The sequence below is a fragment of the Staphylococcus equorum genome, assembly GCF_001747895.1.
Classification (GTDB): Bacteria; Bacillota; Bacilli; order Staphylococcales; family Staphylococcaceae; genus Staphylococcus; species Staphylococcus equorum_A.
Window position 1 is genome coordinate 173,015 of sequence record NZ_LNNB01000019.1, and the last position, 57,171, is coordinate 230,185.

The following is a 57,171-nucleotide window of genomic DNA, read 5'->3' on the forward strand; positions in this document are numbered from 1 at the left end:
AAGGTCTAGATTATAAATTAATCCTCGGACGATTCAACAGGTGTTATGCGTTCCGGATGACTGTAAATGTTGAAATTACCATCTCTAATAAATCCTATGGCAGTAATGTTTAAATCTTGAGCAAGTGTTACTGCCAATGTCGTCGGTGCAGATTTCGATAAGATGACACCAACACCGATTTTTGCAGCTTTGATTAATATTTCTGATGAAATACGACCGCTAAATATCAACACTTTATTACGTACAGGTATATGTCTTTGTATACAATAACCATACAATTTGTCTAATGCATTATGACGACCAATATCTTGACGATGCTCAAAGAAGGTATCTCCATCACTAATTGCAGCATTATGAAGACCACCAGTTTGTTTAAAAATTTTACTGGCGCTTTGCAAACGGGTCATCATATTGAGTACTTGAGTTGGATTTAACACAATTTTAGACATCGAAGTCTTTGCGACTGCCGCGTCATTTTGAAAATAAAACTCTCGACTTTTACCACAACAGGACGCAATCATGCGCTTTGTTGAATATTCGAAACGTTCACCGAGAGATTTGGTCAATTCAACATGAGCAAACCCTTTACTATCGTCTATTTGGATAGATTTTAGGTCACCATTTTTTAAAATAGCCCCTTCAGATGCTAGGAAACCTAAGACAAGCTCTTCTAAGTGGTTCGGGCTACAAATTATAGTCGCAAATTCTTCACCATTTACCATAATTGTTAATGGGAACTCAGTAACGTAATGATCTTTTGTTTCTACTAACTTACCGTTCTCAAACCGTACAATGGGTTGATTGGTCAATATATCTTCATGCATGAGTACACCCCGTTTCATATTCACTTCTCCATTCTAGCGCATTTTTCAATGTAAAAAAAAGATTCAGTTTATGAATAAAGCAAAGGATTTTTAATTTACCATTGTAATATTTATAACAATTTTTAAAATGGTCCAGATTGATTAAAAGGATATATACAAGTAAACTTATAGTAAACAATTAAAGAGGTGAATTTCGATATGGCAAGTATACGAGATATTGCACGCGAAGCAAAGGTAAGTCCTGGCACTGTTTCACGCGTATTAAATAATGATCCAACATTGTCAGTTTCAAAAGATACGAGAGAAAGGATTCATCGTGTTGCAAATGAACTACAATATCAAAAATCGGCTAGAAAAAACAAAAGCATTCAAATCATTACCTATGCATCTCGAGCTAAAGAAATGTCAGACCCTTATTATAGAGAGATACGCTTAGCAATAGAGGCTGAAGTTAAACGTTTGAATTTGTCTTTGAAGCGTACAATTAGAATCGATGGTAACGATAAAAATCTAGATTTATATAAAGTTGACAAGGCAGGGGCAATTATCGTAGTAGGTAATTTTTCTACGGAAGCATTGAACACACTACGTGATTATAATGAAAATATAGTTGTCATTAACAATCCTAATACACCAAAATCAATAGATGCTGTCTATTCAGATTTACACTATTCTATGACCAACTTATTGAACGAAATCAAGGCATTAGGCATGAAGCAAATTGCGTATATCGGTGGTAGTCATATGATTAGAGATTTAGCCGGTACGCCGTTTTCAAATCATACAGATGTTAGATATGAAGCGTATAGAGAATGGTGCTCTGAACATCAAATTAACGAAATAACTATGATTGACGGTTGGAAAAAAGAAAATGGTGAAGAAGCTGTAAAAACATTGTTAAATGCGCATCAGTTACCTGAAGTTTTTATAGCAGGAAACGACATGATTGCTATAGGTATATTACAACAAATTCAATATGAAAAAATAGCAATTCCAAAAGATGTTAAATTGATAAGTTTTAATGATTTAGAAGTCATACAATATGCTGTGCCTTCTATAAGTAGTGTGCACATACCAGTAGATGAATTTGGTAGAACTGCAGTGAGAATGGCAGAAGAGCGCATTAATAAAACGAGACATGTTGCCATCCATGTCGTGGTAGAAGCACAGCTTAAAGAGCGGAATACTTTTAAAACAAAAAGACAATCTTAATTGACAAAACATTTAGTAAACAAGTAAACTTTAATTATGTTTACTAAAGAGAATATCATTATAGATAAAGTGATTTATATAGAAGGAGTGGGTTATTATGTTACAAGCCATGCATGATAAGTTTGAAACTTTGTTTGGCGTTAAGGCTGAAGTCAGTGCTTTTGCTCCGGGACGCATTAATTTAATAGGAGAACATACGGATTACAACGGTGGGTATGTTTTTCCAGCTGCGATTGAGTTGGGTACATATGGACTAGCTACAAAGCGAGATGATAAACTTATTCAACTTTATTCAAATAATTTTGAAGATGTTGGTATGATTACATTTACATTAGATGAATTAGAATTCGAAGCGGCACATGATTGGGCAAATTATCCTAAAGGTGTAGTTAAATATTTAACAGAACAATTCTCTGACATAGACCATGGTTTCAACATTTTAGTAGAAGGAAATATTCCAAATGGAGCAAGTTTATCATCGTCAGCGTCTATTGAATTATTAACTGGTTGGCTCATTAAGCAGTTGTTTACTTTAGATTTAGAACGATTAGCACTTATAAAAATAGGACAGCGTGTTGAAAATAAATTCATTGGTGTCAATTCAGGTATTATGGATCAATTTATTATTGGTATGGGTAAAGCTGAACAAGCAATATTACTAGATACCGCAACTTTAGAATTTGATTATGTGCCTGCCAAATTTGGAGATTATTTCATATCAATTATGAATACAAACAAGCGACGTTCCCTTACAGAAAGTAAATATAATGAACGTAGAACACAATGTGAATCGGCATTAGCTTCGTTGCAACAAGCACTTGATATTGCATCACTAGGGGAGTTGTCATTAGAACAATTTGAACAGCATCAAGATCTTATTGAGGATGAAGTGAAGCGTCGTCGTGCAAGACACGCAGTTTCGGAGAACGAACGCACGAAAAAAGCACATAGAGCTTTAGCAGAAAATAACTTTAATCAATTTGGAAAGTTATTAAATGAATCTCACGCATCATTAAAAGAAGATTATGAAGTTACAGGGATAGAATTAGATACTTTAGCAGAAACAGCTCAGCAAGTTGATGGTGTATTGGGAGCTAGAATGACAGGTGCTGGTTTCGCAGGTTGCGCAATTGCTTTAGTGCATAAAGATAGTGTAAAACAATTGGAAAATGAAGTTTCTAAGCAATATATAGAGCACATAGGTTACGCTCCATCGTTTTATCATGTGGGTATAAGTGATGGCGTTAAATCGTTATAAGTTATTAATCAATGAGTAGAGAAAGGATTTTGTATATGTCTGTTTTAGTTTTAGGTGGCGCTGGTTATATAGGAAGTCATGCGGTAGATCAATTAATTGCAAGAGGATACAACGTTATTGTAGTAGATAATCTAGGTACAGGACATAGAGCAGCTGTGCATAGCGAAGCTACATTTTATGAAGGAGATATTCGAGACAAAGCCTTTTTAGATGATGTCTTTAATAAAGAAAGCATCGAAGGTGTGTTCCATTTTTGCGCCTATTCTTTAGTTGGTGAATCTGTAGAAAAACCGTTAGCCTATTTCAATAATAATGTGCATGGATTACAAGTGTTATTAGAAGTTATGTATGGCCATCAAGTAGAACATATTATTTTTTCTTCGACAGCTGCAGTTTATGGTGAGCCAGATTCAGTACCTATTACTGAGGAAGATTCTAAAACGCCTACAAGTCCATATGGTGAAAGTAAGTTAATGATGGAGAAAATGATGCACTGGAGTCATGAAGCATATGGCGTTAATTATGCAGCGCTACGTTATTTTAATGTTGCAGGTGCTAAAGAAAATGGTGCTATTGGTGAAGACCACCGTCCAGAGACACACCTTATACCAATTGTATTAGAAGTCGCACTTGGACAAAGAGAACACTTAACAATATTCGGTGATAATTATGATACAGAAGATGGGTCATGTATTCGCGATTATCTTCATGTCGTTGATTTAATAGATGCGCATATTTTAGCGTATCAACATTTACAAAACGGCGGAGCATCTGGTGCATTTAATTTAGGAAGTAGTCAAGGTTATTCGGTATTTGAAATTCTAGAAGCTGCAAGAACAGTAACAAATAAACCTATTAAAGCAGTGGTAGGTGAAAGAAGAGCAGGCGATCCAAGTAAATTAATCGCATCAAGTGATAAGGCGCAACAAGTGCTTGGCTGGAAACCGCAACACGATAACATTAACGATATTATTAATTCAGCGTGGCAATGGCATCATCAACATCCAAATGGATATCAAGAAAATGTGGAGGGTTAATGCATGTTATTAAATCAACAATTAGTACAACAATTTGTATCACAAGCAATTTCGTATGGTGATTATGAAGAAGAAGATAGCATTTATATTCAAAACCAACTATTGCGTAATTTAAATGCAAAAGGTATTGATGATTCAGCAGTCTCTGAATTAAATAAAGATGCAACAGCAAATGAAATTACACAATATTGGATTCGCCAAGCTGTTAGTGAAAATTGTATTGAAGATGCATTATATAGTAAAGAAATTGTTGAAGCTCAAATTCTAGACTTAATTACACCACGCCCATCGGTAATTAACAGCAAGTTTAACGAGGCATATAAACAGTCACCAGAAGCGGCTACAGATTATTTTTATGACATAGCTAAACGTAATCACTATGTTAAAGAAGATGCAATTGCGAATAATATTAATTATGATGTTGCTACTGAATACGGAGATATTGAAGTCACGATCAATCTATCAAAACCTGAAAAAGATGCACAGCAAATTGCAAAAGCTAAAGAAGCACCAGCTACCGCTTATCCGAAATGTGCATTATGCATAGAAAATGAAGGTTTTAAAGGATCAGTGCTACAAGCTGCAAGAACAAATCACCGTGTGATTCGCTTGAATTTAAATGGTGCGCAGTGGGGCTTCCAATTTTCGCCATATGCCTATTTTGCTGAACATAGTATTGTTTTATCTGAACAACATGTCCCTATGGAAATCAATAAAAATACTTTCATTAACTTGTTAGATTTTATAGATCAATTTCCTCATTATTTCATTGGGTCAAACGCAGATATACCACTTGTGGGTGGATCAATTTTATCGCATAATCATTATCAAACTGGAAGACATGTATTTCCAATGGATAACGCTGCTGAAATAAATCAATTTACTATTGCTAATTATCCATCAGTTCAAGCTAGCACTTTAAATTGGCCAATGAGTGTGATTCGTTTGAAAGGTGACAATAGAGCGCAATTGATTGAAGCGGCTACTTATGTCATGACGCAATGGAATCAATATTCGGATGATAGTGTAGATATTAAAGCATTTAGTAGTGATGGTGAACGTCATCATACGATTACGCCAATCGCAAGATATAGACAACAACAATATGAATTAGACATTGTCCTACGAGACAATCAAACTTCAGAACAATTCCCTGACGGCATCTTCCATCCACATAAAGACGTGCAACATATCAAGAAAGAAAATATAGGTCTAATTGAAGTAATGGGGACTGCTATATTACCAGGACGACTAAAACAAGAATTACAACAAGTTAAAGATTATTTATTAGATAAAACTCAAATAGATTTAGGAATACATCAACAATGGGCTGAAGAAATGAAACAATCATATGATATTAATGTAAATAATGTCGATGAAGTTGTAGATAAAGAAGTAGGATTTAAATTTAAACGTGTATTAGAAGATGCTGGCGTATTTAAAAATACAGAACAAGGTCATCACGCATTTAAACGCTTTATTGAACAACTATAAAACAGCACATCATAATTATAAAAAACATACGCTTACAAAAGGCCAAAGTACTATCATTTAGGTCTTTTGTTTTTTTATGAATAAGAATATAATTATAAGTGATAGGAGTTGTTTTAGGTGAAAATAAAATATTTAATCGTAATGTTTATGACGCTATGTCTAGTATTAGCAGGGTGTTCAAATGGAAATAGTGAGCGCAAAAATGATAGCAATTCTGAGAAGAATGATAAAAAACAAGAATTACATATCTCAGCAGCAGCGAGTCTGACTGATACAACTAAAGAATTGAAGCGAGCATTTGAAGCAAATCATAAAGATGCAAATGTTACATTTAACTATGGTGGGTCTGGTTCATTAAGACAACAGATTGAAAAAGGTGCACCTGTAGATGTGTTTATGTCAGCAAACAAGAAAGACGTTGATGCATTACAAGATAAAGCACAAAATACATATGAATATGCTAAAAATAAACTCGTACTTATTGGCGCGAAGGATAGTAATTATAAATCAGTAGAAACGCTACAAGAAGGCGATAAATTAGCCATTGGCGAGGTGAACTCGGTGCCAGCCGGTAAATATGCTCAGCAATATTTAAAAGATAATAATTTATATGAACAAGTAAAACCTAATTTAGTATTTGCTAAAGACGTGCGACAAGTACTAAACTATGTTGAAAAAGGTAATGCACAATTAGGGTATGTGTATAAAACTGATTTATATCAAAGTCAGCAAAATGGCGAGAGTCATGTTAAAGAAATCAATACAGTTGATTTGAAGCAACCCATTGTTTATAAAGCAGCGACAACATCTGATAAGCAATTAGCTAAAGCATGGATCGACTTTCTTAAGACAGACGAAGCTAAAGAAATATTAGAAAAATATCAATTTGAAGCATAGGAGGTTTTAGCAATGGTAGATGTTACACCATTTTGGATATCACTCAAAGTAGCTGTTATTAGTACAATCATCGTTACTTTTATTGGTATCGTTATTTCAAGATGGCTGTATAAACGACATGGTTTTATTGCTAGAATCTTAGAAAGTATAATTATTTTACCTATTGTGTTACCACCAACAGTTATGGGATTTATTTTATTAATTGTGTTTTCACCTAGAAGTTTTATTGGCGCATTTTTTACGGATGTATTGCATTTACCAGTAGTTTTTACACTGACTGGAGCAGTTATTGCATCTGTGATCGTGAGTTTTCCATTGATGTATCAGCATACTGTCCAAGGCTTTCGAAGTATAGATAATAAAATGCTCAATACTGCACGAACGATGGGTGCAAGTGAAAACAAGATATTTTTTAAATTAATTTTACCGTTGTCAAAGCGTCCGATATTATCAGGCATTATGATGAGCTTTGCCCGAGCGATAGGAGAATTTGGTGCGACACTGATGGTTGCTGGTTACATACCTAATAAAACCAATACGTTACCTTTAGAAATATACTTTTTGGTAGAACAAGGTAAAGAAAATCAAGCATGGTTGTGGGTGATTGTCCTTGTTGCATTTGCTATTACAGTAATTGGCACAATCAATGTGTTGAATAAAGACCGTTATCGGGAGGTAGATTAGTTGTTGGCATTACATTTAGAGCATGCGCTCAAAAACACACAATTACATATGAGTCTCCAAGATACTAAACCTAAAATTTATGCAGTTAAAGGCCCATCAGGCATTGGTAAAACAACAATTTTAAATATTATAGCAGGATTGAAAAGGGCAGATAAGGCACATATAGAAGTAAATGAACGTATTTTAACTGATACGCATAACAATATAGATGTGAAAATTCAACAGCGTAATATTGGCTACTTATTCCAAGATTATCAATTGTTTCCTAATATGGATGTGTATCAGAATATAACTTTTATGGCACAACCTTCCGAACATATAGAGACCTTAATGCATCAATTAAACATTGCGCATTTAAAATCACAGTTTCCAATGAGACTATCTGGAGGAGAATCCCAACGTGTGGCATTAGCAAGAACGTTAAGCACTAGACCAGACCTCATATTATTGGATGAACCATTTTCAAGCTTAGATGATACAACTAAAGATGAAAGTATTCAATTAGTAAAGCGCATATTTGAAGAGTGGCAAATACCAATTATTTTTGTAACACATTCTAATTACGAAGCAGAGGCACTGGCTCATGAAGTGATTAATATTGATTGAGATTACACACAAAAATAAATATAAATGACAAATTGAATAAGTGGCTGTTATTTTCTATATCGGAATCTAACGGTCATTTTTTAAATAAGGGGGTAAGATAATGAATATCGAGTTTTTAGGAACAGCAGGGGGCATTCCTACGCTTTATAATTCAGTATCTCAACATAAAGAATCGAGTTTGCGAACCGGCCCTGGAATATATATTCATGATATCCAATTACTAATAGATACTTCTGAGGATATATTCACTCAATTACGACGCGCTCAAATTTCTGAAATAAAACATGCTTTATACTCACATTGGCATCCTGATCATACGATGGGATTGAGGATTTGGGAGACATTAAATTATGATTTTAAAAATAAAAAACCAAATTCTAGAAAGACAAAGATATATATAACTCAGCAAGAAGTAGCAGATTTCAAAACTTATTTAGGTCATTGGAATCATTTGAATTATTTAACTCAAATTGACGTGATAGAGTTAGAAGTGGTATAGAATGATGCTCTATTAACAATAGATGATATTCAAATAGAATGGATTCAACTTCCTGAAAGTATTGCTTTTGGTTTTTATATCAATGCCATAGAACAGAGCATATTGATTATACCTGATGAAATGAAAGGTTTCGTACCTTCACAAAAATTCAAAAATATAGATGTTGCTATATTACCTTTTGGAAGTAATGAAGTTAATCCAATTACTGGTGAACGTTTACTAGAAAACGGGGTACTAAAGGAATCAAATGAATTAAGTTTTGATGAAAGTGTTGAAATTGCTAGAGAAATAAATGCGACACACACTTATTTTACACATATAGAATCCACGGAAGGCCTCACTATGGATGATACTAAAGTGCTAGAACAACGATTATTACATAGTGGCTTATCATGCACCATTGCTTACGATGGATTAAAAATCCAAACATAAAAAATTTAACTTGAAACATTTAGGCTTATCATGCATTCTATAGACACAAAACGCCTCCTGTCATGAAATAGGGAGGCGTTTTTGTGTTGCTATAGATTATGATTTATTTTCCGGAATTGGAAAATAATCAAATATTTCTCCTGAATTGAGCGCATCAGTTAGAGTAGATAACCAAGCATAATAGAGTTTAGAATGTTCTATTTGCTCAAAAATTTCTTGTGCTTCTTCAATGATTTCAGGTGTAGCAGTTTCTGAATGAATAATGGGATTCAATAAAGATTCAGCTTTATATATTGCTTCTGAATTCAATTTGATTTCACGTTTCCATTTTTGTGAAAAGAAGTTTCCAAAAAACGTAAAAAAGTCTTTTTCAGCAGTAAAGTGTTGTTTTCTACTTCCTCGAACAAACTCTTGTTTTACGCCATCAAATTCTTGCAGTCTTTTAACACCTGCACTCATACTGGGCTTACTCATTTGTAATTCATAACGCATTTCATCTAGTGTCATACTACTTTGTTCAAAAACCATAGTGCCATATAAATTACCTACACTACGATTGACACCATAAAGATCCATCGTTTCTCCAATTGAATTGATGACGATATCTTTTGCTTGTTCCAATAGTTGTTCATAGTCTTTTGAACGTGCCATTGATTCACCTCCATGTAATAGTTAACTTATTGTAACACGAACATATATTTAAAGGATATGCTTTATAAGTAACGGGCGCCATGATTTAGAGCGTATTAAGCGTATTAATAAAATCTTTAACCATTTCTAGTTATATCGAACATTGTTAGTGCTCAGAATCAAAAAACTACATAGGGAATTCACTACTTTTTGTAATATTGATGGCAAACCGTTGTTACTATCGCATGCAAGATTTATAATGGATACAATGATGTATAGAGAGGGTTATTGTAGTGACAAAAGACCGCTATTCAAGACAAACGTTATTTAAACATATAGGTCCTGAAGGACAAGATAAAATCATGAATTCACACGTGCTCATTGTAGGCATGGGGGCACTTGGCACACACCTTGCTGAAAGTTTAGTTAGAGCAGGGGTTGATACACTAACTATTGTAGACAGAGATTATATTGAATATAGTAATCTTCAAAGACAAACGTTGTTTAATGAAGCCGATGCGCTAGAAGGATTGCCCAAAGTTGTTGCTGCTAAAGAAAAATTATTAGATATTCGACAAGATTTGAAGATTCATAGTTATATTGCACATGTAAATCGTCAGTTTTTAGAGGACAATGCTGGTTCAGCTCAACTGATATTAGATGCAACAGATAACTTTGAAACGAGACAGTTGATTAATGATTTTGCTTTTCAAAAAGGCATACCGTGGATTTATGGCGGTGTAGTCCAAAGTACTTATGTAGAAACTGCTTTTATTCCAGGACACACACCATGTTTTAATTGCTTAGTGCCACAGTTACCAGCTATAAATATGACATGTGATACGGTAGGTGTAATTCAACCTGCAGTGACGATGACAACAAGTTTACAGATGAGGGATGCGCTGAAAATTTTAACAGAACAACACGTGCCGACTAAAGTAACGTATGGTGACTTATGGGAAGGGACGCACTTTACATTTGGGTTTAGTAAACTACAACGGAGCGATTGCAAAACTTGTGGCTGCAACCCTACATATCCACATTTAAATGAAACGAAACGACAGTTTGCTAGTTTGTGTGGTAGGGACACAGTGCAATACGAAAACCCTAATATTTCCCAGGAAATGCTAGAATCATTTTTAACTCAGCAAAATATTGCATACCGACGTAATCCTTATATGATTCACTTTGAATATAATGGTTATCGCATTGTTAGCTTTAAAGGCGGGAGATTACTGATTCATGGTATGACAAAGCCTCAACAAGCGATTACTTTAATAAACCGATTATTCGGCTAAAGGGGTGTAAAAATGCATACAAATGTTAAGTTAGATCAAGATATAAGATGTGCAGTATTGACAGTTTCTGATACAAGAGATTATAAGACTGACAAGGGCGGTAAATTAGTAATAGAACTGTTATCGGAATTGAATGTTTCAATCGATAAGGCGCATTATAAAATAGTGAAAGATGAACAAGAAGCGATTCAAATGCAAGTTGAGCAATGGTTAAGTGAAGACATCGATGTGATTGTTACTACAGGAGGCACTGGTATTGCACAAAGAGATGTAACTATAGAAGCAGTATCCTCATTTTTCACTAAAGAAATTGAAGGATTTGGAGAGTTGTTTAGATATCTCAGTTATGCTGAGGATGTAGGTACGAGAGCATTATTGTCTCGAGCAATCGCGGGGACAGCAGGTGACAAGTTAATCTTTAGTATCCCAGGATCTACTGGAGCTGTTAAATTAGCATTGGAGAAGTTAATAAAACCAGAATTAAATCATTTGGTTAAAGAAATAACTAAATAAAAGAGGGTGACAAGAATCAAAATATGAAATTTGAAGTCTGTCCCCCTCACAAGGTTTACTAGAAAAAGGAATACAAGAGCTTGAAACAAGTACATTTAAATGTCAGACAGCTACTACAAATATAATAGTTGATGCTGAGACATGTAGTTATGCCCTAGAGACTTTATTCGAGTTGAACACAAATATTAAATTATGCTTTACGTTGAAAATCACCAGATTTACCACCAGATTTAGAGAGTAAATAAGTTTCGCCAATGACCATACCTTTGTCTAAAGCTTTTGTCATGTCATATACAGTAAGTGCTACAGCAGTTGCAGCAGTTAATGCTTCCATTTCGACACCTGTTTTTCCAGTAGTAGACACGGTTGCTTGGATATTCAAAGTGAAAGATTGCGCATGCTTCTGCCACTGAAATTCAACATCAATACCTGTTAATGGTAAAGGATGACACATTGGAATAATATCAGCAGTGTTTTTAGCAGCCATAATCCCTGCAATTTGTGCAGTGTTAAGCACATTTCCTTTTTTATTTGTATGATCAACAATTTGTTGATAGATTTCTGGGTTTACGGTAATGCTTGAATGTGCAATTGCAGTACGTTTCGTAATGTTTTTTTCAGAAACATCTACCATTTTAGCATTGCCTTGTTCATTAATATGTGTAAATTCAGACAAACATATCCCTCCTAATCGTTTTCTAGTATATCACGAAATTAATTAATATAAGGAGTAGATTTAGATGCCATTTGAGAAAAGAAATCCAATTCCAGTCGGTGAAGCCATTGAACGTGTTGTGAGTCAAAATATTTATATGGATGAGACTACAGTGCCCCTAGATGCCAGCTTAAACCATATATTGGCTGAAGATATTGTTGCTACATACGAAATTCCACGTTTCAACAAATCACCTTATGATGGTTTTGCCATTAGAAGTAAAGATACAACGAATGCAAGTGGAGCACATCGTCTCACTTTCAATGTGATTGACCATATTGGTGCCGGTACTGTTTCAGATAAAAAAGTTGGTGCGTTTGAAGCAGTTCGAATTATGACAGGTGCAGCGATGCCTGAAGGTGCAGACGCAGTTGTCATGTTAGAACAAACAGTAGAACAAGGACAAAGTTTCACATTACGTAAAGCATTTAAACCTAATGAGAACGTCTCTTTAAAAGGTGAAGAAACTCAAATAGGTGATGTTATTTTACAAAAAGGACAACAAATTAATCCTGGTGCCATTGCAGTATTAGCTACATATGGCTATGCACAAGTTCCTGTTTTTAAAAAACCAAGCGTAGCCGTAATTGCTACCGGCAGTGAGCTATTAGATGTAAGTGATGATTTAGAACCTGGAAAAATAAGGAATTCTAATGGACCAATGATTACTGCATTGGCTAATAAATTAGACTTACAAGTAAAACGTTATCAAATACAACAAGATGATTTAGAAAGTAGTATCCAAGTGGTTACGGAAGCAATGCAACAACATGATATTGTCATTACTACGGGTGGTGTATCAGTTGGGGATTTTGATTATTTACCACAAATATACGAAGCATTAAATGCTGAAGTCCTTTTTAATAAAATTGCTATGCGTCCGGGAAGTGTGACGACAGTAGCAGTAGCAGAAGGTAAGTATCTATTTGGTTTATCTGGAAACCCATCAGCATGCTTTACAGGCTTTGAATTATACGTTAAGCCAGCAGTTCAACATATGATGTATGCAAATGCACTCTATCCTCAAGTCGTGCAAGCTACATTGATGGAAGATTTTACAAAAGCAAACCCATTTACGAGATTTATTCGCGCGACGGCCACTTTTAACGGCAAAGAAATGACAGCAGTTCCTTCAGGATTTAACAAATCAGGTGCAGTTGTTGCAATTGCACATAGTAATGCAATGATTATGTTACCAGGTGGAACAAGAGGATATAAAAAAGGTTATACGGTAAATGTAATATTAACTGAATCACAAGCTTATGAAACGGAATGCTTTATATGATTTTACAAATTGTTGGATTGAAAAATTCTGGGAAAACGACATTAATGGCACATACAATTCAGGTGCTAAAAGAACATCATCTCACAGTAGCAACGGTGAAACATCATGGACATCATAACTCTGAGGACCATCATGATATCACATTACAAAATAATCATGTTGACCATATGAAACACTTTTATGCAGGTGCAGATCAAAGTATTGTTCAAGGTAATGCTTACCAACAAAGTGTCACCAGAACACAAAACAAAACGCTTGATGAAATCATAGATGAATCTGTTACAATAGACAGTAACGTAATATTAGTAGAAGGTTTTAAAGAAGCAAGTTACGATAAAGTGTTAGTCTACCGTGATGAAAATGACCGTAACGCACTAAATCATTTAACACATATTAAGTATGCCATTAATATATCAAAACCAGAGGCTTTACGTCAGTATGACCAATGGTTATTATCTTTTTTAATATCAAAGGAATGAATTAAATGAAGCAATTTGAAGTGACAAGCGAGCCGATACAGACAGAGCAATATAGATCTTATGTACTGAACGAACATCAAGGTGCAGTTGTTGTTTTTACAGGTCATGTAAGGGAATGGACAAAAGGAATTAAAACAGAGCATTTAGAGTATGAAGCCTATACACCTATGGCAGAAAAAAAGTTAGCTCAAATTGGCGATGAAATTTCACAACAATGGCCAGGGACACAAACAGCAATCGTGCATAGAATAGGCCCGTTAGCTATTTCAGATATTGCAGTACTCATCAGTGTTTCTTCACCACATCGAAAAGATGCTTATAGAGCAAATGAATATGCAATTGAGCGTATCAAAGAAATCGTACCTATTTGGAAAAAGGAAATATGGGAAGATGGTGCACAATGGCAAGGACATCAACATGGAAGTTATGAGGATGCGATTGAAGGAGGACAATCATGAGAGTGCTTTATTTTGCAGAAATAAAAGAAATATTAGCAAAACAATCAGAAGACATCGATTTAAGTTATGATATTACTGTAGATGAATTTATTACAGATTTATTTAAACGTTATCCTAGTATTAGCGATAAAAAATTTCAAATAGCGGTAAATGAAGAATTTGTGAAAAATGATGACATTGTCCAACCTAATGACACTGTCGCATTGATTCCACCAGTTAGCGGAGGGTAAAGAAGAGATGAAAGCAATTATACTTGCCGGAGGACAGTCAGAGAGATTCGGTGAACCTAAGGCTTTTGCACAAATTGAATCGCAAGCATTTTATGAGCGAATTATAGATGTGTTAGAAGCAACGAACATGTTTAATCAAATTATTATAAGCACCAATGAGAATCTTGCGACACAATTTGATCACCCTAATATAATTATAGATGAACACCAGAATAAAGATAAAGGGCCTTTGGCAGGTATTAGATCGGTCATGAGCCAATACCTAGAGGAAGAACTATTCTTTGTTATTTCCGTTGACACACCTATGATTACTCAAAAAGCGATAAGTAAATTATATCAATTTATGGTGGAACACCTTATTGAAGACCAATTAGATATTGCAGGTTTTCAAGAAGCGGGTAGACCGATACCTACACTTGCTTTTTACAGTCCACATACTTTAACTTACATTGATAAGGCACTGGATTCAGATGATTATAGTTTAAAGAATGTTTATACTAAAGTTGCGAGCGACTGGTTAGATGTTAACACAATTGAATCACCTGAATATTGGTATAAAAATATTAATTTCCAGCATGATTTGGACGCTTTACAACATGAAATTATAAATAGATAAAGGGGGGCTAACGATATGGTAGAACAAATCACTGATAAACTCGGGCGTCCGATACGTGACTTAAGATTGTCAGTTACAGATCGATGCAACTTCCGTTGTGATTATTGCATGCCTAAAGAAATATTTGGCGATGATTTTGTTTTCTTACCTAAAGACGAGCTTCTTACATTTGATGAAATGGTACGTATTTCGAAAGTATACACACAATTAGGCGTGAAAAAAATACGTATTACAGGCGGTGAACCATTACTCAGACGTGATTTATATAAATTAATTTATGAATTAAATCAGATTGATGGTGTAGAAGATATTGGTCTAACGACAAATGGCTTATTATTAAAAAAACACGGTCAAAAATTATACGATGCAGGTTTAAGACGTATTAATGTGAGTTTAGATGCAATCGAAGACAAAGTGTTTCAAGCGATTAATAATAGAAATATAAAAGCTTCTACAATATTGCAACAGATTGATTATGCAATTTCCATAGGATTCCACGTGAAAGTAAATGTGGTTATACAAAAAGGTGTAAATGACAATCAAATTTTACCTATGATTCAATATTTCAAAGAGAAAGATATTGAGATTAGATTTATAGAATTTATGGATGTTGGAAACGATAATGGATGGGATTTTAGTAAAGTGGTAACAAAAGATGAAATGTTAAATATGATAGAAAATGAATTTGATATTGAATCTGTTGAGCCAAAATATTTTGGTGAAGTTGCTAAATATTATCGACATAAAGATAATGGCGCACAGTTTGGCCTTATCACTAGTGTATCTCAATCTTTCTGCTCTACATGTACACGTGGGAGATTGTCATCAGACGGTAAGTTTTATAGTTGTTTATTTAGTACAGTAGATGGTTTTAATGTGAAATCATTTATGCGTGCTGGAGCAACGGATGAGGAGCTATTTGAACAGTTTAAAGTACTATGGAATGTTAGAGATGATAGATATTCAGATGAACGTACAGAACAAACCGTAGCAAATAGAAAACGCAAAAAAATTAATATGAACTATATTGGCGGTTAGAATCATTAAGTAATTGTAAAACTTACAATTAGGTTTAATATAGTTTTGACACTGATATAACATTTAATACCACAAAACGCTGAAGCAGCATAATTAAATATGCTTTCAGCGTTTTTTGTATTAAATCACAAAGTAAACAAAAATCACTCTGTTTATTTAACAAAAAGCAGTTAATATTAACCATTTTCGAATTTTAAAATAAAGCATTTTTTAATATAATCTATTAATAAAAAGTGTTTATATTTACTTTAGGGATTTAAGTAAAACAAAAAAATGCTTGGTATGTATAAGAAACGATATAAATGAAAGACAATAGTAAAAAATATTTATCTATTACTTTTAAAATAATAGATTTAATGAAGAAAATGTTATATAATATTTTCGAAGCTTATTCATTATAAAGCCATAAAAACAACAAGAAAAGACGATGAGGAGGCCATTATTATGGAAACTAAAGTATCTTATTTTATAACTTCTGAAAAAGCATTGAGTCAATTAAAGCATTGGTTGAAAACAGTTCATCATTTATCAATTGAAGAATTTGTTGTGTTGTATAAGGTTTATGAATCTAAAAAAATCAGCGGAAAGGAATTGAGAGATACACTTCATTTCGAAATGTTATGGGATACGAGCAAGATTGATGTGATTATACGAAAAATTTATAAAAAAGAACTTATGTCTAAAGTTCGTTCTGAAACAGACGAGAGACAAGTTTATTATTATTTCAATGATATTCAAACTAAAATTTTTGATGACATTATTCAAGAAATAGAAAATATTAAAGTAGCACAATAATAAAACATACATAAAAAAGAGAACGGGACTACGAAATCAACTTTTGATTCCTTCCCGTTCTCTTTTTATTGTAATGAGTTAAGTTGTTTTAACTTTTCTGCCATGTAAAAAGAAATAAATCATAGCTGCTATGAGTACGATGACGGCCATAATAGCATATAATTGTGCATAAGATACGGAGGATGTCATGAATCCTAAAACATATGGTCCAAATCCAACGCCTAAATCTAGTCCGATAAAATAGGTTGAAGTTGCTATACCGTATTTAGCAGGTGGTGATACTTTAATGGCAATAGCTTGCATACAGGATGAAATATTTCCATAACCTGCGCCTAAGAACAAGCCGGCAAGAATGAGTAACCAACCATTATTTGTAATACTTAAAGTAACGAATGTAAGGATTAAGAATACAAAGGCAGGATATGCAATGACATTCTCATTTTTTTGATCCATAAGACGACCTGCAATTGGTCGAGTAATCAGTGATGCAATGGCATAGAATATAAAGAAGTAACTAGATATCGTTACTAAATTTATCTCTTGAGCAAAGAATTGCAAGAATGTAAGTATTGAAGAATAAGTTAAACCTGAAATCAACATAATTATTGCAACCGGAATAGCTTCTTTTGCAATGTAATTATTGATATTGAATTTTTTACTCGTTGTTTTTTGAGTAGTTGTATCAGTCGTATCGAGTTTAAATTGTAAGTTTACAAAGAAAGAAATTAATAAGCTTACTACACCACAAATGAGACAAATTAAGAATAATATCTTAATTGGAAAAGCATTAATTAAAAGTAATCCAAGGAAAGGACCAATAGCTGCACCCATGACAAGACTTAAAGAAAATAAACTAATGCCTTCACTTTTTCTATCATTAGGTGTGACATAAGCGGCGATGGTACCTGTTGCCGTTGTAGTAATTCCTGTAGCGATACCGTTGATTAATCTAGTAAACATGAGTAATGCTAAAGAACCTTCTATAAAATATAATAATTGGGTAATGAGTAAAAATACTAATCCAATTAATAATATACGTTTAGGACCAACTTTATTTACATATTTACCAGTTACAAAACGTCCGATTAAAGAACCTATGATAAAGAGCCCTGTTACTAAGCCAGCGGTGCTATCTGAAACATTATATTCAGATTTAGTATAGCTGGCGATAATTACTATAAGTAAGTACATACATAAGTATATTAAAAAATTGGTTATAAAGTTTATATTAAAACTTTTTGTCCATATGGGTGATTTTGTTGTTATTGCTTGGTTCATATTACGCTTCCTCCATTTTTGTTATAGCTTCATGTATTGATTGAATGGTCTTAATTGCCTGTTTAAGATCGTCTTCAGATAATCCTGTTTCATTAATAAGCTGATCTTGCACCTTATTAACTCGAGCACTCATATTGTCATATAATAGCTGCCCTTCTTTTGAGAGCGTTAATAACTTCTCCCTTTTATCAATACCAGGTTCAATTGAAAGCAATGATTTTTCAGAAAGTACTTTTAAAATCTTACGTGTTGTCGGTTTCTCAATGGCACGGCGCTTTGATATTTGTACCAAAGTAGTAGGCGCATTGTAAGCTATATCTTTAAATACCAACCATTGAGCGGGATATAGGTCAAACGCTTCAAATATAGGTTGAAACAATTTGGTGTATGGTCTATAAATTGCAATAAGGTTATTAAATATAAGATTGTTTTCCATAATGACCTCCTAATATAGTTAGCTTTGCTAACTTAATTTATAGCATACTTATTCTATTCTTTTTTAATAAAAAAATCAATAGTAGGCGATGTAAAAACATTAAAAATTAAAGAAAAAGTTTATGGAGATAAGAAATTTATTCCGTAGCGTTAGTTAAGACAAGTAAAGTGGTATACAATTTGTTAAGATATAGTCAAAGCTAAAATAAGGGAGATACCTAATGCAGTATTTAAAATTAGACCATATGATTCATTATATTCATCAATTAGATAACTTTAAATATCCGGGACATTTGTTTAAATTACATCAAGGTGGCAACCATGAAAGATTGGGAACTTATAACAGATTAGCCTATTTAAATAATGCATATATAGAGTTGTTAGATGTGTATAAACCTGACGTATTATTAAAAATGATAAAAACAGATGAAGGACGAGTATCGTTTCCTTCAAAAATAGTGCAAGATAATTATAGTCAAGGTATAAAGACGCTGGCATTTCGTACGCAAGATATTCATCAATTGAAAAAAGATTTGGAAACGAGAAATATAGAAGTCATTGGCCCTATAGATATGCATAGGGAAAATGTGAAAGGTGATAAAACATCTTGGAAATTGCTTTATATTGCAGATCCAGATTATAGAGTAAAACCACCATTTTTTATCCAGTGGAATGAAGCTGAAGAAGTGAGAAATGCAAAATTAGAACCGTTGCAACAAAAAGAATTTACGATTAAAACAATTAATTTACACAGCACAGAACGAGAGCATACTGTAAAAAAATGGGAATATTGGTTTGATATGGAAAAAATAAGTGAAACTAAAACGTATACTGCATTAAAATTAAAAAATGATGATGTCGTTTACCACATTTATGATGGTGAACATTCAGGGTATAAATCAGTCACATTACGAGACGATAAAACTTCATCATCTTATACTTTAATTATTCGAGGAACAAGTTACCAATTTGAGGCAGATTAATAAATATAAATATACGCGCTATGTGCAATAATGAAAATGTGTATCAATGAAATAATAAGTGTTAAAATAGTTAAATACGTGGCGACTTTATGTGTGCGCAATAATAATAAGTATACGCATATAACAAAAGACAACGCCGCTAAAATAACTCTTAAGCTTAAGTATGATATTGACAGTGGTTCGATAAAAGCTTGAACTACAAAGATTAAATTAATAATCAGTAATAATCCAATAATAAAAATACGCATGAAAACACCTCGCTTTTTCTTTTAATATAGTATAGCAAATGAACTGTTTATATGTGAAATTATGAGCGAAGCAATGTATAATATCAAAGTATTGAATTGGTAAAGGAGACATCAGTTGTATGGAAAAGATGAATATCACAAATCAAGCACATGATGCATTTGTTAAATCGCACCCACAAGGTGATTTATTACAATTAACAAAATGGGCAGAAACAAAAACACTAACTGGATGGTATTCAAAACGTATCGCAGTTGGAGAAGAGGGCGAAGTAAAAGGCGTTGCTCAACTGTTATTCAAAAAGGTACCTAAGTTACCATATACGTTATGCTATATCTCTAGAGGTTTTGTTACAGATTACAGTAATAAACTCGCATTAGAAACGCTTTTAGAGTACGCAATGCAAATTGCAAAAGAAGAAAAAGCCTATGCTATTAAAATTGATCCAGATGTTGAAGTAGATAAAGGTGCTGACGCATTAACAAACCTAAGATCACTAGGATTTAAGCACAAAGGATTTAAAGAAGGTTTATCTAAAGATTATATACAACCAAGAATGACAATGATTACACCAATTGAAAAGTCAGATGAAGAACTTATACAAAGTTTTGAAAGACGTAATCGTTCAAAAGTCAGATTAGCTTTAAAACGTGGTACGACTGTTGAGCGTTCTAATAGAGAAGGTTTAAAAACATTTGCTAACTTAATGCAAATTACAGGTGAACGTGATGGCTTTTTAACGCGTGATATTAGTTATTTCCAAAATATCTACGATGCTATGAATCCAGATGGCGACGCAGAATTATTCTTAGTTAAATTAGAGCCCAAGCCAGTACTCAAAGATTTAAGAGAAGACTTATTACAACTTGAGCAAGAAAAAGTTAAATTAGCTGAAAAAAAACAAGATAAAAAAACACTAAATAAAATCAACGATGTAAATAATAAAATCGTTAAAACCCAAGAATTAATTGAAGATATGGAAAAATTAGAACTATCTCATCCTGAAGGTATGTATCTGTCAGGCGCGTTGTTAATGTTCGCAGGTAACAAATCATACTACCTATATGGTGCTTCTTCAAATGAATATCGTGATTTTCTACCTAACCACCATATGCAGTTTGCTATGATGCAATATGCTAGGGAACATGGTGCGACAACTTATGATTTTGGTGGTACTGATAATGATCCTGATAAAGACTCTGATCACTATGGCTTGTGGACATTTAAAAAAGTTTGGGGCACATATTTAAGTGAAAAAATAGGTGAGTTTGACTATGTATTAAACAAACCACTTTATCAAATAATTGAAAATGTAAAACCAAAGCTTACTAAAGCGAAAATTAAAATATCTCGTAAATTAAAACGTAAGTAAAAGCTAGTAAATTAATTAAATGTAAAAATACACAATATAAAGTTTTGATTTAAAATCTATAAAACTTTATGCTGTGTATTTTTTTAATGTTAAATAGATTTAAAAATTCAAAATATTTTATAAAATTATTAGCATGTATGATATTGTAAATTAGAGACTTATGGTAAATTGGATATAGCGAAATGAAAGTACGAGAGGAGATTAAGTGCATGATAAAAAAATTACTACAGTTTTCATTAGGAAATAAATTTGCAATATTCTTAATGGTCTTGTTAGTTATATTAGCTGGCATATACTCGAGTTCTAAAATGAAACTCGAACTATTACCCGATGTTGAACCACCAATGATTACAATACAAACAGCATTACCGGGTGCGACTCCAGAAACAGTAAAGGAAGACATTAGTGATAAAATAGATAGTCAAGTTAGGTCTATGTCTGATGTTAAGAGCGTGAGCGCTCAATCTATACAAAATGCTTCAATGGTAACTGTAGAATATGAAGAAACTGCAGATATGGACAAAGCAGAAAATGATTTACAGAAAGAAATCGATAAGATTAAATTTGATGAAGAGGTTGAGGAACCAGAACTAACAAGAAGTTCAATGGATGCATTTCCTATCGTAGCTTATTCATTTAGTAATAAGGAAGATAACCTCAAAGATACGACAAGTAAAATTAACAACGAACTGATTCCACGTTTAGAAACAATTGAAGGTATACAAACTGCACAACTTAACGGTCAAACGTCACGAGAAGTGTCTGTGAAATTTGATCAAGAAAAATTACAGGAAAGTGGTTTGAGTGCAGAAAGTGTTCAACAATTTCTAAAGAGTGCTACAAGTGAAACACCTCTCGGGTTATTCCAATTTGATAAGACAGAAAAGTCTGTTGTCATTGATGGTCAATTTACATCCGTAGATGCATTGAAAGATTTAGAAATCCCACTAACTGCAGGTGCTGGATCTAGCGCTCAAGGGCAAAGTGCAAGTGATTCAGGTCAACAAGGTGCAGCACAAAGTCAAGGTGGTGCGGGAGCTTCTTCACAAGGTTCTGCAATGCAAGGTGCCGGAGCAAGTAGTGGCTCAGGTGGTGAAAGCGTACCATCAGTGAAGCTAGATGATATTGCTGACGTCTCTGTAGGGGATGTACGTGAATCTATTTCAAAAACAAATGGTAAAGACGCAGTGAATGTACAGGTTACTAAATCACAAGATGCCAATACTGTAAAAGTAGCTGAAGATACCAAAAATGAAATCGATAAATTTGTTAAAGAAAATCCTGATGTCAATTCAACTAAAGTCATGGATACAGCGAAACCTATCCAAGATTCTCTTTACACTATGATTGAAAAAGCAGCTTTAGGTACAATGGTTGCGATTATCGTCATTTTACTATTCTTAAGAAATATTAGAACGACCGCAATTTCAATTGTATCCATACCAATGTCTATCTTAATAGCGATGGTGGCATTGAAATTATCAGATGTTTCATTAAACATTCTTACTTTAGGCGCATTAACTGTTGCCATAGGGCGTGTGATTGATGATTCAATCGTAGTAGTAGAAAATATATACAGACGCTTGTCAGATAAAGATGAGAAATTAAGCGGAGATAAATTAGTTATAAGTGCTACAAGTGAAGTATTTAAACCAATATTATCATCTACTATAGTGACAATTATTGTATTCTTGCCACTTGTCTTTGTAACAGGTTCAGTAGGTCAAATGTTTAGACCATTTGCCCTAGCAATTGCTTTTAGTTTATTAGCATCGCTTCTTGTTTCTGTAACAATTGTTCCAGCATTAAGTGCAACATTCTTTAAAAAGGGAATTAAACAACGTAAAGAAAAGAAATTAGGTTTGATAGGTAGTAATTACAAAAAAGTATTAAACTGGTCATTAAATCATAAATGGATTGTAATTATAATTAGTACACTCATTTTGATAGCCAGTATTGGACTGGGCGCTGCTAAACTTGGAACAAGCTTTATTTCCACAGGGGAAGATAAGTATATGGCACTTACATATACGCCTGAACCTGGTGAAACTGAAGAAGGCGTTCTAAATAACGCAGAAGAAGTACAGAAATATTTAAATAAAAAAGATAAAGTGAATACAGTTCAATATTCAGTGGGTGGTGCAACGCCGACAGATCCTACTGGAAGTTCAAACAGTATGGCAATAATGGTGGAATATGATTCCAACACACCAAATTTTGATGAAGAACCTGATAAAGTGCTTAGTCATATTGAAGAATATAAACACCCTGGTACTTGGGGTAACCAAGATATGGGCACCGGCACAGACAACAAAGCATTAGAAATTGCAGTGACTGGTCCATCATTAGATTCAATTGAAGGAACTGTAAAAAAAGTTGAAGACGAAATGAAAGATGTTAAAGGACTAGCTAATGTTAAGTCAGACTTATCACAAACTTATGAGCAATATAATATCAAAGTCGATCAAAATAAAGCTTCAAGCTATGGCTTGTCAGCTTCGCAATTAGCAATGACATTAAATCAAAATACACCTGAACAAACGGTTACGACTGTTAAAGAAAAAGGTAAATCCATAGATGTAAAAGTTAAAGAAGATAAAGATAAAAACTGGACAGAAGAAAAATTAGAAAGCACAGAAGTACAAACACCAACAGGTCAATCTATTGAGTTAAGTGAGATTGCCGATTTAGAAAAATCATCTACACCTAATAAAATAGAAACAGAAGCCGGTGATTACACTGCAACAGTTTCTACAAAAGTAACAAACGATGATGTCGGTGGCATGGCTCAAAAAGTAATATCTAAAGTAAACGATATAGATAAGCCTAATAACGTAGAAACAAAAGTAGGCGGGGCTAATGAAGATATAAGCAAAGCTATATCACAATTAGTATTAGCAATGATAGCAGCAATAATAATTGTTTATTTAGTGCTTGTATTGACGTTCAAAGGCGCACTCGCACCATTTACAATTCTATTCTCTCTTCCATATACTGTTATAGGTGTAGTAATCGCCCTTGTCTTAACGGGTGAAACGATATCCGTACCAAGTATGATTGGTATGCTCATGCTGATTGGTATCGTAGTAACAAATGCGATTGTGTTAGTAGATAGAGTTATTAATAAAGAAAAACAAGGTCTGGAAATGAAAGAAGCGTTATTAGAAGCTGGTGGTACGCGTATTAGACCGATTCTTATGACAGCTATAGCTACAATTGGCGCATTATTACCAATGTTGTTTGGTGAAGATAGCTCAATTATTATTTCAAAAGGTATGGCAGCGACAGTTATAGGTGGATTAATTTCATCTACGCTATTAACGTTAATTGTAGTACCTGTTATATACGAAATACTATTTAGCTTGAAAGATAAAATTATTAATAAACGTAATAAGAAAAACAAATCATAGATAAATCATATTAGGATGTATGAATGAATTCCTATAGAAAAACTGCTTACACAGTCTTATAACATGTGTAAGCAGTTTTATTTGTTTTTATATAAAAGGGACGGTATAAATCATTTTTTCTTAGTACTTATCTTGTTAGTTAACTGAAAATAATGCACTATGCAAAAAGAGTATTGAAATAGATAACTACTTCAATACTCAATATTTTAAAAATTAATATAATACTAATGCTAAAATAGCGTATACCACAAATAGTATAACGGTAATAATATTTAAGATCTGAACGCCTTTAGAATCTTTTTTACCGTTTTTGAAAGCTGTGATTTCTACATTGCCAACGATAAGTAATAGTACGATGAATACCCACCAGTTTATTGCAGGGAAAGATAATGTTGTAATTGCTACAACAAATAATAAGAGCAAGGCCATAATAATACGTAAAATGCGTGTAATGATTGTCGGCATTTTAAATATACTGATGTAGCTTACTATAAGATATAATATTGGTAAAAAGATAAGGTACAGTTGCATTGAATTACATCCTTTCTATGTATGCACTTAATCTTAGCATGTAAAAAATTGATTTACTAGGATGTTATTTACGTTCTTTTTGACTAATTTCTGAACGTACAGATGCAATTTCTTTTTCTATGTCTTCAAGTTGTCGTAATAATGGGTCAACTTGTTGATTGACGGATTCTCTTTTTTCAAGGTCACCTTGTAGTCTCACGTAATCATATTTTAGTTCAGCTAATTTTTCTTTTAAATCCATTTTTACACACTCCTTTTGTATGCGGCATTGGCCACACTGTTTTAGTTTAAATTATAACATGAAATTGAAAGCTTCTAAAATAACCGAGTTATATGTTAAAGTATGAAAATGGAATGAAAACGAAACGATGTAATGAAAGAAGGTTTATTGTGACTCAACAATTTATCATAATTATTTTACTTATTGCATTAGGTTATGCACTTAAAAGAATTAATTACTTTAAGGCAAACGACAGCCAAGTTTTTGCAACATTAGTTCTAAATGTCACATTACCTTCACTCGTGATAGTTAATTTAAACGAAGCAGATTTAGATTTATCACTATCTATCTTACCTATAATGATGATTTTGTATGGTGCTATAACAAAAATAATCATGGTATGGTTCTTTATGAAATATGATAATCAAATACGAGGGACAACGGGTATGATGATGGCTTCACTAAATATAGGCTTATTTGCATATCCATTGGTAGAAGCAATATGGCCCAATACTGGTATGATTTATTTTGGTATGGTAGATATTGGTGGCGCGATTATTATGTTTGGAGTTACTTACTTTGTAGGAAGCTATTTTAGTAGTTCAGGTGATAGCTTTGATTTTAAATATCTAGCGAAAAATCTTCTTAAATCAGTGCCGTTAATGACATACATCATCATGTTTATTTTAAATATGCTCAATATTCATTTTCCGGATCCAGTAATTGATTTCTTCTCTGTATTATCAGGCGCAAATATGCCATTATCAATGATTTTGATAGGGTTAATGTTGAATTTTAGTATAGATAAACGATTTTTACCAATCGCAATGAAGTACATTTTATTACATTATGGTTTAGGTATTATCGCTGGGTTACTCGTATATTTCTTTTTACCAGTCGATGATCAAATGGTAAAAACAACACTACAAGTTGCATGGTTATTACCAGTAGGTGTAGCAATAATACCTTATGCGATTCAATTTAAATATAAGACATTACCACTGGTCGGTATGGTCACCAATTTAACGATTGTTATCAGTATAATTATATTATACATTTACCAAGCTTTATTTGTATAAATAAAAGCACTCCTGTTATTTTACAGGAGTGCTTTTTGCTGTCTCTAATGACTGATAACTAGATTAAATGTTAGCTTAACCTTTACCACCCATAAATGCAGGATAATTAGTCATGCCACCATCGACATATATTGTTGTGCCATGAATATAATCCGCTAAGTCAGAAGCTAAAAATCTTGCGACGTTAGCAACTTGACTAGCTTCTCCAATGATCTTAGATGGGATCATTTCTAATGTTTCTTCACGTGTTGTTGGATCAGAGAATTTTTCTTTCGTGTGTTCAGTAACGATAGCTCCCGGTGAAATATTATTTATACGAATACCATATTGTGCATATTCCATCGACATTGTTTCCATCATTAATTTTAATCCGCCTTTACTTGCTGCGTAGTTTACATAGTTTGGCCATGGAATTTTATCATGAACACTAGATGTGTTGATAATTACACCTTTTTTATCTTCTTTTAAAAATTGGTTTATAGCTGTTTTTGAACCTATAAATGCACCAGTCAAATTGACGTCAATTACTTTTTGCCATTCTTCTAAAGGCATTTCGTGTGTAGGGATCGGTTTTTCAAATCCAGCGTTATTAATTAAGATATCGAGTGTACCAAATTGATCTACAGCAGATTGAATTAAACGTTCTACATCATCTTCTTTTGATATATCAGCTTGTACCTTGATTGCCTTGCCGCCTGCATCTTCAATTAATTGGATAGCTTGAGACACTACTTCTAAATGGCGTTCCGAGCGATAATTTATAACGACATTAGCTTTTTCATCACCAAACTGTTCTGCCATAGCTTTTCCAATACCGCTACCAGCACCTGTAATCACTACAACTTTACCTTCTAAGTCCTTAAACATAATGTATGACGCCTCCTTGATAGTAATAGTATAAAACAAAAAGTTTAAGACAAATATTAAATGATTAGAGATGAAAGTCACTAATCATTCAATATGCAATGAAAAATTGTAGTTGCCTTAAACTTAATGTTGTTTATCTATTTGTAAAATGATGTTTGATTGTTAATGTTAACCTTTAATATTTCCGAGTACAAAGGCAGCAATGACAATGAGAACAATACCAGCCCATATGCCAGTCATTTGACGTTTGTCTTTACGCTCACCTAATAGGAAAATACCGCCAAGTGTAGATACGATGACTAATAATTGGGATAATGAAAAACTCGTTGCTACACCGACTTTGGGTTGTGAATAGAACATAAATAAATTACCTATCCCCCAAATTACACCTGGAATTAAATTCCATGCAGTACTTTTTATTGATGTTTCGTGTTTAGCTGATAGTATTAAGCCACCAATCGCCATACCTATAGATTGGAAGAAAAGGGCATTCATTCCATCTACACCGAAGATTTGAGCTATAACTACATACACGACGTAACCAACAGTAGAAATTAGTAATATAGGCATTGCTTTACCAAAGTTTTTCGTGTTTTCTGATGCTTCATTTTTGCCTTTAATAGACGTCATAGCAATACCAATAACGAGTAATACCATAGCGATTAGACCTAATGTTACTTGAGTACCAGTACTCCATTCACCTAAAAATACAGCACTAAATAATGTTGTACCTACTAATTGTAAACCAGTAGAGATAGGCATTGTTTTAGACACACCAATTAAACTAATTGATTTCAATTGGTAGCCCTGACCAAGCGCCCAAAAAGCACCTGAAATTAAACCGACAATAATAATAGTGGGGTCACCAAATTCAGCATTGCCAGTTAATAATAAAATAATACCAATAATTAATGCACCAAATGTAGTACCTCTGATTTGGTTATAGGGGCCACCACCAACAAGCACATTAATTAAAACAACACTTCCCCAAAATAACGCGGGTAAAAGGGCAATTAATATATCCATATGTTATATTCACTCACTTTCTATTTAAATAATACTTTCCTTTCAAAACAACTATCATAGATTGCCCTTGTATGATATTTTAAAGCAAAATATTAATATAGTAAAAAATATTAGATTATATGCAAAATTATTTTGTATCATTGTGAAATGTAATCATTATCTGTATTGGGCATAAAAAAAGAATAATTAAAATAAGCTTAAAATTTGGAGAGATTCCAAATTTTAAGCTTATAAAGGTATAGCGAATTAAATATGAGCAGCGACGTATTTAAATTTTTTATATTCATAATTGATATTAAAGCCTAGCTCGTTAAAACGTTCAACGAGTGTCGTGTTTTTACTACGTATTTTGAAAAAAACTTTTTCTATATCGTGATTAGTAAACGCGATGTGTATAGCGTGTGATAGTAAATCAAATGCTATGCCTTTAAGTCTATAATCAGAGTGCGAAGAAAAATATTTAATTTCTGCCTTATGACTATTTTCAAATATTTGAAGGTAGAGATAACCTTTCAGTAGTCCCTCAGACATAAACATAAATAAGCGATGATGCTCATCCAGTGATTCAACAATTTCATCAGCAGTCATTACATCATGTTTAAATGTGTGTTCATGCAATTTACTAAATAAACGATAGTAAGCTGGCTGATATTCTGTAATGTTTTGTGCGTGCTCAATTTCACCAATATCTTGTGATGCTACTAAATAATAATCTGTGAAGCTATAAGAAGATTGGATAGTTTTCATAAAATCTAAATAATTTTGTTCTGTTTCTTCAAAAGAAAAGTTGAAACTCGTAGATTCAGATTTGCTCTGTGCCAATGTTTCAAATAAGTTTTGAAAGGCTGGAACTGATGGTGTAACTGATTTATTTACGAAAGGACCAAGAACTTTATATTTATTTTGCTCATATTGAAACGCTGATATTAACATGATGATTTGATCTTGATCATCCATCTGTGCATAGACGCCTGGGTCTTCGATGAGTTGCTTTATATTAGTTGTAATATCTTTATGTGCTGGTGGTAATTTGTATAAATAAGAAGCTGAACGATAATCTGCGTTAATTATAAACTGTTCTATCTGGTCATAGTCGCTTAATTTGATAGTTTTCATAAAATACCTCCGTCTGTAAACTATTAAGTTAATTATAGGAACTTTTTGATATAAATGGAAGTTTCGATGTGCTATATACATGTTACAATAAATATTATATTGAAATTGAAAGGGCGAAATTATGAAATCACTAATTATAGCTGAAAAACCTTCAGTAGGTAGAGACATTGCAAATACTTTGAACGTTAATGAAAAGCGCAATGGCTATTTTGAAAATAATAAATATATAGTTACTTGGGCGTTGGGTCATTTGGTAACGAATGCAACGCCAGAACAGTATGATAATAATTATAAAGAATGGAAACTTGATGTTTTACCCATTATACCAAATAAAATGAAAACTGTTGTTATAAGTAAGACAAGAAAACAATTTTCAACAGTGCAATCTTTAATTAAGAACAATAATGTTAAAGACATCATCATCGCAACTGATGCTGGTAGAGAGGGTGAACTTGTAGCGCGATTAATATTAGATAAAGCACATAATCAAAAACCAATTAAACGTTTATGGATTAGTTCTGTAACAAATAAAGCAATTAAAGATGGTTTTAATAAATTGCAAGATGGTCGTAAATATGACAATTTATATCACGCTGCATTAGCACGCAGTGAAGCAGATTGGATTGTTGGTATCAATGCAACAAGAGCATTGACAACCAAATATGACGCGCAATTGTCACTTGGTCGTGTGCAAACACCAACAATACAATTAGTACAAATGAGACAAAATGAGATTAATCAATTCAAACCACAAACTTATTTCACAATGAAATTGAATGCAGGTGGCCTTAACTTCCAATGTACTAAACCTCAATCACATCCAGATAAAACTGTTTTTGAAGGTATCAAGAAGGAAATTGAAGGACAAGTAGCAACGATTGAAACAATAACTAAAAGTCATAAAAAATCATATCCACAGCAATTGTTTAGTTTAACTGATTTGCAACAAGAAGCTTATAAACGCTATCACTTAGGGCCTAAAGAGACTTTAAATACATTACAGGCGTTGTATGAAAGACATAAACTTGTGACGTATCCTCGTACAGATTCCAACTATTTAACTGATGATATGGTAGATACGCTCAAAGATCGTTTACAAGCAATTATGGCTACAACTTTAAAAGAGATTGCAAAAGGGCAGATGTCACAATCGTTTTCTGCTAAACAAAGATTTGTAAATAACAGTAAGGTATCAGACCATCACGCTATCATACCAACAGAAGTACGTCCTGATATGAATCAATTAAGCCAACGAGAATCCAAAATATACATGATGATTGCGCAAAGATACTTAGAAAATCTAATGCCACCTCATGAATACGAAGCAGTTTCTATAGAATTAAGTGTGGGTGAATATAACTTTACTTTTAAAGATAAAATCACTACAAAATTAGGTTTTAAAGCAGTCTATGATACACAAGAAAAAGCAAATGAACAAATTGCTCAAATGCAAAAAGGTGCGACACTTAAAATCACTCGTGTGAACATAGAGCAACATGAGACCACTCCTCCAGCATATTTTAATGAAGGAACTTTACTCAAAGCGATGGAAAGCCCTCAGAAATTCTTTGCATTAGATGATAAAAAACATAATGATACATTAAAAGAAACAGGCGGTATTGGTACTGTAGCAACCAGAGCGGATATCATAGAAAAATTATTTAATATGAATGCGATTGAAGCACGTGATGGCAAAATAAAAGTAACTTCTAAAGGAAAACAAATTTTAGAATTAGCACCAAAAAAACTTACTTCTCCGTTATTGACAGCAGAATGGGAAGAAAAACTTTCACTCATTGAACAAGGTAAATATGATGTGAAACAGTTTATATCAGAGATGAAGCAATTTACGAACGACGTTGTATCTGAAATTAAGGAAAGTGAACAAAGCTATAAACATGACAATTTAACTACAACTGAATGTCCAACTTGCGGTAAATTTATGATTAAAGTTAAAACGAAAAATGGACAAATGCTAGTTTGTCAGGATCCTACGTGTAAAACGAAAAAGAATGTTCAAAGAAAAACTAACGCACGTTGTCCTAATTGTCATAAAAAAATGACGTTATTTGGAAGAGGGAAGGACGCTGTTTATCGCTGTGTTTGTGGTCATACTGAAAGTCAGACTCAAATGGATAAACGACATAAAAATAAAAAGTCAGATAAAATAAATAAAAAAGATATGAAAAAATATATGAATAAAGATGAAGGTATAGAGAATAACCCATTCCAAGATGCACTAAAAGGCCTTAAATTCTAAAATAATCGAACAAACGAAATATATATTTTAACAAAGTTCGTGTTTGCTATTGTAAAATAGTTAAATTGATATTAAAATATGTAGGTATTTTAAAAAAAGGAGAACTAACTGTGAAAAAGTATTTCAAGTTTGATAAACATGGAACAAGCTATAAGAAAGAGATACTTGGTGGGCTAACGACTTTCTTATCTATGGCATACATTTTAGCTGTTAACCCTCAAGTACTTAGTTTAGCAGGCGTTGAAGGCGTGTCTGACGATATGAAAATGGATCAAGGTGCTATTTTCGTTGCCACAGCACTTGCAGCTTTTGTTGGCTCACTATTTATGGGGCTAATTGCACGATATCCGATTGCTTTAGCACCTGGTATGGGCTTAAATGCATTCTTTGCATTTACTGTTGTATTAACTATGGGCATTCCTTGGGAAGTCGGTTTAACTGGAGTACTATTTTCTGGTTTAGTATTTGCAGTCCTCACAATGACGGGGCTACGGGAAATAATCATAAACGCAATTCCTTTTCAGATGAAAATGGCAGTGTCTGCAGGAATCGGGTTATTTATCACCTTTGTAGGGTTACAAAGTTCAGGTATTATTGTTGCCAATGATTCTACGTTAGTTACATTGGGGCAAATTACTGACGGACCTGTACTCTTAACTATATTTGGTATCATTATCACTGTTATACTCTATGCAGTTAGAGTGCCAGGAGCAATATTTATTGGTATGATGCTTACATCTATTCTTGGTATGATTACTGGTCTTATACATACGCCAAGTGGCATTGTAGGTCAAGTGCCAAGTATTGAACCAACTTTCGGTGCAGCTTTTGAAGCCTTTAAAGATCCATCGCAATTATTTACTGTTCAATTTCTAATTGTTATCCTAACATTCTTATTCATAGATTTCTTTGATACAGCAGGAACTTTAGTAGCAGTAGCTAGTCAAGCTGGTATGATGAAAGATAACAAACTTCCAAGAGCTGGACGTGCACTTTTTTCAGACTCATTAGCGACAATCGTAGGTTCGATTTTTGGTACCACAACAACGACTACATATATTGAATCAACATCAGGTGTTGCTGTCGGAGCAAGGACAGGATTTGCAAGTGTAGTAACAGGTTTTTGTTTCTTATTAGCGATATTCTTTAGTCCGCTTATGGAAGTAGTGACGAGTGCAGTTACCACACCTGCATTAGTTGTAGTTGGTGTCTTAATGGCTTCAAACTTTGCAGAAATAGATTGGAAGAAATTTGAAGTTGCAGTACCAGCTTTTGTCACAATCATCATGATGCCTTTATCATATTCAATTGCGACAGGTATTGCTTGCGGATTTATATTCTATCCAATTACAATGTTAATCTCTAAAAGACATAAAGAAGTACATCCTATCATGTATGGTTTAATGGTATTATTTATTCTCTATTTCGTGTTTGTTCACGGATAAATCAAAAGCACATTGTTGAACGTCAAAGCGACGCAACAATGTGCTTTTATATTTAAAAATAATTAACTTGGATCTGTTTAGAAATCGTATAAGGTATTATACATCAAATACATATTATACAAGAAGTAAAAACAAGTTTCTTCATTATAATAGCAATTTAAGAAAAGGTAATAAAAGTTATGCTGTTAATAAAGAATCGATTTACCCAATTGGTATGATTTAACCAAACAAAGACTCATATAATATACGCTCGATGAAAAATAATTAATCCTAACTAACAGAACTTATAAAACAAATTTAAAAAGAAAGACTAATTACTTTTGAGTTTCTCTATATTCTGTATATACTACTTTTGCATTTTTGTTAGCTACATACAGAGGAGTTGAAAAGAGTACGAATATAAAGAAAAGCATTAAAAAGAATAAAATCCAATGCACAACCATACCGATGAAAGGTAAAAATGCAATGAATGAACCGATAACACCTAATAATGGAATAACCATCATTGGTTTAATTGAGTTTTGTTTATCTACTATAAGTATTATCATAGTTACAAGGTATAATAGGGCGTTAATGAGCAATGGTTGCCAACCAAAACTAAGAATAATGCTGCCACCAAGAAATGGAATACCATAAACAAACTCTCCTATAAGGAGTATAAAGCTCAAAATTATAAGCGTAGTACGAATACCGCTTTTCATATCATATCACCACCTAATATCTACTATTATAAAACAAACCAATGGATTTCAATAACAATAAGTAATAATGAATTCTAGAGATTCAAAAAGATTTTTAAAAAGATTTCAAAAAAGGTTGAAGTGATTAGCGTATTCAAGTACAATAACAAAGTATGTGTTAGACAAAAAGTATAAAAACTTTTGCAGAAAAGCTTGATTAATCACTGCTTTTCATGTAACATATCTAATGTTGGACTTTAAGAACACGCGATGAAGCGAAAGGTTACTGACACACCCGGCCGCTTTGCCATGGCGCTGTGTGAGATAGTTTTCGTGGAGAAGTCTATCACTTAAATGTAGACGAATAAGGAGGGAAAATTATGGCAAAACAAAAAATCAGAATCAGATTAAAAGCTTATGATCACCGCGTAATCGATCAATCAGCAGAAAAAATTGTTGAAACAGCAAAACGTTCTGGTGCAGATGTATCTGGACCAATTCCGTTACCGACTGAAAGATCAGTTTATACTGTAATTCGTGCCGTGCATAAGTACAAAGATTCACGTGAACAGTTCGAACAACGTACACATAAACGTTTGATCGATATTGTTAACCCTACACCAAAAACAGTTGATGCTCTTATGGGCTTAAACTTACCATCTGGCGTAGACATCGAAATCAAATTATAATAGAAAAATTTAGGAGGTGGACTTTCGATGACCAAAGGAATCTTAGGAAGAAAAATCGGGATGACACAAGTTTTCGGAGAAAACGGTGATTTAATCCCAGTAACAGTAGTAGAAGCAAGCCAAAACGTTGTATTACAAAAGAAATCTGAAGAGATTGATGGTTACAACGCAATACAAGTAGGCTACGAAGATAAACGAGCTTATAAAAAAGGTAGTAAAACAAGCAAATATGCTAACAAACCAGCTGAAGGCCATGCTAAAAAAGCAGGCACAGCACCTAAGCGCTTCATTCGTGAATTCAAAAACGTTAATGTTGATGAATACGAAGTAGGTCAAGAAGTCTCAGTTAATACATTTGAAGCTGGAGACGTAATTGATGTAACAGGCGTATCTAAAGGTAAAGGTTTCCAAGGTGCCATTAAACGTCATAATCAAGCACGTGGTCCAATGTCACATGGTTCTCATTTCCATAGATCACCTGGTTCAATAGGTATGGCATCAGATGCTTCAAAAGTCTTTAAAGGACAAAAAATGCCTGGACGTATGGGTGGAGACACAGTAACAGTTCAAAACTTAGAAGTAGTTCAAGTTGACACTGAAAACAATGTAATTTTAGTTAAAGGTAATGTACCTGGACCTAAAAAAGGTTTCTTAGAAATCACTTCATCAATTAAAGGTAATAAATAATATAGAATGAAAGGAGGATATGCATAATGGCAAATTATGATGTATTAAAAGTAGATGGAACTAAATCAGGTTCAGTTGAATTAAACGATGCAGTATTTGCAATCGAACCAAACAACAGTGTTCTTTTTGAAGCAATTAATTTACAACGTGCTTCATTACGCCAAGGTACACACGCTGTTAAGAACCGTTCAGCAGTACGAGGCGGCGGAGCTAAACCATGGAGACAAAAAGGTACAGGACGTGCGCGTCAAGGTACAATCCGTGCTCCACAATGGCGTGGTGGTGGTATCGTATTCGGACCAACACCAAGAAGCTACTCATACAAAATGCCTAAGAAAATGCGTCGTTTAGCATTGCGCTCAGCATTATCTTATAAAGTACAAGAAAAAGGTTTAACTGTTGTTGATACATTAAACTTAGAAGCTCCAAAAACTAAAGAGTTCAAAAATGTACTTTCAAATTTAGAACAACCTAAAAAAGTATTAGTAGTTACTGAATCAGAAGATGTAAACGTAGCATTATCTGCTCGTAACATTCCTGGTGTACAAGTTACTACAGCTCAAGGTTTAAATGTTCTAGATATCACAAGCGCTGACAGTGTAGTAATTACAGAATCAGCTGCTAAAAAAGTTGAGGAGGTGCTAGGATAATGGAAGCAAGAGACGTTCTTAAGCGCCCCGTAATCACTGAAAAATCATCTGTCGCTATGGCAGAAGACAAATACACATTCGACGTTGATACTCGTGCTAATAAAACACAAGTTAAAATCGCTGTTGAAGAAATCTTTGACGTAAAAGTTGCTAATGTAAACATCATCAACTACAAACCAAAGAAAAAACGTATGGGCCGTTACCAAGGCTATACAAATAAAAGACGCGTAGCAATTGTAAAATTAAAAGAAGGATCAATCGATCTATTCAACTAAAACATTACCAATAAGGAGGTAAACGACAATGGCTCTAAAAAAATACAAGCCAATTACTAATGGTCGTCGTAATATGACTGGTTATGATTTCTCAGAAATCACTGAAACAACTCCAGAAAAATCATTATTACAACCGCTACCGAAAAGAGCGGGACGAAATAACCAAGGTAAATTGACAGTTCGCCATCGCGGTGGAGGACATAAACGTCAATACCGTGTTATTGATTTCAAACGTAATAAAGACGGCATCAACGCTAAAGTTGATTCAATACAATATGATCCAAACCGTTCAGCAAACATTGCATTATTAGTTTATGCTGATGGAGAAAAACGCTATATCATCGCTCCAAAAAACCTTAAAGTAGGTCAAGTATTGGAAAACGGTGAAAATGCAGATATCAAATTAGGTAATGCATTACCATTAATTAACATCCCAGTAGGTACAGTAGTACACAACATCGAGTTGAAACCTGGTAAAGGTGGACAAATCGCTCGTTCAGCTGGTGCTAGTGCACAAGTACTTGGTAAAGAAGGTAAATATGTTTTAATCAGATTAAGATCTGGTGAAGTACGTATGATTCTTTCAACTTGCCGTGCTACTATTGGTCAAGTTGGTAACATCCAACATGAACTTGTTAACGTTGGTAAAGCAGGACGTTCTAGATGGAAAGGCAAACGCCCAACAGTTCGTGGTTCTGTAATGAACCCTAACGATCACCCACACGGTGGTGGTGAAGGACGTGCACCTATCGGTATGCCATCTCCAATGTCACCTTGGGGTAAACCTACGCTTGGTAAGAAAACTCGTCGTGGTAAAAAATCTTCAGACAAACTTATCGTTCGTGGACGTAAGAAGAAAAAATAAAAATGACTTATTTGCGTGTGCGGCATGATTGCTGCACGCTCACAATAAGAAGGGAGGCGCCACTATGGCTCGTAGTATTAAAAAAGGACCTTTTGCTGACGATCATCTAAAGAAAAAAGTTGAGGCTCAAAGCGGAAGCGAGAAAAAACAAGTAATCAAAACTTGGTCACGTCGTTCAACTATTTTCCCTGATTTTATCGGACATACATTCGCAGTATATGATGGACGTAAACACGTACCTGTATTCGTAACTGAAGATATGGTTGGTCATAAATTAGGAGAATTCGCACCAACACGTACTTTTAAAGGTCATGCAGCAGATGACAAAAAAACTAGAAGATAACTTCTAACAAGTAGAGGAGGAAATTCGAATGGAAGCAAAAGCGGTTGCTAAAACAATAAGAATCGCACCTCGTAAAGTTAGATTAGTATTAGATCTAATTAGAGGCAAGAGCGCTGGTGAAGCTATAGCGATTTTAAAATTAAAAAACAAAGCTTCATCACCAGTAGTTGAAAAATTATTAATGTCCGCTTTAGCAAATGCTGAACATAACTATGACATGAACACTGATGAATTAATAGTTAAAGAAGCTTATGCTAATGAAGGACCAACATTAAAACGTTTCCGTCCACGTGCACAAGGCCGTGCAAGTGCGATCAACAAACGTACAAGCCACATTACAATCGTCGTAAGTGACGGTAAAGAAGAAGCTAAAGAAGCTTAATAATCTTTTAAGGAGGGAACACTGTGGGTCAAAAAATTAATCCAATCGGACTTCGTGTTGGTATCATCCGTGATTGGGAAGCTAAATGGTATGCAGAAAAAGACTTCGCATCATTATTACACGAAGATTTAAAAATCCGTAAGTTTATTGATAACGCATTAAAAGAAGCATCAGTTTCTCAAGTTGAAATTGAGCGTGCTGCTAACCGTATCAACATCGCTATTCATACTGGTAAACCAGGTATGGTAATCGGTAAAGGCGGTTCAGAAATTGAAAAATTACGTAATAAATTGAACTCATTAACAAGCAAAAAAGTACACATCAACGTTATTGAAATCAAGAAAATTGATTTAGATGCTAAACTTGTTGCTGAAAATATTGCAGTACAATTAGAAAACCGTGCATCGTTCCGTCGTGTACAAAAACAAGCTATTACTAGAGCTATGAAAAATGGCGCTAAAGGTATCAAAACACAAGTTTCAGGTCGTTTAGGCGGAGCTGACATCGCTCGTATTGAGCAATATTCAGAAGGAACTGTTCCACTTCATACACTACGTGCCGACATTAGTTATGCACATGCAGAAGCTGACACTACTTACGGTAAATTAGGTGTCAAAGTATGGATTTATCGTGGAGAAGTTCTTCCTACTACTAAGAACACTAGTGAAGGAGGAAAATAATAATGTTACTACCAAAACGTGTAAAATATCGTCGCCAACATCGTCCTAAAACAACTGGTCGTTCTAAAGGCGGTAACTATGTAACATTTGGTGAGTATGGTTTACAAGCAACTACAACTTCTTGGATCACATCTCGTCAAATCGAATCAGCTCGTATTGCAATGACACGTTTCATGAAGCGTGGCGGGAAAGTTTGGATTAAAATCTTCCCACATACACCTTACACTAAAAAACCTTTAGAAGTACGTATGGGTGCTGGTAAAGGTGCGGTTGAAGGCTGGATTGCAGTAGCAAAACCAGGTAGAATTTTATTTGAAATCGCAGGCGTTGACGAAGAAGTTGCGCGCGAAGCATTACGTTTAGCTAGTCACAAACTTCCAGTGAAAACTAAGTTTGTAAAACGTGAAGAATTGGGTGGTGAAACAAATGAAAGCTAAGGAAATTAGAGACTTAACCACTTCAGAAATCGAAGAACAAATTAAATCTTCAAAAGAAGAGCTTTTTAACCTACGCTTTCAGTTAGCAACAGGTCAATTAGAAGAAACTGCACGTATTCGCACGGTAAGAAAAACGATTGCACGTCTAAAAACTGTTGTTCGTGAAAGAGAAATTGAACAAGGTAAAGCTAATCAATAATTTAATTTAAAGAGGAGGTTACTATAGTGAGCGAAAGAAATGATCGTAAAGTTTATGTAGGTAGAGTCGTTTCCGATAAAATGGATAAAACTGTAACTGTACTTGTTGAAACATACAAAATGCACAAATTATATGGTAAACGAGTAAAATACTCTAAAAAATACAAAACTCATGATGAAAACAACTCAGCTAAATTAGGGGACACAGTAAAAATACAAGAAACACGTCCTTTATCAGCAACTAAACGTTTCCGTTTGGTAGAAATTGTTGAAGAATCAGTTATTATTTAATAAATAGTGAAGATAAAGGAGGTTTAACTCATGATCCAACAAGAAACACGATTAAAAGTAGCAGATAACTCTGGTGCACGTGAAGTTCTTACAATTAAGGTATTAGGTGGATCTGGTCGTAAAACAGCGAATATTGGTGACGTTATCGTAGTAAGTGTTAAAAATGCTACACCAGGTGGCGTTGTCAAAAAAGGTGAAGTAGTTAAAGCTGTTATCGTACGTACTAAATCAGGCGTACGTCGTAACGATGGTTCATACATCAAATTTGATGAAAATGCATGTGTCATTATTCGCGACGATAAAGGCCCACGCGGTACTCGTATCTTTGGACCTGTTGCACGTGAATTACGTGAAGGCAACTTCATGAAAATTGTATCATTAGCTCCAGAAGTACTTTAATAATACATTTATAAATATATAAATTTAAGGAGGTGCCACACATGCATATCAAAAAAGGTGACAACGTAAAAGTTATCGCAGGTAAAGACAAAGGTAAAGAAGGTAAAGTTGTTGCAACTGAACCTAAAAAAGACCGTGTCGTTGTGGAAGGTGTCAATACAATCAAAAAGCACCAAAAACCAACTCAATTTAATCCTGAAGGTGGAATCTTAGAAACAGAGGCAGCAATCCATGTTTCTAACGTACAATTATTAGATCCTAAAACGAATGAACCAACACGCGTAGGTTATAAATTCGAAGATGGCAAAAAAGTTCGTATCGCTAAAAAATCAGGCGAAGAAATCAAAACTAATAATTAATAACTAATTGAAAGGAGGATCCACTGTGAACCGTTTAAAAGAAAAATTCAACTCTGAAGTTACTCAAAACTTAGTGAAACATTTCAACTATAGTTCAGTAATGGAAGTGCCGCAAATTGATAAAATCGTAGTAAATATGGGTGTCGGTGACGCTGTACAAAATACTAAAGTATTAGATGATGCTGTAGAGGAATTACAAGCTATCACTGGTCAAAAACCATTAATCACAAAAGCTAAAAAATCTGTTGCAACATTCCGTTTACGTGAAGGTATGCCAATTGGTGCTAAAACAACTTTACGTGGTGAAAGAATGTATGACTTTTTAGATAAATTAATTTCTGTATCACTACCTCGTGTACGTGACTTCCGTGGTGTATCTAAATCTGCATTTGATGGCAGAGGTAACTACACTTTAGGTGTTAAAGAACAATTAATTTTCCCTGAAATCGACTATGACCGAGTAAGTAAAATACGAGGAATGGATATCGTTATCGTAACAACTGCTAACACTGACGAGGAAGCTCGTGAATTGTTAACACAATTCGGTATGCCATTTCAAAAATAATCTCTAAAGGAGGCTAATTAAGTGGCTAAAACTTCAATGGTTGCTAAGCAACAAAAAAAACAAAAGTTCCAAGTACGTGAATATACTCGTTGTGAACGCTGTGGTCGTCCACATTCCGTATATCGTAAATTCAAATTATGCCGTATTTGTTTCCGTGAATTAGCTTATAAAGGCCAAATCCCTGGCGTTCGTAAAGCTAGCTGGTAATATAAAAAGTCTGAAAGGAGGCAACAATCAATGACAATCAACGATCCAATTGCAGATATGCTAACTCGTGTAAGAAACGCCAACATGGTGCGTCACGATAAATTAGAATTACCTGCTTCAAACATTAAAAAAGAAATTGCTGAAATTTTAAAAAGTGAAGGTTTCATTAAAAACGTAGAATTTGTTGAAGACGATAAACAAGGGGTTATCCGTTTATTCCTTAAATATGGTCAAAACAATGAACGTGTTATCACTGGATTAAAACGTATTTCTAAACCAGGTTTACGTGTTTATGCTAAAGCTAACGAAGTACCTAAAGTACTTAACGGTCTTGGCATTGCATTAGTTTCTACTTCAGAAGGTGTTATCACTGATAAAGAAGCAAGAAAACGTAATATCGGCGGAGAAATCCTAGGTTACGTTTGGTAATAATAAATAACAAGGAGGTGCGATAACATGAGTCGTGTTGGTAAAAAAATTATTGACATCCCTAGTGACGTAACAGTAACTATTGAAGGCAATACAGTAACTGTTAAAGGTCCTAAAGGTGAATTGTTTAAAACTATGGATGAAAGAATGACATATAAACAAGATGAAAGTACTTTAGAAGTTGTGAGACCATCTGATTCTAAAGATGATAAAACAGTACATGGTACAACTCGTACTTTAATTAATAATATGATCATCGGTGTTAAAGAAGGATACCAAAAAACATTAGAACTAGTAGGTGTAGGTTACCGTGCTCAAATGCAAGGTGAAAACTTAATCCTTAATGTTGGCTATTCACACCCAGTTGAAATTAAAGCTGATAATGGTGTTAGTTTCGCTGTTGAAAAAAATACTAAAGTTACAGTAACTGGTATTTCTAAAGAAGCAGTTGGCGCTATCGCTTCAAACATTCGTGCAACAAGACCACCAGAACCGTATAAAGGTAAAGGAATTCGCTATCAAGGAGAATTCGTTCGCCGTAAAGAAGGTAAAACTGGTAAATAATAAATAACTTTCAGAAGAAAGGAGTAATAAAATGATCAGCAAAATAGATAAAAACCAAGTGCGTTTGAAAAGACATGCTCGTGTCCGTAATAAATTGTCAGGCACAGCTGAAAAACCACGTTTAAACATCTATCGTTCAAACAAACATATTTACGCACAAGTTATCGATGATGTTAATGGCAAAACATTAGCACAAGCATCAACACAAGAAAAAGACTTAGCAAATGAAACAGGTTCAAAAGTTGAACTTTCAGCTAAAGTCGGCGAAACTGTAGCTAAAAGAGCTAGCGATAAAGGTATTAAAACAATTGTTTTTGACCGTGGAGGATATTTATACCATGGCCGTGTTAAAGCCTTAGCAGATGCAGCTCGTGAAAATGGATTAGAATTTTAATTTGAAGGAGGGACATTTACATGGCTCGTAGAGAAGAAGTGAAAGAATTTGAAGAACGCGTTGTTACAATTAACCGTGTTGCTAAAGTTGTAAAAGGTGGTCGTCGTTTCCGTTTCACTGCTTTAGTAGTGGTTGGAGATAAAAACGGTCGCGTTGGATTCGGTACTGGTAAAGCACAAGAAGTGCCAGAAGCAATCAAAAAAGCAGTAGAAGCAGCTAAGAAAGATTTAGTAGTTGTTCCACGTGTTGAAGGTACAACACCTCACATTATTAATGGTCGTTTCAGTTCAGGTAATGTTTTAATGAAACCAGCAGCACCAGGTACTGGTGTTATTGCAGGTGGCCCTGTTCGTGCGGTATTAGAATTAGCTGGTATCACTGATATCTTAAGTAAATCTTTAGGATCAAATACACCAATCAACATGGTTCGTGCAACAATTAATGGATTAAAAAACCTTAAAAATGCTGAAGAAGTTGCGAAATTACGCGGCAAATCAGTAGAAGAATTATACAATTAAGGAGGGAAAATAAGTTATGGCTAAAGTACAAATTACCCTCACTCGTAGTGTTATAGGTCGTCCAGAAACACAACGTAAAACTGTTGAAGCTCTAGGTTTGAAAAAAACGAACTCTTCAGTAGTTGTTGAAGATAACCCTGCTATTCGTGGGCAAATCAACAAAATAAGTCACTTAGTGACAGTAGAAGAAAAATAATTAAGGAGGTGCCGAAATGAAATTACATGAGCTAAAACCGTCAGAAGGTTCTCGTAAAGTACGTAACCGTGTTGGACGTGGTGCAGCAACTGGTAACGGTAAAACTAGTGGCCGTGGACAAAAAGGTCAAAAATCACGTTCAGGTGGTAGTGTAAGACCAGGTTTCGAAGGTGGTCAATTACCATTATTCCGTCGTTTACCAAAACGAGGTTTTACTAACATTAACCGTAAGGAATATGCTATTGTTAACTTAGACCAACTTAATAAATTTGAGGATGGTACTGAAGTAACTCCTGCTTTATTAGTAGAATCTGGTGTAGTTAAGAACGAAAAATCTGGTATTAAAGTACTAGGTAAAGGTTCACTAGACAAAAAGTTAACTGTGAAAGCTAACAAATTCTCTGCGTCTGCAGTAGATGCTATTGATGCAAAAGGCGGAGCACACGAGGTGATCTAATGTTTCAAACGCTTGTGAGCTTCTTTAAAACTAAAGAAGTTCGTAACAAGATCTTTTTTACTCTCGCAATGTTAGTTATTTTTAAGATAGGTACTTATATTCCAGCACCTGGTGTAAATCCAGCTGCTTTTGACAGTAGACAAGGATCTCAAGGTGTCACTGATTTATTAAATACATTTGGTGGCGGAGCCTTGCAGAATTTCTCAATCTTTGCCATGGGTATAATGCCTTACATTACTGCATCAATTGTGATGCAGCTATTACAAATGGATATTGTTCCGAAGTTTTCTGAGTGGGCAAAACAAGGTGATGCAGGTAGAAAGAAACTTACAAACATCACACGTTATTTTGCTATTGTACTTGCCTTTATCCAATCAATTGGTATGGCGTTCCAATTTAATAATTATCTAAAGGGTCAATTGATTATTGATCAATCAATCCTTAGTTATTTATTAATCGCTGTTGTATTAACAGCTGGTACAGCATTCTTAATTTGGATGGGTGACCAAATCACTCAATTCGGTGTCGGTAATGGTATTTCAATTATCATCTTTGGTGGTATTTTGTCATCACTACCTTCATCATTAATTCAGTTCTATCAACAGTCATTCGTAGGTCAAGATGATACTACAATGGCATGGTTAAAAGTTCTAGGATTAGTTATTGGAATGGTATTATTAACAGTCGGTGCAATATTTGTATTACAAGCTATTCGTAAAATTCCAATTCAATATGCGAAAAAGCAATCAACACAACGATTAGGTTCACAAGCAACATATTTACCTTTGAAAGTTAACGCTGCTGGGGTTATCCCGGTTATCTTTGCAATGGCATTCTTCTTGTTACCTAGAACATTAACATTGTTCTTCCCTGACGCTAGTTGGGCGCAGAAGATTTCAGACGTGGCAAATCCATCGAGTAATATCGGTATGATTGTTTATGTGGTGCTTATTATTGCGTTCACATACTTCTATGCATTTGTTCAAGTCAATCCTGGAAAGATGTCAGATAATCTCAAGAAACAAGGAAGTTATGTTCCAGGTATTAGACCTGGTGAACAAACAAAAAAATATATTACTGGAGTTCTCTATCGTTTAACATTTGTAGGGTCAATATTCTTAGCTGTAATTGCGATTCTGCCAATCATTGCTACTAAAGTAATGAGCTTACCTCAATCTATTCAGCTTGGTGGTACTAGCTTACTTATTGTAATTGGTGTAGCAATTGAAACAATGAAGAGTCTTGAAGCTCAAGTGACTCAGAAAGATTATAGAGGCTTTGGTGGTAGATAAATTGTAGGAGGGCACTTATGAATATCATTTTAATGGGTTTACCTGGTGCAGGTAAAGGAACTCAAGCGAGTGAAATTGTAAAGAAATTCCCAATTCCACACATATCTACTGGAGACATGTTCAGAAAAGCGATTAAAGATGGAACAGATTTAGGCAAAGAAGCTAAATCATTCATGGATCGTGGAGAATTAGTCCCTGATGAAGTAACTGTGGGCATCGTTAAAGATAGAATTTCTGAAGACGATGCAAAAAAAGGATTCTTACTTGATGGCTTTCCTCGTACTATTGAACAAGCTGAAGCATTAAATGAAATTATGCAAGAATTAGATAGAAAAATTGATGCTGTTATCAATATAGAGGTAGCTGAAGAAGAATTAATGAACCGCCTAACTGGTCGTAGAATTTGCGAAAAATGCGGAACAACTTATCATCTTGTATTCAATCCTCCTAAAGTTGAAGGTATTTGTGATCTTGATGGTGGTAAATTATACCAACGTGAAGATGACAACCCAGAAACAGTTGCAAATCGTTTAAATGTCAATGTTAAACAGTCTAAACCTATCTTAGAATTCTATGATAATAAAAAAGTATTAAAAAACATTGATGGTTCAAGAGATATTAAAGTCGTTACTGAAGACGTTATCGATATCTTAGAAAACTTAAAATAATATCAACTTGTACGGTCTATGGAATGTCGAAAGTATAATTGAATAAGAGTGACAATGCGATATAGTAATTCATTTTAATTTTGTTAAACTTATTAACAACACTTATAGACTCGTATGGTTAGAGTTGATTGTTGACGATAACCAACTATTGCAAAAAGGGGGAAGTTAATAAATGGCTAAACAAGATGTTATTGAATTAGAAGGTACTGTGTTAGATACTTTACCAAATGCAATGTTTAAAGTAGAATTAGAAAATGGTCATGAGATTTTAGCTCACGTAAGTGGTAAAATCAGAATGAATTATATTCGTATTCTGCCTGGCGACAAAGTAACTGTAGAAATGTCTCCGTACGATTTAACGCGCGGAAGAATTACGTATCGTTATAAATAATCGTCACTCCATAATATAGGGAGGTATTAAAATGAAAGTAAGACCATCAGTAAAACCAATTTGCGAAAAATGTAAAGTCATTAAACGTAAAGGTAAAGTAATGGTAATTTGTAGCAACCCAAAACATAAACAAAGACAAGGCTAATAAAGAGAGGTGTAAATAATTATGGCACGTATTGCAGGAGTAGATATTCCACGTGAAAAACGTATTGTTATTTCATTAACTTATGTATATGGTATCGGTACTACTACAGCGAATAAAATTGCTGAAGAAGCTAACGTTTCACCAGATACACGCGTTAACGAATTAACTGATGATGAATTAGGTCGTATCCGTGAAGTAGTAGATAGCTATAAAGTAGAAGGTGACTTACGTCGTGAGCAAAACTTAAACATTAAACGTTTAATGGAAATCTCATCATACCGTGGTATCCGTCACCGTCGTGGCTTACCAGTACGCGGACAAAAGACTAAGAACAATGCTCGTACTCGTAAAGGCCCAGTTAAAACTGTAGCTAACAAGAAAAAATAATAGGTAAAGGAGGCAAAATTTAAATGGCACGTAAACAAGTATCTCGTAAACGTAGAGTGAAAAAGAATATTGAAAATGGTGTGGCTCACATCCGTTCAACATTCAATAATACAATCGTAACAATTACTGATGAATTTGGTAATGCGTTATCATGGTCATCAGCAGGTGCACTTGGATTCAAAGGATCAAAAAAATCAACTCCATTCGCAGCTCAAATGGCATCAGAAACTGCTGCTAAATCAGCTATGGAACATGGTTTGAAATCTGTTGAAGTCACTGTAAAAGGCCCAGGTCCTGGTCGTGAATCAGCTATCCGTGCGTTACAATCAGCTGGATTAGATGTAACTGCAATCCGTGACGTTACTCCAGTTCCACATAATGGTTGTCGTCCACCAAAACGTCGTCGCGTATAATTTTATTGTTATTGTCGCAGGTCACTGAGAAATTACAGTACAAATCAAGTCGACGTAATCAAGGAGGATATTTGTAAATGATTGAAATCGAAAAACCTAGAATTGAAACAATTGAAATTAGTGATGATGCTAAATTCGGTAAGTTCGTTGTTGAACCACTAGAACGTGGCTACGGTACTACACTAGGAAACTCCTTACGTCGTATCCTACTATCTTCATTACCAGGTGCAGCCGTTAAATACATTGAAATCGAAGGCGTATTACATGAATTCTCAGCTATAGATAATGTTGTTGAAGATGTTTCTGCAATTATTATGAACATCAAAAAATTAGCATTAAAAATCTATTCTGAAGAAGAAAAAACTTTGGAAATCGATGTTAAAGATGAAGGCGAAGTAACTGCAAGTGACATTACTCATGATAGTGATGTAGAGATACTGAATCCTGAGATTAAAATTGCAACTGTTTCTAAAGGTGGACATTTAAAAATCCGTCTCGTTGCGAATAAAGGTAGAGGCTACGCATTAGCAGAACAAAATAACACTAGTGATTTACCAATTGGTGTAATTCCAGTTGATTCATTATATTCACCTGTAGAACGTGTTAACTATACTGTAGAAAACACACGCGTAGGTCAAAGTAGTGATTTTGATAAATTAACGTTAGATGTTTGGACTAATGGTTCTATAACGCCACAAGAGTCTGTTTCATTAGCTGCAAAAATCTTAACTGAACATTTGAATATCTTTGTTGGATTAACTGATGAAGCACAAAATGCTGAAATCATGATTGAAAAAGAAGAAGATCAAAAAGAAAAAGTTCTTGAAATGTCAATTGAGGAATTAGATTTATCTGTACGTTCTTACAACTGTTTAAAACGCGCAGGTATCAACTCTGTACAAGAGTTAGCTGATAAATCAGAAGCTGATATGATGAAAGTCCGTAATTTAGGTCGTAAATCTTTAGAAGAAGTTAAATATAAACTTGAAGATTTAGGTTTAGGCTTAAGAAAAGAAGATTAATATAAAGGAGGTTAACTCATGGGTTACAGAAAATTAGGTCGTACTTCTGATCAACGTAAAGCTATGTTACGCGATTTAGCTACTTCACTTATCGTTAGTGAACGTGTTGAAACTACAGAAGCACGTGCAAAAGAACTACGTAGTGTTGTTGAAAAATTAATCACTTTAGGTAAAAAAGGAGATTTAGCTTCTCGTCGTCAAGCTGCTAAAACTTTACGTAATGTTGAAATCTTAAATGATGATGAATCAATTCAAACTGCACTACAAAAATTATTCGGTGAAGTTGCTGAACGTTATACAGAACGTCAAGGCGGTTACACTCGTATTCTTAAAGTAGGCCCTCGTCGCGGTGACGGAGCTGAATCAGTAATTATCGAATTAGTTTAATTTAAATATACGTACTACTATGTATAAAGCAAATGAGTGCAACGATAATGTTTGCCACATACAAATATTGTCTAGCTCAGAGTACCCCATCAAACTTAATAAACTTTAAAGCGTGAACTCAAAAATATGATGGGGTGCGCGCTTTTTTTATTTATAAGGCCCCCTCAATTCTGTAGGAATTGAGGGGGCCTTATGCAATTGCAAATCAACTATGAACCTCTGAAGTTAACACATTAGTAAAGGATGAACACTTACACTAATGCGCAAATGTCAAAAGAGCTATATTATAAAAGTTTTAAAGTACTTCTTTATAGCAGTGTTTCTTTAGACTTTACTAGTGCTTCTTTAGAAAGTTTCATGTAAAATAGGATAAGTATACAACAATGATGAATATAAATTTTGGGAGGCAATTGATATGGAAACGCGAGATAATATTATTACATTTAACCATGTTTCATTTAAATATAATAGTGATGAACGATTTGCGTTAAATGATGTATCTTTTGAGATTCCAAAAGGACAATGGACATCAATTGTAGGACATAATGGCTCAGGTAAATCTACTATCGCCAAACTCATGATAGGCATAGAATCACCATTTGATGGTGATATTTATTTGCGTAATAGATTAGTTCACGAAGATAATTTGAATTACCTAAGACAGCACATTGGCATTGTGTTCCAAAATCCTGAAAATCAATTTGTAGGGTCTACAGTGGAGTATGACGTTGCATTTGGTTTAGAAAATAATGGCGTAACATATGAAAGCATGCAGACTATTGTGCCTGAAGCATTAGCTGACGTAGAAATGTTAGATCGGGCTACATATGAACCCCAGTCTCTCTCAGGAGGCCAAAAGCAACGTGTTGCAATTGCAGGGGTTCTCGCTTTGAATACAGATATCATTATATTAGACGAAGCTACATCTATGTTAGACCCTGCTGGTAGAAATGAATTACTTTCATTGATTCATCGTTTAAAAGACGATAAAGATGTTACGATTATTTCTATTACACATGATTTGTCAGAAGCAGTAGAGGCCGACCATGTAGTGGTATTAAATGAAGGTACTGTATATCAATCGGGCTTACCACAAGAAATTTTTAGTGATGGTAATGAACTCACAAAGATTGGTTTAGACCTTCCATTTTCAATGCGGATGAATCAGCAGTTATTAGGCGTTACTGATTACATAACTTATGAAGGGTTGGTAAGAAAATTATGACGGTTCATTTTAACCAAGTTAGTTATGTATATCAAAATGGCACACCGTTTGAGTATCTCGCGTTGGAAGACATTGTCACGTCATTTGAAAAAGGGAAATACTATGCTGTGATAGGACAAACTGGTTCTGGTAAATCGACATTGATTCAGCATTTCAATGGTCTTTTAAAGCCAACTAATGGTGCGTTAGAAGTAGATGATATAACAATCACCCATAAGACTAAAGATAAGTTTTTAAAGCAAGTACGTAAACGAGTAGGGGTTGTATTTCAATTTCCAGAGTCACAGCTATTCGAAGATTCAGTTGAAAGAGAGATTCTTTTTGGTCCTCAAAACTTTAATATGCCTCTTAACGAAGTAAAAGAACGTGCGTTTCGTTTACTATTAGAATTTGGTTTTAATAGGGATGTATTGCAGCAGTCTCCTTTTCAAATGTCAGGTGGTCAAATGAGAAAGATTGCAATTACATCAATATTGGCAATGGATCCAGACATTGTTATTTTAGATGAACCTACTGCAGGCCTTGATCCAAAGAGTAGAAAACAAATCATGGAATTAATAAAAAAACTTCAAGTAGAACAACAAAAAACAATCATCCTTGTAACGCATGAAATGAATGATGTAGCCAAATATGTAGATGAAGTTAAAATTATGAGCAATGGCAAACTTATTGATTCATGTACACCACGTAAACTATTTAGTGATACGAATTACGTGAATCAAATGCACTTAGATGTACCAAACATTGTGAAACTGCAAAGAGATATTGAAGATAAACATCAATATTATTTTAATAAAATCGCATTAACTGAAGCAGAATTTATTGAAATGTATAAGGAGTGGCAACAACATGAGAGATAAATTTATCATAGGTCGCTATCTTCCGTTAGATACAATAATCCATCGTTTGGACCCTCGTTCAAAATTGATATTTGTCTTCTTATTTATTGTATTAATCTTTTTTGCACATTCGTTTGCTACTTATTTTTGGTTGTTTCTATTAATATTAAGTTTTATGAAATTAGCTCATATTAAATTATGGTTTTTAGTAAAAGGATTGACACCAATTTGGATATTTCTCATCTTTACCTTTCTAATGCATTTGTTTCTAACCAAAGGTGGCACAAGAATATTTGAGCTTTCATTTATCTCCATCGATACAAATGGTATTTTAGAGGGTATTTATATTGTCTTGAGACTTATGTTCATCATTATGATTTCAACGATATTAACGCTAACGACAAGTCCTATTGACTTAACAGACGCATTTGAAAGGTTATTATCACCATTGAAACTTGTTAAAATACCTGTACATCTGTTGAGCATGATGATGTCGATAGCATTGCGATTTATACCGACACTGATGAATGAGTTAGATAAAATTATTTTAGCTCAAAAATCTCGTGGCTCAGAAATAAGCGCTGGAGGATTGGTTAATCGAGTAAAAGCATTTATACCATTATTAATACCATTGTTTATTTCTGCGTTTCAAAGAGCAGAAGATTTAGCTATCGCCATGGAAGTAAGAGGCTACGATACTAAAAAACAACGTACGAGTTATCGTAAGTTGCAATGGCGATGGACAGATGTATTAGTACTCACATTACTAATACCAATAGCAGTGATATTGTTTGTTTTAAAATATATAGGAGTGTAATGCATGATGCGTGTTTTAGTAAATATTTCATACCAAGGAAGTCAGTTTCTTGGTTTTCAAATACAACAAAATGGTAGAACGGTACAACAACAGTTTGAGAAAATACTTAAAAGAATGCATAAACGTCATGTGCGAATTCACCCAAGTAGTAGAACAGATAAAGGTGTTCATGCACTAGAGCAATATTTTCATTTTGATACGGAATTAAACATCGCTGCACCGCAATGGAAGTACGTAATGAATCGCGCTTTGCCTGATGATGTATATGTGAATGATGTAACATTCGTGGACGATGATTTTCATTGTAGATATGATTGTGTCGGCAAGTCTTATCGTTATAAAATTTATCAATCTGAGCATAAGGATCCTTTTCAATGTGGTTTAAAAACATATATTACTGATTCATTAGATATTGAAAAAATGAATAGGGCAGCTCAATTATTTGTGGGAACGCATGATTTTACGGGTTTTTGTTCACAAAAAACAGAAGTAGAGAGTAAAGTTCGCACATTGTATGAAAGTCGAATTAAAATTACAGAAAATGGTCTAGATTATATTGTCACAGGCTCAGGATTCCTATATAATATGGTACGTGTGCTTATGGCGTTTCTATTAGAAGTTGGCAAAGGAAAGCGTAATCCTGAAGAGGTACCTGAACTATTAATGATGAAAGATCGTAATCAGGTGCCGTATACTGCACCATCAGAAGGATTATATTTAGAGCGGATTTATTTGACACCTTCAGCGTTAATCAATGACTTTGGTAGTAATATAAAAATACATCAAAAAAAATCATCACAAAATGATTAAATAAGATTGACAAAACGGCTTAAAAATTATACGATTACTAACGGTATTGTTTTATATCACCCACGATAAGCCCCGGAATCTTATTGTGTAACAAGATATAGAAGCACGTAGAACAAGAACAAAAAATTAACAAAATAAATGACATCTAAACTTAAAAGTAATAACTATTAAACAAGAAACATTTATTTATTCTAGGAGGACAATTATATGCGTCAAACATTTATGGCTAATGAATCAAACATTGAGCGCAAATGGTATGTTATTGATGCTGAAGATAAAACACTTGGTCGTTTATCATCAGAGGTAGCAACTATTTTACGCGGTAAAAATAAAGCAACTTATACACCACACGTTGATACAGGTGATTATGTAATTATCATCAACGCTTCAAAAATACATTTTACAGGTAACAAAGAACAAGATAAAATGTATTATCGTCACTCAAACCACCCAGGCGGAATTAAATCAATTTCTGCTGGTGAGTTAAAAGCTAAGAACCCAGAACGTTTACTTGAAAATTCAATTAAAGGTATGCTACCAAGCACGCGTTTAGGTGAAAAACAAGGTAAAAAATTATTTGTATATGGTGGCGCTGAACATCCACACGCTGCACAACAACCAGAAAACTACGAGTTACGTGGTTAATTAAAAGGAGGAAATTACATTGGCACAAGTTGAATATAAAGGCACAGGCCGTCGTAAAAACTCAGTAGCACGTGTACGTTTAGTACCAGGTGAAGGTAATATTACTGTTAACGGCAGCGATGTACGTAGCTACTTACCATTTGAATCATTAATTTTAGATATAAACCAACCGTTTGATGTTACAGAAACTAAAGGTAACTATGATGTTTTAGTTAACGTTCACGGCGGTGGATTTACTGGACAAGCTCAAGCAATCCGTCACGGTATTGCTCGTGCATTATTAGAAGCAGATCCTGAATACAGAGGTTCTTTAAAACGCGCTGGATTACTTACTCGTGATCCTCGTATGAAAGAACGTAAAAAACCAGGTCTTAAAAAAGCTCGTCGTTCACCACAGTTCTCAAAACGTTAATATTACTACTGCAACTGTTGCGAACTTATTCGCTTCCAGATACAGTACGCAAATTAGTGTAGACAGTTTGTGTTCGATATTAAAAAGCACTTTCCAATTATATTGGAAAGTGCTTTTTTTGTATTACAAAATAAAAATTTATTTTAAAACGTTAAGTATGATAAGATGTTGGGTAATTAAAGAAAATAACTCTATAATATAAGGCGTGATTACATGGAAGATAAAAAGAACTCTCGTAATTTCTACACAGTACTACTTATCATTTTGCTCGTTGCCTTATTAAGTGTGGTTATTTTAGTAATTAAATATTATGGAAATAACGAATATCCTGTCAGAAGTGATTCCGAGGAAGCGATACCTACATTTTACCTTCATGGATATAAAGGCTCAGCTGATTCAGGGAATTTTCTAGTAAATTCAGCTATTAAGTCAGGTGCATCAAAAGAGGTTATTCAAGCATATGTTTCATCTGATGGAAAGGTGACATTCGATGGAAACTTAACAAGTAAATCTAAATATCCAATTATTAAAATTAAGTTAGAAGATAATAATAATGAAAATGTAGAAAAAAATGCAAAATGGATAAGAAATGTCATCATTGCCACGAACTATCAATATAACTTTGAAAAATTTAATTTTGTCGCACATTCTATGAGCAATAAATCATTTAGTTACTATATGTTAAATTATGGAGACGATGAACAACTACCTACTTTAAATAAAGTAGTAAATTTAGCTGGAAACTTTAATGGTGAGGTAGATGTAGATGGTAAAAAATTAAATGTTGAATTAGATAAAAATGGTAAGCCTAATAAAATGATGGATGATTATAAAGAATTACGAGCAATGAAACATAAATATCCTGATAACGTAAATGTGCTAAATATATATGGAGACATAGAAGATGGCACAGATTCAGATGGTAGGGTGACTAATGTATCTTCAAGGTCATTAAAGTATTTATTAGGTGACAGCGTAAAATCATATGATGAATTTAAAGTGCATGGCCCTAATGCAGAGCATGGAAAACTAGCAAATAATAAAAAAGTGCAAGATAAAATAAATGAATTCTTATGGAATAAAGATCTTTAAATTAAAATATCATGCAAAAAAGCAACATATCAGCCGACAGTTAAATGTGTGCGATATGTTGCTTTTATTATTTTGTCATATTTTCCTTGGCAATTAACTCTAGCAGTGTTTTCCGTTGTGTTTCACCAAAAACGTGTGGTTGAATCATAATTTCATCAGCATTAAATCTTAGAGCAACATCATTCAGTGCTTTCATAACATCATTAGGTAAACCTGAAATCACTCTATTTTGGTTAAAATTCTTTTTATCTTGTTCACGTGTTGAGAGTTGTCGATGCATTGCAAATTCTATTGAAGGATAAAACTCAGGCTGATCCAAATAGCCAATGCGCACTAACCATAAATGAAATGCATGCTCTAATTGCGTTATTTGTGATTGCTGTTCTGCAGTAATTACAAACGTAGAAATAATGACATAAGATTGGCTTTCAGGATGAAATTGTTTAAATAAGTCACGATAATGATTAATAACACTTTCAATATTGTGGTTAGCTTGACCCATAAGCGCAACTACGAAAGGTAATCCTTTTTCCGCAGCAATGGCAGCACTTTGTTTACTCATACCTAATATATATATACTTGGCTTCGTATCGATTAATGGCGTCGCTTGTAAGCCTTTAAAACGATGATTATGAGTATTGTCATCATTAAAATAATACATTAAATCATTAATTTGTGTTTTGTAACTTATATCTTTTGTTTTAGACTCATTTAAAGCCTGATTTACATTTTTGAAGCTAGGCGAGTGTCCTGTGCCTAAATCGACGCGTCCAGGGTGACGTGCTTCCATTAATTTAAATTGTTCTGCAATTTTATATGCACTATAATGAGGCAGCATAATACCGCCACTTCCAATATGAATGGAAGATGTTTGTTCTAAGAGTGACATCATAACCATTTCAGGCGCACTAGAGGCTACAGAGAACACTTGATGATGCTCTGCAACCCAATAGCGATAAAAGCCTAATGACTCAGCTAACTGAGCTAATTCAACAGTATGGTTTAAAGCTTGTGTCGCGTTGCGGCCTTCAAAAATTGGAACATAATCTAAAATACTTAGTTTCACTTAAATATCTCCTTATTACTTTATATCGGTCAGTATATGAATTTAAAGTAAGCATAACATGACCGTATAGAGCTGAATAAGCGATTTGATTGATTGCACCGTTGTATCACTATAAAATGAAAGAAAATAGTGAATGGAGGCAATATAATGAATACAGAACAAATCGTATTAGCTAAGAGACCTGAAGGCATTCCTTCAGATGAGGTATTTAAATATGAAACTGTTGAAATAGATGTGCCGAAAAAAGATGAAATTCAAGTAGAAGCGTTATATATATCAGTGGATCCATATATGCGCGGACGTATGGATGATAGTGATTCTTATATCAAACCATTCCAAATTGATGAACCTTTATCAGGCCATGTTGTTGGTAAAGTCATTGAATCAGAAGCAGATGGTTTTGAAAAAGGTGACATTGTTACTGGACAATTCCCTTGGCAAAAACTAAGCAATGTCCCAGCAAAGCATGTTATCAAGGTATCTAATACAGATGTTCCACTACATTTATATTTAAGTGTGTTAGGCATGCCGGGTCAAACAGCATATCATGGGCTATTAAAAATTGGCCAACCGAAAGAAGGCGAAACAGTTGTTGTATCTGCAGCATCTGGCGCAGTTGGGTCTGTGGTAGGACAAATTGCTAAATTAAAAGGTGCTTATGTTGTAGGTATTGCAGGTGGCCCTGAAAAAACAACATACTTAACAGAAACATTAGGTTTTGATGCGAGTGTGGATTATAAATCAGATGATTTTTCAGAACAGTTTGCTAAAGCAGTACCGAATGGTGTAGATGTCTATTACGAAAACGTAGGTGGATCAATCGCTGATGAAGTAATGAAACACTTAAATCAATTTGCTCGAATTCCTGTTTGTGGCGCAATTTCTGGTTACAATGATGCAACGATTGAACATGGTCCACGTATTCAACCCATCCTGATAAAATCACAAGCATTAATGAAAGGCTTTATTGTGGCAAATTATGCAGATGATTTTGCAAATGCGAGTAAACAACTTGCACAGTGGGTTCAAGAAGATAAGATAAAAACAAAAACGTCAGTCATGAACGGATTTGAAAATATACCAGAAGCATTTAGAAATTTATTTACAGGCGATAACTTTGGGAAACAAGTAGTACAGGTGTCAGACAATATCTAAACATTAAAGGAGATATGTAATATGAAAGCAATAGGTGCAGATACTCGTTTTGATCTAGATGAAGGAAATCAGTTCTATGAATTTGAAGTTGAACGACCGGAACCAACGCAATACGAGCTCTTAGTACGTGTACAAGCTATTAGCATTAATCCTGTAGATACGAAAATAAGACAGTCTCCTGTTGACCAGCCGCCAAGAGTTCTAGGCTTTGATGCTGTTGGTGTGGTAGAAGCAGTAGGTGAAGAGATTAATCATTTTAAAGTTGGCGACGAAGTATTTTATTCTGGATCTCCTGCATATCAAGGTTCTAATCAAGAATACCAACTTGTTGACGAGCGTCTTGTTGCTAAAAAACCTAAGAATATAACTGCGACTCAAGCTGCAAGTTTACCTTTAACAGGGCTAACTGCATCAGAGACATTATTTGATGTATTTAAAATTTCGCATAATCCAGAAGATAATAAAGGTAAGTCCATTTTAATTATCAATGGTGCAGGTGGCGTAGGAAGTATTGCAACACAAATAGCCAAACACCATGGACTCCATGTCATCACAACCGCTTCACGAGAAGAAACGTATAATTGGTCTAAGGATATGGGCGCGGATATTGTGTTAAATCATAAAAATGATTTAATTAAAGAGTTTGAAAAATATGAAATAAGTGAAGTTGATTATATTTTCTGTACGTTTGATACAGACCAATACTATGAAAAAATGATCGAACTCGTAAAACCAAGAGGAATCATTGCAACTATTGTCGCTTTTAAAAATAAACAAGATTTAAATTTACTAAAAGACAAAAGTATTACATTTACACATGAATATATGTATTCAAGACCACTACATGAAACTGAAGATATGACTTTACATCG

At 34.1% G+C, this 57,171-nt stretch carries 74 protein-coding genes (1 of these 74 running past the window's edge); 62 read left to right on the forward strand and 12 right to left on the reverse strand.

The annotated features are described in order from the left end of the window. Positions 1–17 precede the first annotated feature (17 nt). Positions 18–824 (reverse strand): formate dehydrogenase accessory sulfurtransferase FdhD, encoded by an 807-nt coding sequence (gene fdhD, locus AST02_RS09450; RefSeq protein WP_046466037.1) that lies wholly within the window; start codon positions 822–824, stop codon positions 18–20. A 198-nt stretch (positions 825–1,022) separates the two neighbouring features. Between fdhD and AST02_RS09455 the strand changes: the two genes are divergently transcribed. The 9 genes from AST02_RS09455 to AST02_RS14560 all read left to right on the forward strand — a co-directional run bounded on the left by AST02_RS09455 (position 1,023) and on the right by AST02_RS14560 (position 8,943). Then, complete coding sequence (locus AST02_RS09455; RefSeq protein WP_046465851.1) at positions 1,023–2,036, forward strand: LacI family DNA-binding transcriptional regulator; 1,014 nt, start codon at positions 1,023–1,025, stop codon at positions 2,034–2,036. A gap of 97 nt (positions 2,037–2,133) precedes the next feature. Continuing rightward, entirely contained in the window at positions 2,134–3,294 is a 1,161-nt protein-coding gene (locus AST02_RS09460; RefSeq protein ID WP_069817624.1) for a galactokinase, read from the forward strand. 35 nt (positions 3,295–3,329) lie between these two features. Further along, complete coding sequence (gene galE, locus AST02_RS09465) at positions 3,330–4,331, forward strand: UDP-glucose 4-epimerase GalE (protein WP_069817625.1); 1,002 nt, start codon at positions 3,330–3,332, stop codon at positions 4,329–4,331. A 3-nt stretch (positions 4,332–4,334) separates the two neighbouring features. Further along, entirely contained in the window at positions 4,335–5,825 is a 1,491-nt protein-coding gene (galT, locus tag AST02_RS09470) for a UDP-glucose--hexose-1-phosphate uridylyltransferase (protein WP_069817626.1), read from the forward strand. A 117-nt stretch (positions 5,826–5,942) separates the two neighbouring features. Next, entirely contained in the window at positions 5,943–6,722 is a 780-nt protein-coding gene (modA, locus tag AST02_RS09475; RefSeq protein ID WP_069817627.1) for a molybdate ABC transporter substrate-binding protein, read from the forward strand. Between the two features lie 12 nt (positions 6,723–6,734). Then, complete coding sequence (gene modB / locus AST02_RS09480) at positions 6,735–7,406, forward strand: molybdate ABC transporter permease subunit (RefSeq protein WP_046465846.1); 672 nt, start codon at positions 6,735–6,737, stop codon at positions 7,404–7,406. Next, a complete protein-coding gene (locus AST02_RS09485; RefSeq protein WP_069817628.1) occupies positions 7,407–8,012 on the forward strand; it encodes an ATP-binding cassette domain-containing protein in 606 nt (201 codons plus the stop codon). It begins immediately after the preceding gene. Between the two features lie 100 nt (positions 8,013–8,112). Then, a complete protein-coding gene (locus tag AST02_RS14555; RefSeq protein WP_226957434.1) occupies positions 8,113–8,511 on the forward strand; it encodes a hypothetical protein in 399 nt (132 codons plus the stop codon). A 102-nt stretch (positions 8,512–8,613) separates the two neighbouring features. Next, the gene (locus tag AST02_RS14560; protein ID WP_226957435.1) at positions 8,614–8,943 is read left to right on the forward strand and encodes a hypothetical protein; all 330 of its coding nucleotides are present in this window, start codon (positions 8,614–8,616) and stop codon (positions 8,941–8,943) included. A 96-nt stretch (positions 8,944–9,039) separates the two neighbouring features. Here the strand turns inward: AST02_RS14560 and cudC are convergent, their stop codons facing one another. Beyond that, positions 9,040–9,594, reverse strand: coding sequence for a choline uptake/conversion transcriptional regulator CudC (gene cudC / locus AST02_RS09495; protein WP_046465843.1), 555 nt, complete (start codon positions 9,592–9,594; stop codon positions 9,040–9,042). Between the two features lie 272 nt (positions 9,595–9,866). On the opposite strand from cudC, the gene AST02_RS09500 reads away from it, so the two are divergent. After that, entirely contained in the window at positions 9,867–10,871 is a 1,005-nt protein-coding gene (locus AST02_RS09500) for a ThiF family adenylyltransferase (protein ID WP_069817629.1), read from the forward strand. Positions 10,872–10,883: 12 nt separating this feature from the next. After that, positions 10,884–11,384, forward strand: coding sequence for a MogA/MoaB family molybdenum cofactor biosynthesis protein (locus tag AST02_RS09505; protein WP_069817630.1), 501 nt, complete (start codon positions 10,884–10,886; stop codon positions 11,382–11,384). A 190-nt stretch (positions 11,385–11,574) separates the two neighbouring features. On the opposite strand, the gene moaC is transcribed toward AST02_RS09505, so the two are convergent. Beyond that, positions 11,575–12,060 (reverse strand): cyclic pyranopterin monophosphate synthase MoaC, encoded by a 486-nt coding sequence (gene moaC, locus AST02_RS09510; RefSeq protein WP_046465840.1) that lies wholly within the window; start codon positions 12,058–12,060, stop codon positions 11,575–11,577. Between the two features lie 64 nt (positions 12,061–12,124). Here moaC and AST02_RS09515 point away from each other — a divergent pair, with 64 nt between their 5' ends. The 7 genes from AST02_RS09515 (at position 12,125) to AST02_RS09545 (ending at position 17,000) form a co-directional block, all read left to right on the forward strand. Continuing rightward, on the forward strand, positions 12,125–13,384 hold the full coding sequence (locus AST02_RS09515) for a molybdopterin molybdotransferase MoeA (protein WP_069817631.1): 1,260 nt from the start codon (positions 12,125–12,127) through the stop codon (positions 13,382–13,384). Continuing rightward, on the forward strand, positions 13,381–13,863 hold the full coding sequence (gene mobB, locus AST02_RS09520; RefSeq protein ID WP_069817632.1) for a molybdopterin-guanine dinucleotide biosynthesis protein B: 483 nt from the start codon (positions 13,381–13,383) through the stop codon (positions 13,861–13,863). Before AST02_RS09515 ends, mobB begins: the two co-directional genes overlap by 4 nt. A gap of 5 nt (positions 13,864–13,868) precedes the next feature. Then, positions 13,869–14,321 (forward strand): molybdenum cofactor biosynthesis protein MoaE, encoded by a 453-nt coding sequence (locus tag AST02_RS09525; protein WP_046465837.1) that lies wholly within the window; start codon positions 13,869–13,871, stop codon positions 14,319–14,321. After that, complete coding sequence (gene moaD / locus AST02_RS09530; protein WP_046465836.1) at positions 14,318–14,551, forward strand: molybdopterin converting factor subunit 1; 234 nt, start codon at positions 14,318–14,320, stop codon at positions 14,549–14,551. The genes AST02_RS09525 and moaD overlap by 4 nt, the downstream gene beginning before the upstream one ends. A gap of 7 nt (positions 14,552–14,558) precedes the next feature. Beyond that, entirely contained in the window at positions 14,559–15,167 is a 609-nt protein-coding gene (gene mobA / locus AST02_RS09535; protein WP_069817633.1) for a molybdenum cofactor guanylyltransferase MobA, read from the forward strand. Between the two features lie 15 nt (positions 15,168–15,182). Continuing rightward, complete coding sequence (gene moaA / locus AST02_RS09540; protein WP_046465834.1) at positions 15,183–16,205, forward strand: GTP 3',8-cyclase MoaA; 1,023 nt, start codon at positions 15,183–15,185, stop codon at positions 16,203–16,205. A gap of 444 nt (positions 16,206–16,649) precedes the next feature. Next, positions 16,650–17,000, forward strand: coding sequence for a SarA family transcriptional regulator (locus AST02_RS09545; protein WP_069817634.1), 351 nt, complete (start codon positions 16,650–16,652; stop codon positions 16,998–17,000). A 78-nt stretch (positions 17,001–17,078) separates the two neighbouring features. Here the strand turns inward: AST02_RS09545 and AST02_RS09550 are convergent, their stop codons facing one another. Together AST02_RS09550 and AST02_RS09555 are read right to left on the reverse strand one after the other, a co-directional pair. Continuing rightward, positions 17,079–18,278 carry an MFS transporter gene (locus AST02_RS09550; RefSeq protein WP_046465832.1) on the reverse strand — a complete coding sequence of 400 codons (1,200 nt, stop codon included), beginning with the start codon at positions 18,276–18,278 and terminating at the stop codon, positions 17,079–17,081. 1 nt (position 18,279) lies between these two features. Next, complete coding sequence (locus tag AST02_RS09555; protein WP_069817635.1) at positions 18,280–18,714, reverse strand: MarR family winged helix-turn-helix transcriptional regulator; 435 nt, start codon at positions 18,712–18,714, stop codon at positions 18,280–18,282. A 220-nt stretch (positions 18,715–18,934) separates the two neighbouring features. Here AST02_RS09555 and AST02_RS09560 point away from each other — a divergent pair, with 220 nt between their 5' ends. The 3 genes from AST02_RS09560 (at position 18,935) to AST02_RS09575 (ending at position 24,724) form a co-directional block, all read left to right on the forward strand. Continuing rightward, entirely contained in the window at positions 18,935–19,696 is a 762-nt protein-coding gene (locus AST02_RS09560) for a VOC family protein (protein WP_046465830.1), read from the forward strand. A gap of 367 nt (positions 19,697–20,063) precedes the next feature. After that, positions 20,064–21,314, forward strand: coding sequence for a lipid II:glycine glycyltransferase FemX (locus AST02_RS09570; RefSeq protein WP_046465828.1), 1,251 nt, complete (start codon positions 20,064–20,066; stop codon positions 21,312–21,314). A 209-nt stretch (positions 21,315–21,523) separates the two neighbouring features. Beyond that, positions 21,524–24,724 (forward strand): efflux RND transporter permease subunit, encoded by a 3,201-nt coding sequence (locus tag AST02_RS09575; protein WP_069817636.1) that lies wholly within the window; start codon positions 21,524–21,526, stop codon positions 24,722–24,724. A gap of 213 nt (positions 24,725–24,937) precedes the next feature. On the opposite strand, the gene mspA is transcribed toward AST02_RS09575, so the two are convergent. Both mspA and AST02_RS14390 read right to left on the reverse strand, forming a co-directional pair. Next, positions 24,938–25,255: a membrane stabilizing protein MspA gene (gene mspA / locus AST02_RS09580; protein WP_046465826.1), complete on the reverse strand. Its 318-nt coding sequence runs from the start codon at positions 25,253–25,255 to the stop codon at positions 24,938–24,940. Positions 25,256–25,319: 64 nt separating this feature from the next. Beyond that, positions 25,320–25,496: an SE1832 family protein gene (locus AST02_RS14390; protein ID WP_002511448.1), complete on the reverse strand. Its 177-nt coding sequence runs from the start codon at positions 25,494–25,496 to the stop codon at positions 25,320–25,322. A 149-nt stretch (positions 25,497–25,645) separates the two neighbouring features. Here AST02_RS14390 and AST02_RS09585 point away from each other — a divergent pair, with 149 nt between their 5' ends. Further along, positions 25,646–26,554: an AEC family transporter gene (locus AST02_RS09585; RefSeq protein WP_046465825.1), complete on the forward strand. Its 909-nt coding sequence runs from the start codon at positions 25,646–25,648 to the stop codon at positions 26,552–26,554. 75 nt (positions 26,555–26,629) lie between these two features. Here AST02_RS09585 and AST02_RS09590 read toward each other — a convergent pair whose 3' ends face one another. The 3 genes from AST02_RS09590 to AST02_RS09600 all read right to left on the reverse strand — a co-directional run bounded on the left by AST02_RS09590 (position 26,630) and on the right by AST02_RS09600 (position 29,563). Continuing rightward, on the reverse strand, positions 26,630–27,421 hold the full coding sequence (locus AST02_RS09590) for a glucose 1-dehydrogenase (protein WP_069817637.1): 792 nt from the start codon (positions 27,419–27,421) through the stop codon (positions 26,630–26,632). Between the two features lie 168 nt (positions 27,422–27,589). Beyond that, positions 27,590–28,447: a RhaT/GlcU family sugar-proton symporter gene (locus AST02_RS09595; protein WP_069817638.1), complete on the reverse strand. Its 858-nt coding sequence runs from the start codon at positions 28,445–28,447 to the stop codon at positions 27,590–27,592. Between the two features lie 246 nt (positions 28,448–28,693). Further along, positions 28,694–29,563, reverse strand: coding sequence for a GNAT family N-acetyltransferase (locus AST02_RS09600; RefSeq protein ID WP_069817639.1), 870 nt, complete (start codon positions 29,561–29,563; stop codon positions 28,694–28,696). Between the two features lie 121 nt (positions 29,564–29,684). Between AST02_RS09600 and AST02_RS09605 the strand changes: the two genes are divergently transcribed. Then, a complete protein-coding gene (locus AST02_RS09605; protein ID WP_069817640.1) occupies positions 29,685–31,823 on the forward strand; it encodes a DNA topoisomerase III in 2,139 nt (712 codons plus the stop codon). 110 nt (positions 31,824–31,933) lie between these two features. Then, on the forward strand, positions 31,934–33,268 hold the full coding sequence (locus tag AST02_RS09610) for an NCS2 family permease (protein ID WP_046465820.1): 1,335 nt from the start codon (positions 31,934–31,936) through the stop codon (positions 33,266–33,268). A 314-nt stretch (positions 33,269–33,582) separates the two neighbouring features. Here the strand turns inward: AST02_RS09610 and AST02_RS09615 are convergent, their stop codons facing one another. Then, complete coding sequence (locus tag AST02_RS09615; protein WP_069817641.1) at positions 33,583–33,969, reverse strand: hypothetical protein; 387 nt, start codon at positions 33,967–33,969, stop codon at positions 33,583–33,585. Positions 33,970–34,328: 359 nt separating this feature from the next. Between AST02_RS09615 and rpsJ the strand changes: the two genes are divergently transcribed. The 36 genes from rpsJ to AST02_RS09795 all read left to right on the forward strand — a co-directional run bounded on the left by rpsJ (position 34,329) and on the right by AST02_RS09795 (position 54,078). Next, positions 34,329–34,637, forward strand: coding sequence for a 30S ribosomal protein S10 (gene rpsJ / locus AST02_RS09620; RefSeq protein ID WP_002482611.1), 309 nt, complete (start codon positions 34,329–34,331; stop codon positions 34,635–34,637). Between the two features lie 27 nt (positions 34,638–34,664). Continuing rightward, positions 34,665–35,324 carry a 50S ribosomal protein L3 gene (gene rplC / locus AST02_RS09625; protein ID WP_021338403.1) on the forward strand — a complete coding sequence of 220 codons (660 nt, stop codon included), beginning with the start codon at positions 34,665–34,667 and terminating at the stop codon, positions 35,322–35,324. Positions 35,325–35,350: 26 nt separating this feature from the next. Next, entirely contained in the window at positions 35,351–35,974 is a 624-nt protein-coding gene (rplD, locus tag AST02_RS09630; protein WP_069817642.1) for a 50S ribosomal protein L4, read from the forward strand. Then, positions 35,974–36,249, forward strand: coding sequence for a 50S ribosomal protein L23 (rplW, locus tag AST02_RS09635; RefSeq protein WP_002506966.1), 276 nt, complete (start codon positions 35,974–35,976; stop codon positions 36,247–36,249). Before rplD ends, rplW begins: the two co-directional genes overlap by 1 nt. A 28-nt stretch (positions 36,250–36,277) precedes the next feature. Next, positions 36,278–37,114, forward strand: coding sequence for a 50S ribosomal protein L2 (rplB, locus tag AST02_RS09640; RefSeq protein ID WP_064783527.1), 837 nt, complete (start codon positions 36,278–36,280; stop codon positions 37,112–37,114). Positions 37,115–37,178: 64 nt separating this feature from the next. Continuing rightward, positions 37,179–37,457, forward strand: coding sequence for a 30S ribosomal protein S19 (gene rpsS / locus AST02_RS09645; protein WP_002482616.1), 279 nt, complete (start codon positions 37,179–37,181; stop codon positions 37,455–37,457). Positions 37,458–37,485: 28 nt separating this feature from the next. Then, positions 37,486–37,839 carry a 50S ribosomal protein L22 gene (gene rplV / locus AST02_RS09650; protein WP_002482617.1) on the forward strand — a complete coding sequence of 118 codons (354 nt, stop codon included), beginning with the start codon at positions 37,486–37,488 and terminating at the stop codon, positions 37,837–37,839. A gap of 23 nt (positions 37,840–37,862) precedes the next feature. Further along, complete coding sequence (gene rpsC / locus AST02_RS09655; RefSeq protein ID WP_046465817.1) at positions 37,863–38,519, forward strand: 30S ribosomal protein S3; 657 nt, start codon at positions 37,863–37,865, stop codon at positions 38,517–38,519. A gap of 2 nt (positions 38,520–38,521) precedes the next feature. Beyond that, complete coding sequence (gene rplP, locus AST02_RS09660; RefSeq protein ID WP_021338400.1) at positions 38,522–38,956, forward strand: 50S ribosomal protein L16; 435 nt, start codon at positions 38,522–38,524, stop codon at positions 38,954–38,956. After that, positions 38,946–39,155, forward strand: a complete 210-nt coding sequence (gene rpmC / locus AST02_RS09665) for a 50S ribosomal protein L29 (RefSeq protein WP_002506970.1) — start codon at positions 38,946–38,948, stop codon at positions 39,153–39,155. Before rplP ends, rpmC begins: the two co-directional genes overlap by 11 nt. Before the next feature lie 26 nt (positions 39,156–39,181). After that, the gene (rpsQ, locus tag AST02_RS09670) at positions 39,182–39,445 is read left to right on the forward strand and encodes a 30S ribosomal protein S17 (RefSeq protein ID WP_002506971.1); all 264 of its coding nucleotides are present in this window, start codon (positions 39,182–39,184) and stop codon (positions 39,443–39,445) included. A 30-nt stretch (positions 39,446–39,475) separates the two neighbouring features. Continuing rightward, on the forward strand, positions 39,476–39,844 hold the full coding sequence (gene rplN, locus AST02_RS09675) for a 50S ribosomal protein L14 (RefSeq protein WP_002506972.1): 369 nt from the start codon (positions 39,476–39,478) through the stop codon (positions 39,842–39,844). Positions 39,845–39,885: 41 nt separating this feature from the next. After that, positions 39,886–40,203 carry a 50S ribosomal protein L24 gene (gene rplX, locus AST02_RS09680; protein WP_002506973.1) on the forward strand — a complete coding sequence of 106 codons (318 nt, stop codon included), beginning with the start codon at positions 39,886–39,888 and terminating at the stop codon, positions 40,201–40,203. A gap of 25 nt (positions 40,204–40,228) precedes the next feature. Next, positions 40,229–40,768 (forward strand): 50S ribosomal protein L5, encoded by a 540-nt coding sequence (rplE, locus tag AST02_RS09685; RefSeq protein WP_046465816.1) that lies wholly within the window; start codon positions 40,229–40,231, stop codon positions 40,766–40,768. A gap of 21 nt (positions 40,769–40,789) precedes the next feature. Next, positions 40,790–40,975 carry a type Z 30S ribosomal protein S14 gene (locus AST02_RS09690; protein ID WP_002482625.1) on the forward strand — a complete coding sequence of 62 codons (186 nt, stop codon included), beginning with the start codon at positions 40,790–40,792 and terminating at the stop codon, positions 40,973–40,975. Positions 40,976–41,005: 30 nt separating this feature from the next. Beyond that, complete coding sequence (rpsH, locus tag AST02_RS09695) at positions 41,006–41,404, forward strand: 30S ribosomal protein S8 (protein ID WP_002506975.1); 399 nt, start codon at positions 41,006–41,008, stop codon at positions 41,402–41,404. Positions 41,405–41,431: 27 nt separating this feature from the next. Continuing rightward, positions 41,432–41,968 carry a 50S ribosomal protein L6 gene (gene rplF, locus AST02_RS09700; protein ID WP_046465815.1) on the forward strand — a complete coding sequence of 179 codons (537 nt, stop codon included), beginning with the start codon at positions 41,432–41,434 and terminating at the stop codon, positions 41,966–41,968. Positions 41,969–41,999: 31 nt separating this feature from the next. Further along, on the forward strand, positions 42,000–42,362 hold the full coding sequence (gene rplR, locus AST02_RS09705; protein WP_002506977.1) for a 50S ribosomal protein L18: 363 nt from the start codon (positions 42,000–42,002) through the stop codon (positions 42,360–42,362). Positions 42,363–42,382: 20 nt separating this feature from the next. Further along, the gene (rpsE, locus tag AST02_RS09710; protein WP_002506978.1) at positions 42,383–42,880 is read left to right on the forward strand and encodes a 30S ribosomal protein S5; all 498 of its coding nucleotides are present in this window, start codon (positions 42,383–42,385) and stop codon (positions 42,878–42,880) included. A gap of 16 nt (positions 42,881–42,896) precedes the next feature. Further along, positions 42,897–43,076 (forward strand): 50S ribosomal protein L30, encoded by a 180-nt coding sequence (gene rpmD / locus AST02_RS09715; RefSeq protein ID WP_021338399.1) that lies wholly within the window; start codon positions 42,897–42,899, stop codon positions 43,074–43,076. A gap of 16 nt (positions 43,077–43,092) precedes the next feature. After that, positions 43,093–43,533, forward strand: coding sequence for a 50S ribosomal protein L15 (rplO, locus tag AST02_RS09720; RefSeq protein ID WP_046465814.1), 441 nt, complete (start codon positions 43,093–43,095; stop codon positions 43,531–43,533). Next, a complete protein-coding gene (gene secY / locus AST02_RS09725) occupies positions 43,533–44,825 on the forward strand; it encodes a preprotein translocase subunit SecY (RefSeq protein ID WP_046465813.1) in 1,293 nt (430 codons plus the stop codon). Before rplO ends, secY begins: the two co-directional genes overlap by 1 nt. Before the next feature lie 17 nt (positions 44,826–44,842). Then, a complete protein-coding gene (locus AST02_RS09730) occupies positions 44,843–45,493 on the forward strand; it encodes an adenylate kinase (RefSeq protein WP_002506982.1) in 651 nt (216 codons plus the stop codon). A 172-nt stretch (positions 45,494–45,665) separates the two neighbouring features. Further along, complete coding sequence (gene infA, locus AST02_RS09735; RefSeq protein WP_001118443.1) at positions 45,666–45,884, forward strand: translation initiation factor IF-1; 219 nt, start codon at positions 45,666–45,668, stop codon at positions 45,882–45,884. Between the two features lie 31 nt (positions 45,885–45,915). Beyond that, positions 45,916–46,029 (forward strand): 50S ribosomal protein L36, encoded by a 114-nt coding sequence (gene rpmJ, locus AST02_RS09740; protein ID WP_002482634.1) that lies wholly within the window; start codon positions 45,916–45,918, stop codon positions 46,027–46,029. 21 nt (positions 46,030–46,050) lie between these two features. Next, positions 46,051–46,416 carry a 30S ribosomal protein S13 gene (gene rpsM / locus AST02_RS09745; protein ID WP_002506983.1) on the forward strand — a complete coding sequence of 122 codons (366 nt, stop codon included), beginning with the start codon at positions 46,051–46,053 and terminating at the stop codon, positions 46,414–46,416. Between the two features lie 23 nt (positions 46,417–46,439). Further along, positions 46,440–46,829: a 30S ribosomal protein S11 gene (gene rpsK / locus AST02_RS09750; RefSeq protein ID WP_002506984.1), complete on the forward strand. Its 390-nt coding sequence runs from the start codon at positions 46,440–46,442 to the stop codon at positions 46,827–46,829. A 77-nt stretch (positions 46,830–46,906) separates the two neighbouring features. Next, positions 46,907–47,851 carry a DNA-directed RNA polymerase subunit alpha gene (locus AST02_RS09755; RefSeq protein WP_002506985.1) on the forward strand — a complete coding sequence of 315 codons (945 nt, stop codon included), beginning with the start codon at positions 46,907–46,909 and terminating at the stop codon, positions 47,849–47,851. 18 nt (positions 47,852–47,869) lie between these two features. After that, positions 47,870–48,238, forward strand: a complete 369-nt coding sequence (rplQ, locus tag AST02_RS09760; RefSeq protein WP_002506986.1) for a 50S ribosomal protein L17 — start codon at positions 47,870–47,872, stop codon at positions 48,236–48,238. A gap of 415 nt (positions 48,239–48,653) precedes the next feature. Beyond that, the gene (locus tag AST02_RS09765) at positions 48,654–49,463 is read left to right on the forward strand and encodes an energy-coupling factor transporter ATPase (protein WP_069817643.1); all 810 of its coding nucleotides are present in this window, start codon (positions 48,654–48,656) and stop codon (positions 49,461–49,463) included. Further along, positions 49,460–50,323, forward strand: coding sequence for an energy-coupling factor transporter ATPase (locus AST02_RS09770; RefSeq protein ID WP_046465811.1), 864 nt, complete (start codon positions 49,460–49,462; stop codon positions 50,321–50,323). The genes AST02_RS09765 and AST02_RS09770 overlap by 4 nt, the downstream gene beginning before the upstream one ends. Further along, complete coding sequence (locus tag AST02_RS09775; protein WP_069817644.1) at positions 50,313–51,119, forward strand: energy-coupling factor transporter transmembrane component T family protein; 807 nt, start codon at positions 50,313–50,315, stop codon at positions 51,117–51,119. Before AST02_RS09770 ends, AST02_RS09775 begins: the two co-directional genes overlap by 11 nt. A gap of 6 nt (positions 51,120–51,125) precedes the next feature. After that, positions 51,126–51,929: a tRNA pseudouridine(38-40) synthase TruA gene (gene truA, locus AST02_RS09780; RefSeq protein ID WP_046466036.1), complete on the forward strand. Its 804-nt coding sequence runs from the start codon at positions 51,126–51,128 to the stop codon at positions 51,927–51,929. 207 nt (positions 51,930–52,136) lie between these two features. After that, positions 52,137–52,574 (forward strand): 50S ribosomal protein L13, encoded by a 438-nt coding sequence (gene rplM / locus AST02_RS09785; protein WP_002506991.1) that lies wholly within the window; start codon positions 52,137–52,139, stop codon positions 52,572–52,574. A 19-nt stretch (positions 52,575–52,593) separates the two neighbouring features. Continuing rightward, on the forward strand, positions 52,594–52,986 hold the full coding sequence (rpsI, locus tag AST02_RS09790) for a 30S ribosomal protein S9 (RefSeq protein ID WP_002506992.1): 393 nt from the start codon (positions 52,594–52,596) through the stop codon (positions 52,984–52,986). Between the two features lie 213 nt (positions 52,987–53,199). Then, a complete protein-coding gene (locus AST02_RS09795) occupies positions 53,200–54,078 on the forward strand; it encodes an alpha/beta hydrolase (RefSeq protein ID WP_069817645.1) in 879 nt (292 codons plus the stop codon). A gap of 67 nt (positions 54,079–54,145) precedes the next feature. Here the strand turns inward: AST02_RS09795 and AST02_RS09800 are convergent, their stop codons facing one another. Next, complete coding sequence (locus tag AST02_RS09800; protein WP_046465808.1) at positions 54,146–55,144, reverse strand: LLM class flavin-dependent oxidoreductase; 999 nt, start codon at positions 55,142–55,144, stop codon at positions 54,146–54,148. 147 nt (positions 55,145–55,291) lie between these two features. On the opposite strand from AST02_RS09800, the gene AST02_RS09805 reads away from it, so the two are divergent. Beyond that, complete coding sequence (locus AST02_RS09805) at positions 55,292–56,299, forward strand: NADP-dependent oxidoreductase (RefSeq protein WP_046465807.1); 1,008 nt, start codon at positions 55,292–55,294, stop codon at positions 56,297–56,299. 21 nt (positions 56,300–56,320) lie between these two features. Further along, positions 56,321–57,171, forward strand: partial view of a zinc-binding alcohol dehydrogenase family protein gene (locus AST02_RS09810; protein WP_046465806.1) — the 5' portion only. 169 nt of this gene lie beyond the right edge of the window; only the first 851 of its 1,020 coding nucleotides appear in the window; its start codon is at positions 56,321–56,323; its stop codon lies off the right edge, out of view.

Coding starts and splice junctions, on each gene's coding strand:
- rplP (WP_021338400.1), top strand. CDS start 38,522: ATGTTACTACCAAAACGTGTAAAATATCGTCGCCAACATCGTCCTAAA.
- rplW (WP_002506966.1), top strand. CDS start 35,974: ATGGAAGCAAGAGACGTTCTTAAGCGCCCCGTAATCACTGAAAAATCA.
- rplM (WP_002506991.1), top strand. CDS start 52,137: ATGCGTCAAACATTTATGGCTAATGAATCAAACATTGAGCGCAAATGG.
- AST02_RS09755 (WP_002506985.1), top strand. CDS start 46,907: ATGATTGAAATCGAAAAACCTAGAATTGAAACAATTGAAATTAGTGAT.
- mobA (WP_069817633.1), top strand. CDS start 14,559: ATGAAAGCAATTATACTTGCCGGAGGACAGTCAGAGAGATTCGGTGAA.
- moaD (WP_046465836.1), top strand. CDS start 14,318: ATGAGAGTGCTTTATTTTGCAGAAATAAAAGAAATATTAGCAAAACAA.
- truA (WP_046466036.1), top strand. CDS start 51,126: ATGCGTGTTTTAGTAAATATTTCATACCAAGGAAGTCAGTTTCTTGGT.
- AST02_RS09515 (WP_069817631.1), top strand. CDS start 12,125: ATGCCATTTGAGAAAAGAAATCCAATTCCAGTCGGTGAAGCCATTGAA.
- AST02_RS09770 (WP_046465811.1), top strand. CDS start 49,460: ATGACGGTTCATTTTAACCAAGTTAGTTATGTATATCAAAATGGCACA.
- AST02_RS09795 (WP_069817645.1), top strand. CDS start 53,200: ATGGAAGATAAAAAGAACTCTCGTAATTTCTACACAGTACTACTTATC.
- rplV (WP_002482617.1), top strand. CDS start 37,486: ATGGAAGCAAAAGCGGTTGCTAAAACAATAAGAATCGCACCTCGTAAA.
- rplD (WP_069817642.1), top strand. CDS start 35,351: ATGGCAAATTATGATGTATTAAAAGTAGATGGAACTAAATCAGGTTCA.
- AST02_RS09605 (WP_069817640.1), top strand. CDS start 29,685: ATGAAATCACTAATTATAGCTGAAAAACCTTCAGTAGGTAGAGACATT.
- rplF (WP_046465815.1), top strand. CDS start 41,432: ATGAGTCGTGTTGGTAAAAAAATTATTGACATCCCTAGTGACGTAACA.
- fdhD (WP_046466037.1), bottom strand. CDS start 824: ATGCATGAAGATATATTGACCAATCAACCCATTGTACGGTTTGAGAAC.
- rplR (WP_002506977.1), top strand. CDS start 42,000: ATGATCAGCAAAATAGATAAAAACCAAGTGCGTTTGAAAAGACATGCT.
- modB (WP_046465846.1), top strand. CDS start 6,735: ATGGTAGATGTTACACCATTTTGGATATCACTCAAAGTAGCTGTTATT.
- secY (WP_046465813.1), top strand. CDS start 43,533: ATGTTTCAAACGCTTGTGAGCTTCTTTAAAACTAAAGAAGTTCGTAAC.
- galT (WP_069817626.1), top strand. CDS start 4,335: ATGTTATTAAATCAACAATTAGTACAACAATTTGTATCACAAGCAATT.
- rpsS (WP_002482616.1), top strand. CDS start 37,179: ATGGCTCGTAGTATTAAAAAAGGACCTTTTGCTGACGATCATCTAAAG.
- AST02_RS09775 (WP_069817644.1), top strand. CDS start 50,313: ATGAGAGATAAATTTATCATAGGTCGCTATCTTCCGTTAGATACAATA.
- mspA (WP_046465826.1), bottom strand. CDS start 25,255: ATGCAACTGTACCTTATCTTTTTACCAATATTATATCTTATAGTAAGC.
- AST02_RS09765 (WP_069817643.1), top strand. CDS start 48,654: ATGGAAACGCGAGATAATATTATTACATTTAACCATGTTTCATTTAAA.
- AST02_RS09555 (WP_069817635.1), bottom strand. CDS start 18,714: ATGGAAAACAATCTTATATTTAATAACCTTATTGCAATTTATAGACCA.
- rpmC (WP_002506970.1), top strand. CDS start 38,946: ATGAAAGCTAAGGAAATTAGAGACTTAACCACTTCAGAAATCGAAGAA.
- moaA (WP_046465834.1), top strand. CDS start 15,183: ATGGTAGAACAAATCACTGATAAACTCGGGCGTCCGATACGTGACTTA.
- rpsJ (WP_002482611.1), top strand. CDS start 34,329: ATGGCAAAACAAAAAATCAGAATCAGATTAAAAGCTTATGATCACCGC.
- AST02_RS09595 (WP_069817638.1), bottom strand. CDS start 28,447: ATGGATATATTAATTGCCCTTTTACCCGCGTTATTTTGGGGAAGTGTT.
- rpsE (WP_002506978.1), top strand. CDS start 42,383: ATGGCTCGTAGAGAAGAAGTGAAAGAATTTGAAGAACGCGTTGTTACA.
- rplB (WP_064783527.1), top strand. CDS start 36,278: ATGGCTCTAAAAAAATACAAGCCAATTACTAATGGTCGTCGTAATATG.
- rplN (WP_002506972.1), top strand. CDS start 39,476: ATGATCCAACAAGAAACACGATTAAAAGTAGCAGATAACTCTGGTGCA.
- rpsK (WP_002506984.1), top strand. CDS start 46,440: ATGGCACGTAAACAAGTATCTCGTAAACGTAGAGTGAAAAAGAATATT.
- mobB (WP_069817632.1), top strand. CDS start 13,381: ATGATTTTACAAATTGTTGGATTGAAAAATTCTGGGAAAACGACATTA.
- AST02_RS14390 (WP_002511448.1), bottom strand. CDS start 25,496: ATGGATTTAAAAGAAAAATTAGCTGAACTAAAATATGATTACGTGAGA.
- AST02_RS09575 (WP_069817636.1), top strand. CDS start 21,524: ATGATAAAAAAATTACTACAGTTTTCATTAGGAAATAAATTTGCAATA.
- rpsH (WP_002506975.1), top strand. CDS start 41,006: ATGACAATCAACGATCCAATTGCAGATATGCTAACTCGTGTAAGAAAC.
- rpmD (WP_021338399.1), top strand. CDS start 42,897: ATGGCTAAAGTACAAATTACCCTCACTCGTAGTGTTATAGGTCGTCCA.
- rpmJ (WP_002482634.1), top strand. CDS start 45,916: ATGAAAGTAAGACCATCAGTAAAACCAATTTGCGAAAAATGTAAAGTC.
- AST02_RS09545 (WP_069817634.1), top strand. CDS start 16,650: ATGGAAACTAAAGTATCTTATTTTATAACTTCTGAAAAAGCATTGAGT.
- rplQ (WP_002506986.1), top strand. CDS start 47,870: ATGGGTTACAGAAAATTAGGTCGTACTTCTGATCAACGTAAAGCTATG.
- rplC (WP_021338403.1), top strand. CDS start 34,665: ATGACCAAAGGAATCTTAGGAAGAAAAATCGGGATGACACAAGTTTTC.
- AST02_RS14555 (WP_226957434.1), top strand. CDS start 8,113: ATGAATATCGAGTTTTTAGGAACAGCAGGGGGCATTCCTACGCTTTAT.
- AST02_RS09560 (WP_046465830.1), top strand. CDS start 18,935: ATGCAGTATTTAAAATTAGACCATATGATTCATTATATTCATCAATTA.
- AST02_RS09455 (WP_046465851.1), top strand. CDS start 1,023: ATGGCAAGTATACGAGATATTGCACGCGAAGCAAAGGTAAGTCCTGGC.
- AST02_RS09600 (WP_069817639.1), bottom strand. CDS start 29,563: ATGAAAACTATCAAATTAAGCGACTATGACCAGATAGAACAGTTTATA.
- rplO (WP_046465814.1), top strand. CDS start 43,093: ATGAAATTACATGAGCTAAAACCGTCAGAAGGTTCTCGTAAAGTACGT.
- infA (WP_001118443.1), top strand. CDS start 45,666: ATGGCTAAACAAGATGTTATTGAATTAGAAGGTACTGTGTTAGATACT.
- rplX (WP_002506973.1), top strand. CDS start 39,886: ATGCATATCAAAAAAGGTGACAACGTAAAAGTTATCGCAGGTAAAGAC.
- cudC (WP_046465843.1), bottom strand. CDS start 9,594: ATGGCACGTTCAAAAGACTATGAACAACTATTGGAACAAGCAAAAGAT.
- AST02_RS09460 (WP_069817624.1), top strand. CDS start 2,134: ATGTTACAAGCCATGCATGATAAGTTTGAAACTTTGTTTGGCGTTAAG.
- AST02_RS09505 (WP_069817630.1), top strand. CDS start 10,884: ATGCATACAAATGTTAAGTTAGATCAAGATATAAGATGTGCAGTATTG.
- AST02_RS09805 (WP_046465807.1), top strand. CDS start 55,292: ATGAATACAGAACAAATCGTATTAGCTAAGAGACCTGAAGGCATTCCT.
- AST02_RS09570 (WP_046465828.1), top strand. CDS start 20,064: ATGGAAAAGATGAATATCACAAATCAAGCACATGATGCATTTGTTAAA.
- AST02_RS09590 (WP_069817637.1), bottom strand. CDS start 27,421: ATGTTTAAGGACTTAGAAGGTAAAGTTGTAGTGATTACAGGTGCTGGT.
- AST02_RS09615 (WP_069817641.1), bottom strand. CDS start 33,969: ATGAAAAGCGGTATTCGTACTACGCTTATAATTTTGAGCTTTATACTC.
- AST02_RS09730 (WP_002506982.1), top strand. CDS start 44,843: ATGAATATCATTTTAATGGGTTTACCTGGTGCAGGTAAAGGAACTCAA.
- rpsM (WP_002506983.1), top strand. CDS start 46,051: ATGGCACGTATTGCAGGAGTAGATATTCCACGTGAAAAACGTATTGTT.
- AST02_RS09525 (WP_046465837.1), top strand. CDS start 13,869: ATGAAGCAATTTGAAGTGACAAGCGAGCCGATACAGACAGAGCAATAT.
- AST02_RS09550 (WP_046465832.1), bottom strand. CDS start 18,278: ATGAACCAAGCAATAACAACAAAATCACCCATATGGACAAAAAGTTTT.
- galE (WP_069817625.1), top strand. CDS start 3,330: ATGTCTGTTTTAGTTTTAGGTGGCGCTGGTTATATAGGAAGTCATGCG.